Raw genomic sequence first — 57671 nt, 5'->3', positions numbered from 1 at the left:
TAGTAAAGAATCTGCAGAAGCTATTGTCAATGAAATTAGAGAAAATGGCGGTTCAGCAATTGCTATTCAAGCAGACGTATCATATGCAGATCAAGCTAAACACCTTGTTGAAGAAACAAAAGCAGCGTTTGGCCAGCTTGATATCTTAGTAAATAACGCTGGTATTACGCGCGACCGTTCTTTCAAAAAGCTTGGAGAAGAAGATTGGAAGAAAGTAATCGATGTTAATTTACATAGTGTGTATAACACAACTTCTGCTGCTTTAGGTGACTTAGTAGAAGCAGAAGCAGGCCGCATCATCAACATTTCATCTATTATCGGTCAAGCAGGTGGATTTGGACAAACAAACTACGCAGCTGCAAAAGCTGGTATGGTAGGCTTTACAAAGTCGCTGGCACTTGAGTTAGCAAAAACAAACGTAACGGTTAACGCTATTTGCCCTGGCTTTATTGAAACTGAAATGGTAATGGCAATTCCAGAAGAAGTACGTGCTAATATCGTTGCGAAAATTCCAAAGCGCCGCTTTGGTCAAGTAAACGAAATTGCACGTGGCGTTGTGTACTTAGTTAAAGACGGAGCTTATATTACAGGTCAACAACTAAACATTAACGGTGGCTTATACATGTAATTGTTATTTCATATAAAAGTAGCCCTGACGTTTTGTCGGGGCTGTGCTTTTTCGTTCATGATTAAAAAGAAAGGTGGATGTTTTCATGGCAACTCCATATATCCAAGAATGGGAAAAGTTAATCAAATCAATGCCTAGCGAATATAAAAGCTCAGCTCGACGCTTTAAGCGTGCTTATGAAATTGTCACAACGGAAGCAGAGCCAGAAGTAGGGTTAACGCCAAAGGAAGTAATTTGGAAAAAGAATAAAGCGAAGCTGTATCGTTACACCCCAACTCAAGAAAGATTGCACAAAACGCCAATTTTACTTGTATATGCTCTTATTAATAAGCCATATATTCTTGACTTAACACCTGGCAATAGCCTAGTGGAATATTTATTAGAGCGTGGCTTTGATGTGTATCTGTTAGACTGGGGTACACCTGGCGTAGAAGATAGCGGCATGAAATTGGATGACTATATTATGGATTACATTCCGCGCGCTGCAAAAAAAGTGCTGCGCCATTCAAAAGCACCTAATTTATCTGTGTTAGGTTATTGTATGGGCGGTACGATGACAGCAGCGTTTGCAGCATTACATGATGAATTACCAATTAAAAACTTGATCTTTATGACAAGCCCGTTTGATTTTTCAGACACTGGTTTATACGGCGCATTTCTAGATGAACGCTACTTTAACTTAGATAAAGCTGTTGACACGCTAGGTAATATTCCACCTGAAATGATTGATTTTGGTAATAAAATGCTAAAACCAATTACGAATTTCTATGGTCCTTACGTCACGCTAGTTGACCGTTCAGAAAACCAGCGTTTTGTTGAAAGCTGGAAGCTTATGCAAAAGTGGGTAGCAGATGGCATTCCATTTCCTGGCGAAGCATATCGTCAATGGATTCGAGATTTTTATCAGCAAAATAAGCTCATTAAAGGCGAGTTAGAAATTCGTGGACAAAAGGTTGATCTAAAGAATATTAAAGCTAATATTCTTAATATCGCTGCAAGCCGAGACCACATTGCAATGCCGCATCAAGTGGCTGCGCTAATGGATGCTGTTTCGAGCAAAGATAAAGAATACAAGCTTCTTCAAACAGGACACGTTTCGGTTGTATTTGGTCCAAAAGCAGTAAAAGAAACATATCCAACAATCGGTGATTGGCTACAGAAGCGTTCAAAATAAGCGTTTTTTAATAAGCAAAATATAATCAAAATAAAAGCTGTACGTGTGGTGGTTTTCTTGCACGTGCAGCTTTTATTATTAGTGCGAAACAGAACTTTATATACTGAAATTTCCGTTTGGTAATGACAACGGTCGTTTGTTCTTTTATACTAAATAAAGCTATCTCTTCTTTTAATAAAAAAGAAAATCATACATAAGGAAGAAATATTTAAAAATAAGGGAAAGCTATTATGTATTATAAAAAAAGGAATGTCTATCATGCGTCGAAATTGGAAACACCGAATGAGGCAAATGTCCTCAGCACAAATTATTGTCAGCTTTTATTTGACGGCAGTGACGGTTGGTTTTTTACTTTTAAGCATTCCAGCAGCACTAAAGCCAGGCATGGAATTAGATTTAATTAACCGTTTATTTATTGCCGTTAGCGCTGTAAGCGTAACAGGCCTCACACCTGTTTCAACAGCCGAGACGTTTAGCACATTTGGATATTTTGTTTTAGCATTTATTTTTCAAATAGGTGGAATTGGTGTTATGACACTGAGTACATTTATTTGGCTTCTAATCGGAAAGAAAATTGGTTTGAAAGAACGTCAATTGATTATGATGGACCATAATCAATCCAAGCTATCTGGACTCGTTAATTTAATGAGAAATGTACTACTGCTTATTTTTGCCATTGAAGCAATTGGAGCCTTAGTATTAACGATTCACTTTCATCAATATTATTTAGATTGGAAAGAAGCATTTTTACATGGCTTTTTTGCATCTGTAAGCGCAACAACAAACGCTGGATTTGATATAACAGGAGCGTCTTTTGTTCCTTATGCTAACGACTATTTTGTTCAAGTCGTAACGGTACTCTTAATTACGCTAGGCGCAATTGGATTTCCGGTTCTAATTGAAGTAAAGCACTTTTTCTTAAAAAGGAAAGAAAAGCGTAAGTTTCAATTTTCTCTTTTTGCCAAATTAACGTCTATTATGTTCTTAGCGTTATTAGCTGTTGGCACTTTGTTAATTTTACTTTTAGAACACAATGCATTTATGGAAGGTAAGTCTTGGCATGAAGCATTCTTCTATGCCTTCTTTCAATCAGCAGCAACCAGAAGTGGTGGAGTAGCCACGATGGATGTTAGTGAATTTACGTTACCGACGCTGCTAATTATGAGTGCCATGATGTTTATTGGAGCATCTCCAAGCTCCGTTGGTGGAGGAATTCGGACGACTACGTTTGCTCTAAACATTTTATTTTTATTTTATTATGCAAGAGGAAGTAAAACAATTAAGATTTTTAGACGAGAAATTCATGAAGATGACATTACTAAATCTGTAGCTGTTTCTATGTTCGCTATTATTATCTGTTCCATCTCTGTTATTATTTTAACAATCACAGAGCCATTTTCTTTAACAGAAATTATTTTTGAAGTATGTTCAGCATTTGGAACGACGGGATTATCAATGGGAATTACTAGTGGTTTATCAGATATAGGAAAAATACTTATTATTATTCTAATGTTTATCGGTCGGATTGGAATGCTTGTATTTATTCTAATGCTTCGTCGTCCAAAAACAGAACCGGATTATCATTATCCAAAAGAACGCATTATTATTGGGTAATTTATTGTGCGTTTTAACAGGTTTTACTGCTCATAAGATCTATGCACTTGCACAAGCTAGTATAGAGCAAATGCTTATAATCTTATGAGGAGGTTATTACAATGGCAAAACGCAAAGTAGCGCATAATCCAGCACAAAAAAATAATCAAACGCCAAAAGAAAGCTTACCTGATACAGAATTTTCAGCTGAATATGGCAAAGAAGACACATATAAAGCAGCAAATCGTAATTCAAAGCATGGAAAGCAAGGACAAAGCAAATGACGAAAAAAGATCATAGACACCTTGCCCATTCCAAAGAAAAGCAAACACAGCTTTTACAAGAGGAGTTTGGACCTGAAATGGGTGATCCAAACGCAGCTAAGCTCTTAGAGATGGCTGAAATTGCAAAAGCTGAAGAGAAACATAAGAAAAAGCCAAAAAAGAACTGTTAAAAAAAAAGACCTCGATATGCATATCGAGGTCTTTTTTTAATTAGCTTACTACTGGTAAATCAAAGGCTTCAACGGGGGCGGTAAACAACTTCGTTTCGTTTGCCTTTTGGTCATAGTAGAACAAAACTAACGACTGCTTTTCTACAACTTTTCCAGTGTTTTTGTAGTATGCGTAGTCAAATGGAAGAAGCTCAAGAACGGTATGCTTGTAAAGTTCCTTTTCCGTTAGGTTTTCATGAACAAAATCATCGCCTAATACGGTCGGGTTTGCAAGCATTTGCTGATAGTAATGAGAGCGAACTTGCTTATCTAACTTATCATCCCACCAAGGCTTACGAGGTTTATGTTTTTGATTAAATAAATAGTCAATCTTCATAAAGCCTTCAATGATTGCTTCATTCTCAAAGTTTTCCGTTTCAATATATTGTTTTAAGCGTTTAAATAAATCTTCAAGTTGATGTCCAATACGTGCCCAGCCCATCTCATCCCAAAATGTACCAAAGTTTTGGAAGAAATCAAATGGCGTTTCGTAACAATTCTCCACAAGAAACTCAATTGTTTCATCCATACGGTGATCATTCCAGAATTTCTCTAAGATATCCTCAACGTGCTTAATACGAACAACATCAGAAAACGGCAGAACGTTATTACTTAAGATTTCATATGGCGACTGATCCATAAACTGATAGTTGTAGCGCTGTGCACTAAGGCGTAAACCTGTCCCGCGAAGCATCTTTAAGAACCCGAGCTGAAGCTCTTCTGGACGCAGAGCAAATACGTCATTAAATGTATTTTTAAACGAATGGTAGTCTTCATCAGGAAGGCCTGCAATTAAGTCTAAGTGCTGATCAATCTTACCGCCATCTTTAACCATGGTCACAGTACGAGTAAGCTTTGTGAAGTTTTGCTTACGCTTTACAAGCTCGTTTACAGCATCGTTTGTTGACTGAACACCAATTTCAAAGCGGAACAGTCCAGCTGGTGCATGGTCATTTAAAAACTGAATAACTTCTGGACGCATGATGTCCGCTGTAATCTCAAATTGAAACACCGTACCAGGTTTATGCTCATCAATTAAGAACTGAAACATTTCCATAGCATAGCTTCGGCTGATGTTGAACGTGCGGTCCACAAATTTGATGGTCTTAGCACCGTTATCCATTAGATAGCGAATGTCTTCTTTGATTTTCTCACGGTCAAAGTAGCGCACGCCTACTTCAATAGAAGATAAGCAGAACTGACAGCTAAACGGACAGCCACGGCTTGTTTCAATATAAACAACACGCTTAGATAAAGAACTACGATCTTCTTCAAAGCGGAACGGTGAAGGCATTTCGCGAAGATCAATTTTGTTGCGCTGGGGATTCACTACGTGTTTTCCATCTTGTCTAAACGCAACGCCGCTTACGTTCTCAAACTGACGGTTTCCATGAAGCTCATCTAAAAGTTGCTTGAACGTTTCTTCTCCTTCACCAATTACAATGAAATCAGCTTCCGGGATGCGATCTAACCAGTAGGGAATATCATATGTTACTTCCGGTCCACCGAAAATGATTGTTAGGTTTGGGTTGATTTTCTTTAACATTTGTGCGACTGTAATCGTTTCTTCAATGTTCCAAATATAGCAGCTGAATCCAATGATATCAGGATTGCGCTTATATAAATCCGTCACGATATTCATCGCTGGATCTTTAATCGTATATTCAGCCATCTCAACGTGATAGTCAGGTTCTGCGTAGGCTTTTAAACATCGAAGGGCCAAAGATGTGTGAATGTATTTGGCATTCAATGTACTGACAACAATGTTCATGTAAAAAGGCTCCTTTATTTAACATAATCTTAAACCAATTCACTATTGTAGCACATTTAACAGGTAAAGTATAAAAGTGATAAGAAATCCTCTTTAGAAAATTAGCTTTTCTAGTATCTGTTTATTTATTTAAATGAGGGAATGTATTATACTTACTCTATTGTAAAGAGGTTTACACAAATATAATGGAATTGTAAAAAATGTTGGGGGTACGAATGATGAGCAGGCGATATGCTGACGATAGCTTAGCTTTACATACAGATTTGTATGAGCTAAATATGGCCAATACATATTGGAAAGATGGAATTCATAAACGCAGGTCTGTATTTGAAGCTTCGTTTCGTCGAATGCCTTTTGATAATGGCTACGCAGTCTTTGCAGGACTAGAACGAATGATTGACTTTATCGCGAATTTTCGATTTTCAGAAAGTGATCTCGACTATTTATCCAGTGAGTTGCACTATGAAGATGAGTTTATTGATTATTTAAAAGGAATTCGTTTTACGGGTAACGTAAAATCCGTCGTAGAAGGTGAAATGATTTTTGCGAATGAACCTATTCTGCAAGTGGATGCACCGTTAGGAGAAGCACAGCTTATTGAAACACCACTGTTAAACATTTTAAATTTTCACCCGTTAATTGCAACTAAGGCTTCTCGTATTCGCTTAGCAGCTGGAGAAGATGCGGTGTATGAGCAAAGTGATAATCGCTTAATGGAATTTGGGGCAAGGAGAGCTCATGAGCTTGATGCAGCGTTATATGGAGCGAGAGCAGCTTATATTGGAGGATTTGATGCAACAAGCAACGTGCGAGCAGGAAAAGTGTTTGGCATTCCCATCTCTGGAACTCATGCTCATGCGCTTGTACAAGTGTACCGTGATGAATACACTGCATTTAAAAAGTATGCTGAATCTCATCAGAACTGCATTTTCCTTGTTGATACGTACAATACGCTCAAGTCAGGAATTCCAAATGCAATTCGCGTTGCTCAAGAGATGGGGGATCGCATTAATTTTGTAGGTATTCGTTTAGATAGTGGAAAGCTTCCGTATTTATCTCAGGAAGCACGACGAATGCTAGATGAGGCAGGCTTTCCGAATGCGCGTATCTTTGCTTCAAATGATTTAGACGAACATAGCATCATGGACTTAAAAGCGCAAGGAGCAAAAATTGACGGTTGGGGTATTGGCACAAAGCTGATTACTTCATATGACCAGCCTGCGCTTGGGGCAGTGTATAAGCTTGTATCAATTGAAGGCGAAAATGGGGAGCTTGTCGATACCATTAAGCTGTCAGATAATCCTGAAAAGGTATCAACGCCTGGATTAAAGGACGTATATCGTATTGTTAATCAAGTAAATGGGAAATGGGAAGGCGATTATATCGCCATGCAGAATGAGCAGCCAAATGATGAGCATCACTTAAAAATGTTTCACCCTGTTTATACCCATGTAAGCAAGTTTGTTACAGATTTTCATGCGCGTAACATTCATCAGCAAATCTTTAAATCAGGGAAACTAGTATATAAACAGCCGTCAGTGGAAGAGATGAGAGCGTATTGCTTACAAAACCTTAATCATTTATGGGATGATTATAAAATGATTGCCAAATCCAATGAAGAAGTGCTGCGACCAACTGAATATCCTGTAGATCTTAGCACAAATTGTTGGAACAACAAGATGGATAAAATCAATGAAGCGCGTTCTAGAGCGTCTCAGCTATTAACTCATGTATAACAATTAGACAATTAAAGATAGGGAGAGGACCATATGACGAAGCAACAATACATCATTGATGAGATGAAAGTAAAGTCAGCTATCGACCCAAAGGAAGAGATTCGTAGAAGCGTCGATTTTTTAAAGCAGTATATGAAGAAACACTCTTTTTTACGTTCATTTGTGCTGGGCATTTCAGGAGGACAAGATTCCACGTTAACAGGTAAGCTTGCCCAAATGGCTGTAGAAGAATTAAATAAAGAATCGGGGAAAGATACTTATCAATTTATTGCAGTGCGTCTACCGTACGGTGTACAAGCGGATGAGCAAGACTGTCAAGACGCGCTAGCTTTTATTCAACCAAGTCGTTCGGTTGCTGTTAATATTAAGCCTGCTGTGGATGCAATGATTGCAGCAGTCGAGGAAGCAACAGGTGAAGCTGTTTCTGACTTTAATAAAGGGAACGTAAAAGCGCGTGAACGTATGATTGCACAGTATACGATTGCTGGCATGCATCAAGGAGTTGTACTTGGTACCGACCATTCTGCAGAGGCAGTAACTGGATTCTTTACGAAATTTGGAGATGGTGGGGCAGATTTAGTGCCGATTTTCCGTCTTAATAAGCGCCAAGGCAAACAACTGTTAAAAGAATTAGGCTGTCCTGAGCATTTATATTTAAAGCAGCCGACAGCTGATTTAGAAGAAAATCGCCCGCAGCTGCCAGATGAAGAAGCATTAGGAGTTACATATAATCAAATAGATGATTATTTAGAAGGTAAAGAAGTTGGAGAAGAAGCAAGTATGAAAATTGAGAATCATTTCTTTAAAACGGCTCATAAACGCAGACTTCCAATTTCTGTATTTGATGATTTTTGGAAATAAGTATTAAAAAGTCCGCTGTGTGTACAGGTATACGCATAGCGGACTTTTTTAGGAAGATTTTCATTTCTTTTTTAAAGGTGAAAAAAGAAATTTGTAGAATAATAGTGTATTAGTGACTAATGTGCCTATCAATGACTATGCACATATCTACCTAGGAATCGTTAAATGGTGAAAGAAAGCAGGAATTTGTCGAAATAGATTTGTTCTTTGATAGGAAGAAAGAGTTTAGAAAGGAGGATGTGGCATGGCTCCACATCGGCAGCTACCGATACAAGACCAACAAGAAGAAGTAAAACAGTTGCGTGCCATTTTTAATACAGTTTCAGATGCAATTATTGTATTTGACGAGAGTTTTTATGTTCAGCATGTCAATAAAGCAGCCAGTCAGTTATTTGAAAAGAATTATGATGAACTGATTGCATGTCAATTGAAAGACTTTCTTATGTTGTTTCCGTATGACGTTATTAATGATTATTACCCAACGCTCGTAGAAAATCAGAAGTTTACTTATGAAGGTACGATGAGTTTGCAAAATGGCATCGTAAAATATGTAGAGTTTACGTGTGAACAGCGAAGCGAAGCTTCTGGTAGTACGATTTGTACTTTTCGTGACATTACAGCACAAAAAATGGTGGAGAACGAGCGCTTTTTGAGTCAGCATATGTTTATGGATGTATTCAACGAAGCGGTTGATGGAATTGTTATTTTCGATCGAGCAGGACAGCTGATTGACGTCAATCCATCGTTTTGTGACCGGCTGAATTTTTCAAAAGAATACTTATTAACAAAAACGTTAACAGAATTAGTTGAGCCAGCCTATCACTATAAGCTAAAAAAGTTATGGCGCCTTCTTCAGCAACAGGGCAAAGCGAGCGGAGAACTTCCAATTAAACTTGAAAATGGAGACGTAACTTTTTTTGAATTCACGACAACCGCAAATATTTATAGCCGTTACTATATGTCCATTATGCGTGACGTAACGGAGAAAAGAAGAATGGAGCAGCAATTGTTGCGAAGTGAGAAAAACTTTCGAGCCATTTTTGAAGATGCAATTGAGGCTATTTTAATTTGGCGTCATGACGGGGTAATTGTAAATGCCAACGCCGCTTCTTCCAGAACATTTGAGCTACCGTTAGAACAGCTAATCGGCACAAATCTTCAAACGTTTATTAATAAGAAAGATCGTCATGTATGGAAGCTATATTATCAATTTATTGAGCAGGAAGAGATTCGTGAAGAACTTACTTTTTATATGCCAAACGGGGAAGAAAAAGAGCTTGAGTTCACAGGAAAGAAAGGTATTATTGAAGGCTATAATTTGACCATTTTTCGCAATATCAGCGAGCGAACTAAAATGGAACAAGAGCTTCGAAATAACGAACAGAAATTCCGAAAAATTTTTGATGGTTCAATGGATGGCTTAATCTTATGGGATGGCGAACAGAAAATCATTGATGTTAATGAACCTGCTTGTGAAATTTTAGAAAAAACGAAGGAAGAGATTTGTTCGCAAACGATGGAAATGTTTTTATCATCCTCTAATTTTGATTTAGTTATTGAGCATAAGGCTATGATTGAGATAAAAGGAGAAGGAGAAGGAGATATTCAGTATAAGACAGCTAACGGTAAAGTAAAACAAATCGAATTTTCAACGAAAAAAGGTATCTTACCAGGCTTATACATGACCATTATTCGCGATGTAACGGAGAAGAAGCAGATGGAGGAGCAAATTCGGAAATCGGATACGCTTCAAGTGGTAGGACAGCTGGCAGCTGGCATTGCGCATGAAATAAGAAATCCAATGACCGCATTAAAAGGGTTCATTCAGCTGCTTGAAGATAGCATGAAAGAAGATCATTCGCTTTATTTTGATATTATTACGTCTGAGCTGCAGAGGATTGAATCAATTATTACAGAGTTTTTAGTATTGGCTAAGCCACAGGCAATTAAATTTGAAGAGAAATCACTAGCCGTTATCGTACAGGAGACGATTGATTTGTTAAACGCTCAAGCTTTACTTGAAAATGTTCAATTTGAAACAGACTTTGATCCATCATTGTCAAAGGTTTATTGTGAGCCTCATCAGCTAAAACAAGTTTTTATTAATGTAATTAAAAATGCAATTGAAGTAATGAAAGGCGGAGGAGTAATCTCTATAGAAGTCAAGCATCATAGCAATCGCTATATGAGAGTATCGATTCGAGATGAAGGAGAAGGCATGCCTGCAGAGCGAATTCGTAAGCTAGGAGAACCGTTTTATACCACAAAAGAAAAAGGAACTGGACTGGGACTAATGGTGTCTTATAAGATAGTAGAAGAACATAAAGGATATATTGAAGTAGAAAGTGAGTTGGGGATAGGTACAACATTTCACGTGATGTTACCCGTTTCCCAAGTACAATAGAGAGGAGAAAACGATGAAGTATTATGGAAGCATTCCGTTGTTTGACAATGAACATGTGTACGTCACATGTTCTGATAAAGGGATTTCCGGTTTATTCTTTTCTTTTGATGAGTTGATGTTACAAACAAAGGGAACGGTCACTTTATTAGAAGACCATGAATATATTAAAGAAGCGACAAAGCAGCTACATGAGTATGTAGTTCAAGCGCGGCAAAGATTTGATCTTCCGTTAGAAATAGTAGGAACGGACTTTCAGCAAAAGGTATGGACTGCACTTAAAGACATATCATATGGAGAAGTTATTTCTTATAAACAGTTAGCAAGCATGATTGGACAGCCAAAAGCTGTTCGTGCGGTAGGACAAGCGAATCGTAGAAATCGCCTACCTATCTTTTTACCTTGTCATCGTGTTATTGGCGTTTCAAAAGATTTAACTGGTTATGCAGGGACACAGGTGCATTTAAAAGAGAAACTTTTAATGTTAGAAGGAATACAAGTAGCAAATGGAAAGGTTGTGTTAGCGTAGCACTAGCTAGGTTTCATCATCATTCTCTAGCTTCCATCCTTCCCCTTGTACAAATACACCATCTACGGACGTGAACGTTTCGTCTTGATGATCTTGCTGAATGGTTTGATTTGTAACATCTAAAAGCTGAAATTGTTCCTTTCGTGCGCGCTGCTTTCGCTTTTTACAGGTTGAGTCAGGATGTTCTTGTTTGGTCATAGCTACCCCTCCCATACAGATTTCGCTTAACATGATAAAACTAACTATAATATATGTAGGTAGATGATAAATTACTGTTACATTTATGTTACAAAAAGAGAGAATCTCATCATAAGTTGAGATTCTCTCTTTTTAATTTAATACAAGTTTGATTGTATCGGCAGAAGGTGAATGAATAATGCCATGTTCTGTAATGATGGCCGTAATTAATTCACTTGGGGTAACGTCAAATGCCGGGTTGTAAACAGAAATATTGTCTGGAGCCACTTGTACATCACCAATATGCGTGATTTCTTTTGCCGAGCGTTCTTCAATTGGAATTTCAGCTCCTGATGCGATTGATAAATCAAACGTGGATTTTGGAGCTGCTACATAAAAAGGAATATTAAATGCTTTTGCTAATAGCGCAAGCCCATATGTCCCGATTTTATTAGCAGTGTCACCGTTAGCTGCAATACGATCAGCTCCGACAATAATAGCATTAATACCTTTTGTTTTAATGGTATGTGCAGCCATGCTGTCTGTGATAAGCGTCACGTCTACGCCTGATTTTTGAAGTTCCCATGCCGTTAAACGTGACCCTTGGAGAACAGGGCGTGTTTCGCACGCAAATACTTTCAGTGGAATATCACGTTCTTTTGAAATATGAAAAGGTGCTAAAGCAGTTCCGTAATACGCTGTGGCAATCGACCCAGCATTACAAATTGTCATAATACGATTGTTTTTATCAAACAGTGATAATGCATAATCACCTATGCGGTAGCAGGTAGCTTCATCTTCCGCTTGAATTTGAATCGCTTCATGGATAACAAGTGTTTTAGCTTCATTTACAGAAATGGCTTTATTGATGCTGTTTACTACGCGGTCTAACGCCCAAAATAAGTTGACGGCTGTTGGACGAGAGCTCGCCAAAAACTCCTTATCGGCCTGCAGGTTGTTTTTAAACTCTTCAATCGTCTGTACCTCATATTTTTGGACCGAAAGTGCTAGGCCGAACGCTGCAGTAATGCCAATTGCAGGTGCACCTCGTACTTTTAGCGTAACGATAGCATCCCATACATCTTGTAGGGTATGAAGCTCGATATATTCAACTGTGTTTGGTAATAGCTGCTGGTCAAGCAGTGAAATAAACGTTTCCTTCCATTCAACTGAACGAGGGAGTGTAAGAGTGTGTGTCATGTTGTGCTCCTTTCATTCTTCAATCAAATTCTCAAAATCATGTGCACTAATTTCTGTTTGATGAGTCAATAAATAGCGTCCTAAGCGGATAGCTGCTTTTTGAACATTTAAGCGATTGTCGTCAGGCAATGAATCGATATCCGCTACGTGTGCTAATCCAATTGTACGTCGAATTAACTCGCATCCTGCGTAGCCAACCGCATCCGTCCAGGTTTGTTGTAAAATATAGTCGGAATAGTTTGGATTTTTAGTAAATGGTTCCACCTCAGATTCAGCCCAAAGTCTTTGCCAGGTTGTTTGGAAAACATCCCACGTTTTAGCGATATGATCAAAAAGTAGACTGCGATTTTGTGAAGGACGAGACAAAGCATTAAGCAGCAAGTTGGCCACAAATTGTCCTAAGTCAAAGCCAAATGGGCCATAGAATGCAAACTCAGGGTCAATTACTTTTGTTTCGTATTCACTGGCAAAAATGCTACCCGTGTGCAGATCGCCGTGTACAAGCGTTTGGCTACTTGTTAAAAACTTTTGTTTAAGCTTAGCGACTTCAAGCTTGGTTTCTTCATCTGCCCATAAGTCTTCTACCTCGCTTCTAAGCGTTTCTTCAAATTCATTTGTATCATAATCAAAAAACGGATCTGTAAACACTAAGTCTTCGGTAATATTGCATAAATCGGGATTGATATATTGAGCAACCAGCTCTTTTTTCTCCTGAGGCTTAATTGCAAAATCAGACGTCTTAAACGCGATATGAGCCAAAAACTTACCGACATGTTCTGAAAGAAGTGGATAGGCTTCTCCTTGGATTAATCCTGTACGAGAAATTGTAAGGTGAGACAGGTCTTCCATAACCGTGACAGCTAACGTTTCATCATGGTAGTAAACCTCTGGAACGAGTTCGGGTGTTAAGCTGCCAAACTGTTTGAGCGCATTGCTTTCAATCGTTGCGCGCTTGAGTGATAAAGGCCAGCTTTCTCCTACAACTTTCGCATAAGGAAGAGCTTGTTTTACAATGACAGACTTATTGGTTTGGTCGTTTACAATATGAAAAACGAGATTTAAATTGCCGTCACCAATTTCACGAGCCGTAAGAGCTTCGCTTTCGGAAAATAACTTCAGTTGTTTTACAAGTTTAATTGCTGTCATTTCATTTAGTGGCTCATATGTATAAGTTGTTATTGTCATTTTTATCTACCTCCATAAAAAATAAAAGTATAACCGGAGGCTTTTAAAACATATAAAAGCCTCTTTCGGTGAGTGAAAGAGGCTTGATGATCATTCAAACCTCTTATCTGCCAGAAAAATTTCTCTTTCTGTTGGAATTAGCACCGTGCCTTCATAAAACAACGAATTGTTTTATAGCGCTAAAAAAGCTGCGCTCCATTTTACAATGGTATTACGGTCGGTTGCTGGGCGTCATAGGGCCAAATCCCTCAGCCAACTCTTGATAAGAGTAAAGATATTATTTAATTTTGATTTATTTGACTTATTAGTAACTTCTGGAGAACATCTTATCATGTGAATTTTTGGATGTCAACAGCGAAATTTAATAAAATTCTGTACGACGATCTGTAAAGACCGGAATTTGTTCTCGGATTGTTTTTACGGTTGATAAGTCAATAGCTGCTGTTAGTATTTCTTCGCTCTCGCCTGCTTCTGCAATAATTTCTCCCCAAGGGTCAATGATTAACGAGTGACCAGCAAACGTGTTAGCGGGGTCATCTCCAGAGCGGTTGCAAGCAACCACGTAGCATTGGTTTTCAATGGCTCTGCTCACTAGAAGCGCTTTCCAATGAGCAAGTCTTGGCTTTGGCCATTGGGCAACGACAAAAAGGAGTTCTGCACCTGCGCTTGTATGAACGCGAATCCATTCTGGAAAGCGAATATCGTAGCAAATAACACCTGCGCATAGTGAGTTTTCGAGGGTAAAGATGTTTTTGTGTTCACCTGGCTGTAAAAATAAGTGCTCATTCATCAATTTGAATAAATGTAGTTTGTTATATTGAGCGACCTCCTCACCTTCACGATTAAAGACATACATTGTATTCGTAACACCATCTTTTGTTTTTTTAGCAATTGATCCAGCAATGATATTTATGCTGTGCGTTTTTGCGAAAGCGGAGAAAAAGCTAGTCGCTTGCTTTCCTTCAGAGTCCGCGATAGCGTCGAGGTTCTGTAAATCATAAGCTGTATCAAAAAGTTCTGGCAATATAAGAATATCTGGAGATTCAAGCAGTGCTTCTTTCATTTTTTTTTCAGCATGCTCGTAATTTTCTTTAGGATTTCCAAATGCAAGATTAAGCTGTAAACAGGCTACCTTTAAACTCATTAAGCTTCACCATCCCGATTTATTTTATAAAAATGACTTTACAAGTTGACTATTACAATATATTATTTGTGACTAGAATTTCAAGAATTTTTTGAGAAGGTGTTCACATGAAGCAATTTGAACAATCAGAACTATTAAAAAGTTTACCGAAACAATTTTTTGCATCCCTTGTTAGTAAAGTTTCAAAGGTGATAAAAGAAGGACATGACGTGATTAACTTAGGGCAAGGAAATCCAGATCAGCCAACGCCTCCTCATATCGTCAAGGCCCTTCAAGATGCGAGTGAAAATCCAAACTACCACAAGTACTCACCGTTTCGGGGGCAAGCTTTTCTGAAAAAAGCGGCAGCAACGTTTTACGAAAGAGAATATGGTGTTCAGCTGGATCCCGAAAAAGAAGTAGCTATTTTGTTTGGAGGAAAAGCCGGATTAGTAGAAATTCCTCAGTGCTTACTTAATCCTGGAGATACAGTTTTAGTGCCTGACCCAGGCTACCCAGATTATTGGTCAGGAGTGGAGCTAGCACGAGCGAAAATGGAAGTCATGCCTTTAAAAAAAGAGAATAGCTTTCTGCCAGTTTACGAGGAAATAAGCGAAGAAGTGAAGCAAAAAGCCAAGCTAATGTTTTTAAACTATCCAAATAACCCGACCGGCGCAGTAGCTACGGCACCGTTTTTTGAAAAAACAGTTGAATTTGCTCGTCAGTATGATACGTGCATTGTGCATGATTTTGCGTATGGTGCAATTGGATTTGATGGCGAAAAGCCCATTAGTTTTCTGCAAACTCCAGGCGCCAAAGAAGTTGGCATTGAAATTTATACGCTATCAAAAACGTATAATATGGCAGGGTGGCGAATCGGCTTTGCCGTTGGAAACGAAAGCGTAATTGAAGCGATTAATCTTTTACAAGATCACTTATTTGTAAGTGTATTTAGCGGCATTCAGCAAGCAGCCGCGGTCGCTTTGCTAGATTCACAGAACTGCGTAGATGAATTAGTAGAACGCTACGAATCTCGTCGTGAGATTCTTATTCATGGACTGCGTGAAATTGGATGGGACGTTGAAGCTCCACCAGGATCATTTTTTGCATGGTTGCCTGTGCCAAAAGGTTATACATCAGAAGAATTTTCCGATTTGTTACTGGAAAAAGCTCACGTCGTTGTTGCTCCTGGAATTGGGTTTGGCGAATACGGAGAAGGCTATGTGCGCGTAGGTTTATTAACCGATGAAGAACGGTTGAAAGAAGCGGTTGATCGAATTGCTAAGTTAAATTTATTCAAAAAATACGTTGACAATTCTTTTTGAGTTGGCTTAATATGTAAGAAGTTGTTGATTCATGAACATATATTTTTGAAGAATACGATCAGTGTGAAAATCGATTATACAATATAAATAGCAATTTTCTTATTAAGAGTAGGTGGAGGGACTAGCCCTGTGAAGCCCGGCAACCGACTTAACGTTTCGTTAAGCACGGTGCTAAATCTTGCAGCAGTAGCTGAGAGATAAGAAGAGAGCAAAAAAGCCTCTTCTTTCTCACAAGAAGAGGCTTTTTTATTTCGTAACGATGGGAAATTTACAGCAAGGGAGTTTGAAGCAAATGAGTGAAATCGTTGCAAGTTATTTATTACATGATGAAAAAGGAAACTTTGAAAAAAAAGCAGAAGGCATTGCTCTAGGCTTAACGGTAGGTTCTTGGACAAACCTACCTCAGCTTGAGCAGGAGCAGCTTAGAAAGCATAAAGGACGCGTAGTTGAAATTACCCCACTTGAAGATTGCGATCGCGTAAACAACTATTTAGAGCAAACGACAAAGCAAGCGATTGTGAAAATTGGCTATCCTCTTGCTAATTATACAAATGATTTGCCTGCTATTTTAGTTACTGTTTTCGGAAAACTATCATTAGATGGAAAAGTTAAATTATTAGACTTGGAGTTTTCTAGGGAAGCATTATCTGCTTTTCCTGGCCCACGCTTCGGAATTGAAGGCATTCGAGAGAAGTTAAAAGTGTACGATCGTCCTCTTGTTATGAGTATTTTTAAAGGTGTAATTGGGCGTGATATAGATTATTTAACCGAGCAGCTTCGTGCACAAGCGCTTGGAGGTGTGGATCTTGTAAAGGATGATGAAATTCTATTTGACAATGAACTGACACCGTTCGAACAGCGAATTACAGAAGGAAAAAAAGTGCTTGATGAAGTATATAAAGAAACGGGTCATCGTACGTTATATGCTGTAAATTTGACGGGGCGTACATTTGATTTAAAAGAGAAAGCTAGAAAAGCAGCTCAGTTAGGAGCTGATGCTCTATTATTTAACGTGTTTGCATATGGACTGGATGTACTCCAAGCTCTTCGGGAAGATGATGAAATTAATTTGCCAATCATGGCTCACCCAGCAGTAAGCGGTGCATTAACACCATCTGAATTCCATGGATTCTCAAATTCTCTTTTACTAGGAAAACTACTTCGTCTGGTTGGAGCAGATTTTTCATTATTTCCATCACCGTATGGCAGCGTTGCTATGCCTTTTGAAGATACAGCTGGAATTACGTATGAGGTAACTAGACCTCTATATACGTATAAGCAAACATTCCCGGTTCCATCAGCAGGTATTCATCCAGGAATGGTACCTCAGCTTATCTCGGATTTTGGTGTGGACAGCATTATTAATGCAGGTGGAGGCGTACACGGTCATCCGGATGGAGCAATCGGTGGAGGAAAAGCATTTCGTGCAGCAGTCGACGCTGCGCTTGCTGGTCAGACTTTAGAAGAAACAAATGATGAAGCGCTGCAAAAAGCACTTGATTTATGGGGAACAGTGAAAGTAAAGGGGTGATTGAGATGAAGATTTTCTGTGACTTTGACGGTACAATCACAAACAGCGATAACATCATTTCCATTATGAAACAATTTGCTCCCAGCGAATGGGAGACCATTAAAGACGATGTGTTAGCTGAGCGCGTATCAGTTCAAGAAGGAGTAGGGAAGATGTTTTCATTACTACCTACTTCTTTACAAGAAGAGATTGTGTCATACATTTTATCAAGTTCTGAGATTCGATCAGGGTTTGAAGAGTTTGTTCGTTATACAAAAGAGAAGCAGATTCCGCTTTATATTGTCAGTGGAGGAATTGATTTTTTTGTTGAGCCAATGTTAGAAGGCAAAGTAGAACAAGAAAAGCTTTATTGCAACGGCTCAGATTTTTCAGGGCAAACAATTCAAATTACGTGGCCTCATACATGTGATGAACATTGCCAAAATGGCTGTGGCTGCTGCAAGCCGTCAATTATACGAAGCTTGGCAACAGACGAAGATTTTATCATTGTAATTGGAGATTCCATTACAGATTTACAGGCAGCAAAAATGGCTGATTGTGTATTGGCACGTGATTTTCTACTTCATAAATGCAAAGAGTTAAATTTACCGCATCGTCCGTTTGAAACATTCCACGATGTCATTGAGCATATTAACGAATTATCGGAGGTGGAAGTATGAGTATTTTAGCACAGCAGCGCTTGCAAGAAATTGGAGATGTAAAAGAGGAACTTGCAGAACGAGATTGGTTTTTTGGAACGAGTGGGAACTTATCAATTAAGGTCAGTGACGAGCCAACAACTTTCTTCGTATCAGCGAGTGGAAAAGATAAGCGAAAGCGTACAAGTGAAGACTTTTTACTTGTAGACAGCCGTGGAAACGCAGCGGAAGAAACGCATCTAAAACCTTCCGCTGAGACGCTTTTACATGTTAAAGTTTATAACCATACAAACGCTGGATGTAGCCTGCATGTACACACAATTGATAACAACGTCATTTCTGAACTATATGGTGACGAAGGGAAAGTAACGTTCAAGGGACAGGAAATTATTAAAGCACTTGGTATTTGGGAAGAAGATGCAGAGATTACTGTTCCGATTATTCCGAATTATGCAGACATTCCGACGTTAGCTGAAGTCTTTGCTGAATATGTAACGGCTGATCAAGGAGCTGTTTTAATTCGTAACCACGGTATTACCGTATGGGGAAAAAATGCATTTGAAGCGAAAAAAGCGCTAGAAGCATACGAGTTTTTATTTAGTTATCACGTGAAAATTCTTTCACTAAAGAAATATAACCAACCAACACTTACTTAAGGGGGAGTTACATATGGCAAACATTCGTTTACATGAAACAGACGCACGTATTGAAAATCAAGAAGAGGTAGCAAGCTTTTTAGCTAGCAATGAAGTCATTTATGAAAATTGGGATATTACAAAGCTACCTGAAAACTTACGTGAAAAATTTAGTTTAACAGACGAAGAAAAAGAAGAAATCTTAGCTTCGTTTGATGCAGAGATTAAGGATATTTCTTCAAGACGAGGCTATCAAGCACAAGATGTGATTTCGTTGTCGGATACCACGCCTAACTTAGAAGAGCTATTAAAGAACTTCCAGCGTGAACACCATCACACAGACGATGAAGTTCGTTTTATTGTTAGTGGACATGGCATTTTCGTTATCCAAGGAAAAGACGGTTCATTCTTTGATGTTGAATTAGAGCCAGGGGACTTAATTTCTGTTCCGGAGAACGTGCGCCATTACTTTACATTAATGGAAGATCGCAAAGTAGTAGCAGTTCGTATTTTTGTTACAACAGAAGGCTGGGTGCCAATCTACGAATAAATTGAAGTTGTAGACAAGGAAAAATAGCAGGATGTGTGCGTAGGTAACGCAAAAGATGCCGCTTCTCTTCTTGATGAAGCGGCATTTTTTTAAGCAATAAAAAGCTTTAAGTGAGCGCTGGCTCTTCATTGCGCTAGGAAAAATTCTTACTATTTTTATGAGACTAGTAAGGGATGGAGGAAGAAGATGAAACGTGCAAAGAAATGGTATAGTCCATTTATTTTCTTACTATTTGTTCTGTTCATCATGGTTGGATGTACGAACGAACAGCCTGATATAAACGCGACAAGTAAGCCACAAGTCAAAGAACAAAAAAGCACAGAGGCAAATTTTACAGCTAAAAATGTGAGTAAAGATACAAAAGTCGCGCTTATTGCCGAGTTTACAACGGGCACACACGCAGCTCAGTATATTAGCGGTGCGACAGCAGCTGCTAAAGAACAAGGTATTCAGCTTACGGTTTCAGATGCCAACAATGATCAGTCAAAGATGGCAGCTTATTTAGATACAGCAATCAATCAAAATGTGGACGGGATTATTATTAAGCACGGGCGCTCTGAAACGCTAGAACCTGGTGTAAAGCGTGCAGTTGCAAAAGGAATTCCTGTTGTTGCATTTGATGTTGAGCTAGATGTCGATGGTGTGACAACCATCGACCAAGATGACTATATGTTGGCACTTCAAGGCTTAAAGCAAATGATGCAGGATATTAATGGCGAAGGAAAGATTGTGTACATTTTCGTTGGTGGTTTTGCACCAATGGAAAAGCGAAATACCATTTATGAAGCTATGCTAGAACGCTATCCCGACGTAAAAGAAGTTGCGCGATTTGGAAATGCTACATCGAATACATCGCTAGATACGCAAACAAAAATGGCGGCTATCTTGAAAAAGTATCCAAATAAAGGTGATATTACAGCAGTGTGGGCACCATGGGACGAATTCGCCAAAGGAGCTACGCGTGCAATTAAAGAAGCAGGTCGAGATGAAATTAAAGTTTATGGCGTTGATTTATCGGATGAAGACTTACAAATGATGCAAGAGGAAAATAGCCCATGGAAAGCATCAGCAGCGGTAAATCCAGCAGCCATTGGTACAAAGCAAGTGGAGTTTGTTCTGCAAAGAATTTCTGGCCAAGACGTACCAAGGTATTACTCGTTTAACCCAACGCTTATTACTCAGGATGATTTACCTGATGCGCCTATTAACATGGACCAAGTGGGTGAATTTGTAGAAGCTTGGAATCAAAAAGAGTAGGGGAGAAGACAGATGACGATTGAACAATTAGAAATGAAGCATATCGCAAAGTCATTTGAATCATTTCAAGCGCTTCAAGATGTAGGTTTTACCGTGAAAAAAGGCGAAATCCATGCTTTATTAGGAGCAAACGGTGCAGGGAAAAGTACGCTAATGAAAATATTATCTGGAGCATACTCAGAATATAGTGGGAACATTTACAAAAATGGTCAATCTGTTACGCTTCGTTCTCCGAAAGATGCGAAAAATTTAGGGATTGCCATTGTTCATCAAGAAGTCGATGTCGCACTTGTCCCCTCCCTAACGGTGGCGGAGAATATTGCGCTGGACCGTCAAACAAGTAAAGGTAGCACTGCAATCGTTAAGTGGAAGCAGCATGCGACTGAAGCGAAAAGTGCTCTTGCTACGCTGGGTTCAACGTTAAACGTTAAAAAAAATGTATCGGAATTAACGCTAGCAGAAAAGCAGCAAGTATTACTTGCTCGTGCCATCTTACAAGATGCAGAATATATTATCTTGGATGAACCCACAGCACCGCTAAGTCAACATGAAACAAAGCGCTTGTTTGAAGTTGTGGAGAACTTAAAGCAAAAAGGGGTGGGCATTATTTATATTTCCCATCGTCTTCAAGAAGTTAGTGATTTGTGCGACACGTACACCGTGCTAAAAGATGGAAAGCATATTGTGACAAAAGCAATTGGACAATCAACAATTCAAGAAATGATTACATTTATGCTAGGAAAACAAATAGCACAAGAGTCGGTACGTGAAGAAGTAGCAGTTGGAGATGAACTGCTTCGTGTAGAACAATTGTCTCTACCAAGTGTACTACAAGGTATTTCGTTTCATGTTAAAGAAGGAGAAGTTGTTGGTATTGCAGGGCTTGTCGGCGCAGGGAAAACAGAATTATGTCGCAGCTTATTTGGTCTGGAGAACAAAACAACCGGACATTTATCAATGCGCAACCATCCACTTTTAGTAAATCGCTCTCCGCGCTACTATATTAAAAATAAGCTTTCTCTCATACCAGAAGAAAGACGAAAAGAAGGTATTTTAGTAAATGAACCCATTATGCTTAACTTGTCACTTCCTAGCTTAAAAAATTTTACGAAGTGGACGTTTGTACAAAAGCAAAAACAAAGAGAAGCCACTCAGACTGTAGCCACGAATATTGGAGTTAAAGCCGCGTCTGTTATGCAAGAAGTAAAAACGCTAAGCGGTGGTAATCAGCAAAAAGTAGCCATTGGTAAATGGCTTTTAAAAGAGACCGACGTGTATATATTTGATGAGCCCACAAAAGGCATTGATATCGGATCTAAACAAGAAATTTTCTCCATAATGAATGAATTAACCAAACAACAAAAAGGCATTTTATACGCAACTTGTGAATTTGATGAATTACTCAACATAGCTGATCGAATCTACGTTATGTATAACGGGACAATTGTAAAAGAACTATCGAAAGCCGAAGCAACGTATGAACAATTATTTTATTACGCGTCTGGAGGAACGGTATGAGTGCAGAGTTAGTGAATGAACAAGTAAAAACAAAAAAACAAACAGGACAGTGGATGGAGTTTGTCACAAAATACGGTACAGTAGTAGCTATTTTACTAGTCACCATCTTCTTTTCAATTGCTTCACCCAATTTCTTAACTCCAGGAAACATCAGCGATATTTTACGCTCAATTTCAATTGTAACGCTTATCGCATTAGGCGTGACAATTTCATTGACTGTCAATGGCCTTGATTTATCGGTTGGCTCGACGGCTGGTTTAGCAACTATTCTATCAGCATCTATGCTTGTCTTGCATCGGCAAGAGTTGCTAGTAGCATTGTTAATTCCAATTTTAGCTTCCCTACTTGTGGGGCTTGTGAATGCATTTTTTGTGGTGAAAGTTAAAATTCCTGATATTTTAGCCACGCTGTCAATGATGTTTATTGTACAGGGAATCTTGTTAACCTATACGAAAGGATCGGCTATTTATACGAATATGCCTTTAGAAGGTGGGGAGCGTGCACCTGGAATCTTTATTCCTTCCTTTTTAGCACTAGGACAAGGGCATGTTCTGGGAGTTCCTGTGCCAGTGATTATTATGCTCCTAGCTGTCCTCGTTGTCCATATTTTCTTTACATATACAAAATATGGACGATTCTTTTATGTAACGGGTGGAAATATGGAAGCAGCAAGGCTTTCAGGAATTCCAGTCAATCGCTACCGTATGTATGCTTATGTGTTATCGAGCTTACTAGCAGGGATTGGGGGAGTTGTTTTAGCAGCAAGAATTGGGGTGGGAGAAGTGAATGCAGGGGCTCCTTTTCTAATGGATGCTGTTGCTGCAGCATATATCGGTTTCTCCGTATTTGGGGCAGGTAAACCGAATATTATTGGCACGCTGCTTGGGTCTATTTTAATTGGCGTCCTCTTAAATGGTTTAACGATGTTAAATGTTCCGTACTATACACAAGACATTATTAAAGGGACGGTTCTTGCAGCTGCTTTAGCTCTTACATACTACCGTTCAAAGAAATAATTACGCAAGATTGCACGAGGTGACTTTGTCATCTTCGTGCAATTTTTTTGTTTAAAATCGGGCAAAGTAAGGGAAATATGCAAATAAAAAGGGGGCTATAAAATGAAGCGAATTGTTGTGATTGGAGGCGTAGCGGCTGGTATGAGTGCAGCATCTCAGCTACGTCGCTTAGACAAAGAAGCCGAAATTATTGTATTTGAAAAAGGCCGGGATGTTTCATATAGTGCATGCGGTATGCCGTATTATTTATCAGGTGTTGTGAAAAAGCAAGAAAGTCTTATCGCTCGAACAGTTGATGAGTTTAAAGAGCGTGACATCACGGTTCATCTTCAACATGAAGTAAAAGAAGTGAATCACATAAAGAAATATGTTGTTGTACATAATCATCAAACAAATGAGTCACAAGAAGTGTCGTACGATGAGCTCATTATTGCAACGGGAGCTTCAGCAGTAAGGCCACCCTTTATGGTTGATGCTCAAAATATATTTTCATTAAAGACGTTAGAAGACAGTACGAATATTCATCGTTATTTAAAAGAGGAAAATGTACAAAAAGTTGTGATTATCGGCGGTGGATATATTGGAATGGAACTAGTAGAAACCATGCATTTATTAGGAAAGCAAGTGTCTGTTATTGAGCGTGGAGATCATATACTGTCCATGTTTGACAAAGAAATCGCTACACCAATACAAGACGAGCTAAAAAAGGATATTGCTTTTCATGTGAATGAAGAAGTGGAAGAGTTAATTGCAGATCATGAAAAGATAACGGCGGTTCGTACCAATAAAAATACGCATGAAGTAGACCTTGTTATTGTAAATGTGGGAGTGAAACCAAATACATCTTTCTTAGAGAGAAATGGCATTCGAATGCTAGAAAATGGTGCAATTCTCATTAATGACAAAATGGAAACCAACGTTCCGCACCTATATGCAGCGGGTGATTGTGCAAGCAGCTATCATCTTGTGTTGAAAAAACCGGTTCATTTTTCACTTGGTACAATTGCTAATAAGCAAGGACGAATTTTAGGCGCAAACCTAGGAGGAGAAAATAAACGGTTCCCAGGTGTCATTGGTACAAGCATTTTAAAAGTTATGGATTTAGAAGTTGCTAAAACTGGAATTACTGAAAAAGAGGCAAAAGCAGAAAACCTTGAATATAAAGCGGTTACGGTAGACGCTTATAATCACACACCGTACTATCCAGATGCAACAAAAATGTTAATTAAACTCGTTTACGAAAAAGACACACATATTATACTAGGAGCACAAATTATGGGTGATTCAGAAGCAGCTAAGCGAATTGATGTGTTTGCAACAGCCATCACAGCAGGATTAACAACTGAGCAGCTAACCTTGCTGGATCTTAGCTATGCTCCACCTTTTGCTACCGTTTGGGATGCGGTTCAAATTGCTTCTCAAAAAGCCACATAATGACAAACCGACGTGGATCTATCACGTCGGTTTATCATTTAAAGGAGACATTGCAAAATTTGTAGATGCGCTGTCATATCTGCATGTTTTGTCGAAGAGGAATTTTTTTCTAAAAACAAAAGCTTGGAAAATCAACATTGGTAACGCTTTCTTTTTTAGTGTAAAAAAAACTTTATAAGAAAAATGTCTATTATTGCGACTCTATTTACATATTTAGTAGAATTTGTAATAATGCGTTATAGGCTAATTTTCTTTTAATAGGAGAGGATCTTGTGTTTGGTTTAAAAAAGCAAAGTAAATCAGAAGCGTTATTTATACAAATTGTGAGGAAAAGACAAAAAATGGTGGAGATTGGTGAAAAAACAGGTTTATCAAGTGAAGAAACCATTACCTGTAGCCAAGAGTTAGATCAACTTTTGACGCTTTACCAAAAACAACTGTTGCGTGAGGAAGAAGATCGGACAAGCATTACAGAAACAATCGGTCGCTTTTTATCTTTTTCAAAATCGTAAAAAAGGGCAGCAAAGATGTGCTCTAATCTGCCCTGTATCTACTAGTACCTTAAAAGAAGTTAATAAGAAAAACCATAAATAGCAGGCCGATGATGAAAGAATATGTTGCAAATCGTTCATTTCCATCTCCATGGCTTTCCGGTATTAGCTCTTTGTAAATGATAAACAGCATTGCTCCAGCTGCGAATGCTAATCCGTACGACACAAGAGACTCGACAAAATTAGTGAGATAAAAACCAAGTAGCGACGTAATAATTTCTACAGATCCTGTTAATGTTGCAATTAAAAATGCTTTCAACTTACTGATATTTTGCTGTACTAAAAACAGAGCAACCAATAACCCTTCCGGCGCATTTTGTAATCCGATGGCTAAAGCAATCAGGTTTCCAGTGTTTTCTGTATCCGATGCATAGCTTACACCAACTGATAGTCCTTCCGGCAAGTTATGTAGCGTGATTGCTGCAATAATCAATAAAGCTTTTTCGTCAAACTGAATCCCTGTTTTAGAATGCTCTAAATCAATATGAGGTATGTTTTGTTCTAAAATTGTAAGCGTCATGACCCCCAGTAAAAGCCCAATTGCTAACGAATAAAAGTTCCCGCTTGCAAGGGATTCAGGAATTAAGCTCATTGTTGAAGCAGCCATCATAATGCCGGCTGTAAACGCCAGCAGCACATCTTTCCAGCGATGCGTTACTGCCTGATTCATAAATAAAATCGGCACAGCACCAAGCCCTGTGGATAGTGCAGAAAGAATACTGCCTATAAGTACATCTGTCATAACAATCTCCTTTTTCTTCTATCGTTCCACGTAATTACTACACTCATTATAATCTTCTTTATCTTTTCGTGAAAGTAGAACTTCTCTTATATGTTCATATGAAAAAAGCTTGAAGGCCATCGCTTCAAGCTTTTTTGATTGCAGTTATTTCGAAAAGTAAAGGGAATGCACTTGTTTTGCAATCTCTTCAATTTTGTTTGACACTTGAGGAATTCCATAACCAACAAACAGCGGAGAGGTTGCAAAGCGAGGGATAACTTTACATGCGCTTCGCCCATCATCCAGCTGATAAAAGAACAGGTTGTAGCTCGTACAGCTACGGTGGAAATGATTAAGCAAATAATGAGTAGCAGCTTGAACATAATCGGCTACTTCTTTATTATGTTTTTGAATATTCGATGTTACGATATTAAATTCAAAAAATCCCATTCGTGGCTTTATAGATAAGTTAAACTCAATATCTTTGTTTTGTTGAATTGAAATGCCTTCAAAATGCGCATTTGTAATATTTGAGCTTGTATCAAATGTTTTCAACCCGATAATTTGCATATGCGGATGGCGAAGAGAACCACCTGACATGGGCCCATGATTTTTAAAGAATAAAACGGACTCATATTTTTTGCTCTGGATCATCTGTAGCCAGCGAGTCGTCACAAATGAAAACAGTTTATACAAATGCTCTTTTGGATATTCTGATAGTTCTGATTGACATTGATCTGTTTCGATAATGACAGTTTGATAAGCATCTTGGAGAACGGGATACTTGTTTTCTAACCATATAATTGAATCTTCTCTTTCAATAATGCCGGTTAGAGAGTCCACATCACAGAATGGACAAGGATTTTGACGATTTACAATGGTTTCTGGTTTTTGTGAACCAATTGCTGAATTAAAAAATAAATGAGATGGTTTCATAAGCTTCACCTTTTTAATCTAATTATATCTATTGTAGTAGAACAATTAGCAGAAATCTACTGTTTAGCTTGCTTCGTTGACTTTTTAACCAAATTTTAGTATTATCTTGATATCGAGATAAATTAAAAAAGGAACTGATAAAAATGGATTCAACAGTAAATCGAGAAGAATTAGATCAATCTTTAAAATTATTCATTGTTCTATCAAGAGCGAATCGTTCCGTTATGGAGCATGTTCATAAGTTTATTCAACAACATGGTATGAACCCAACTGAATTCGCTGTATTAGAGCTTTTATATCATAAAGGAAAACAGCCTCTTCAACAAATTGGTGGCAAAATCTTATTGGCAAGCGGTAGCATCACGTATGTTATTGACAAACTAGAGAAAAAGAGCTTTTTAGAGCGTGTAGCTTGTCCAAACGATCGTCGCGTAACGTATGCGCAAATTACGGAATCAGGAAAAGAAATGATTGAAAGCATGTTTCCTGACCATGAAATGCGTATTCATAGCCTTTTATCGGTGCTCACAAGTGAAGAGCAAGAAGTAGCCATTTCGCTATTAAAGAAAATTGGACACTATGCAGATGAGTATACACCGTCTGAATAAAGCAAAAAAAGCATCGGTTTGATGCTTTTTTTGTATGGGGAAACAGTGATTGATGATTGTTTAGAGGAGATTAAGCAATCATCACGAAGTACATAAATGAGCTTATAAAAAGAGAGGGGAAAAAGAAGTGACATTTGATCAATATACATACGAAAGACCAGATTTAAATCAGCTGAAAAAAGAGTTTAAACAAAGTATTACTATTTTAAAAGAAGCTAAAAGTATTGAAAAGCAGTACGAAGCTATCGAAGAACTAAATGAGTTGCGAACAGATTATAGTACGATGAGCAACTTGTGCTATATTCGCCACTCTATTGATACAAACAATGAGTTTTATCAAAGAGAGCAGGATTATTTTGATGAAATTAATCCTCTGTATGAAGAGCTTATGCATGAATACTATGAAGCACTTGTTTCATCAAGTTTTCGTGAAGAGTTAGAGGTTGCACTAGGAACGCAGTTATTTGCGTTAGCTGAAAGCCAATTAAAGACATTCCATCCATCTATTATTGAAGATTTACAGCAAGAAAATAAGCTTTCTTCTCAGTATACGAAGCTTATAGCCTCCGCTAAAATTATGTTTGACGGCGAAGAGCGCACTCTTGCCCAGCTGGAGCCTTTCATGCAGTCACCAAACAGGGAAATACGAAAAAATGCTGCTGCTTCACGCTTTCAATTTTTTAAAGATCATGAAGGTGAATTTGATCGTATTTACGATGAGCTAGTTCAGGTACGAACAAAAATAGCTAAGAAACTGGGATATAAGAATTTTGTAGAGCTTGGATATGCACGTATGACTCGTACAGATTATAATGCAGAGATGGTTCAAGCGTTTCGAGCGCAAGTCTTAACAGAGATTGTACCATTAGCAGAAGAACTTAGAAAGAGACAAGCGAATCGTATTGGTGTTGACGAATTACTTTATTACGATGAGTCGTTTGAGTTTCAAACAGGCAATGCAATCCCAAAAGGAGATGCAAACTGGATTATTGAGAAAGGTAAAGAGATGTATAGTGAGCTTTCAGCAGAAACAGACGAGTTCTTTGGTTTTATGATGGATAATAACCTTATGGATTTAGTTGCCAAGAAAGGTAAAGCAGGTGGGGGCTACTGTACGTTTTTAGAACGTTATAAAGCGCCGTTTATTTTTTCGAATTTTAACGGCACGTCAGGTGATATTGATGTATTAACTCACGAAGCAGGACATGCTTTTCAAGTATATCAAAGCAGAAATATTGGAGTAATGGAATATTACTGGCCAACTTATGAATCAGCAGAAATTCATTCTATGAGCATGGAGTATTTTACGTGGCCATGGATGGAAGGTTTCTTTAAAGAAGACACACCAAAGTATAAGTTCACGCATTTAAGCTCAGGGCTGCTTTTTTTACCTTACGGTGTAGCAGTTGACGAGTTTCAACATATTGTTTATGAAAATCCAACGCTTACGCCAGAAGAGCGAAAAAACGAGTGGAGAAAGTTAGAACATAAATACATGCCTTCTAAAAATTATGATGGCGAAACATACCTTGAAAACGGTGGATTCTGGCAAAAGCAATCTCATATTTACAACGATCCATTTTATTATATTGATTACACGCTGGCCCAAATTTGTGCATTTCAATTTTGGAAAAAAGACAATGAAAATCATGAACAAGCATGGAGAGACTATTTGCATTTATGTAAGCTTGGTGGAAGCAAGTCGTTTACTTCGCTTGTGAAAGAAGCCAATTTACTTTCGCCTTTTGAAGACGGCTGCGTAAAGTCGGTTATTGGTGATATTAAAGCCTATTTAAATAGTATAGATGATCAATCATTGTAAGGAAAGCGAGCTGAACAGGCTCGCTTTTGCTACTTTGTAAAGGAAATGAATGAGAAATATAAAGAAATGAGCGTAGTGTAAAGAGTTTGTTAGAAGACTGTAAAAACGCTCTTTTTTCCTTTTTTTTGAACTATAATCATCTCAGGAGCCATGTTGAAGCACGTACATAGTGGCTCAATTGATTTGAAAGGGGACAGGTACGATGAGTAAAAGTTTCTTAGTCAAATTATTTGGAGCATTTGCAGCAATTACGCTTATGACAGCATGTAGTGCAGAAGAGGGAGAAGACACAACAGATCAAGAGCAAACGGAAGATGCGGAAGAAACAACTGGAGAACCAGCAGAAACACCGGTTGAGGAAGAAGCTGTAGAAGAAGGTACAGAAGAGCAAGGTGCAACAGAAGAGGCAGAGGAACCAGCTGAGGAAGATGAAACAGAAGAATCAACAGACGATCAAGAGGATAATCAATAAAATAGAAAGAAAGCGACTCCAATGGGGAGTCGCTTTTTCATTATTTTAGTTTAGAAGTAACGCTGATTTTTTGCTGGTCATTAGCATCAATGAAGACTTCGTTTATTTCTTCATCTGTTAATAAAAGGTCAGTTATTTGGTCCTCAACGTGCTCCTGTATAGCGCGACGCAGTGGACGAGCACCAAATGCCGGGTGGTAGCCAAGAGATGCTAGCGCTTCTTTGGCTTTATCTGTAACCTGTAGAGCAATGTTTTGTTCTTTAAGCGTTTCTTCTAATTCATGAAGCATAAGCTCAACAATTTTTACTAAGTGTTCTTGTTCAAGGTGATTAAATTCAATAATCGCATCGAAACGATTTAAGAATTCTGGTTTAAAGTAAGCAGAGAGGGAATCTAAAACAGAAGCATGTCTAAGTGCTTCATTCTCTGCTTCAAAGCCCACTGTAATTTTCTTTTCTCCTACACCTGCGTTACTTGTCATAATGATTACCGTATCTTTAAAGCTTACGGTACGGCCTTGACTATCAGTTAAGCGTCCGTCCTCTAAGATTTGGAGGAACATATGCTGAACGTCAGGATGCGCTTTTTCAATTTCATCAAGTAAAATAATAGAGTAAGGGTTACGACGAACTTTTTCAGTTAATTGGCCGGCTTCGTCATGACCTACATAACCTGGAGGTGCACCAATCAGTTTAGATACCGCGTGCTTTTCCATATACTCACTCATATCAAGACGAATCATCGCATCTTTTGTTCCAAACATTTCTTCTGCTAGAGTTTTTGTAAGCTCTGTCTTACCAACCCCTGTTGGACCAACAAATAAGAAAGATCCAATAGGACGGTGTTTCGCTTTGAGCCCAGCACGAGAGCGACGAATTGCTTTTGCAACTTTTTCTACTGCTTCGCTTTGCCCAATGACTTTGTCAGAAAGGTTTGCTGACAGGTTGTTCATTTTATGAGCTTCATTTTCTTGGAGTTTTCCAACTGGAATACCCGTTTTCTTTTCAATGATTGCTTGAATATGTTCAACTGTAACTTCAGCTTTTTCTTGCTCTTGGTTTAGCTGTTTTTCAAGCTTGGCTTCTTCATCACGAAGTTTGGCAGCAGCTTCATATTTTTCTTCTTTTAAAGCTGTTTCTTTTGCCACAGCAATTTCTTTTAGTCGCTTATCAATATCATCTTTGTTTGTAATACCTGCTTTTAAGTTCATTTTTGAGCCAGCTTCATCTAATAAATCAATGGCTTTATCAGGTAAGAATCGGTCTTGGATATAGCGATGTGATAAATTTACACAAGCTTTAATGGCATCTTCAGTAAAGTTAACGCTGTGATACGCTTCATATTTGTTTTGAATGCCTTTTAAAATTTGAACGGCTTCATCTACAGATGGTTCATGGACCATTACAGGTTGGAAACGACGCTCAAGAGCCGCATCTTTTTCAATAGCGCGGTATTCTTTCAGCGTTGTGGCACCTACAACCTGAAGTTCACCTCTGGCCAATGCTGGTTTTAAGATGTTGCTTGCATCCATTGAACCTTCAGCAGAACCAGCTCCAACAAGCAAGTGAATTTCGTCAATGAATACAATGACGTTTTTGCGCTGCTGTAGTTCAGTAATTAGCTGTTTCATGCGCTCTTCAAACTGACCACGAATACCCGTGTTTGCTACAAGAGCAGCGACGTCTAGTAAGTATACGTCTTTATTCATGAGTTTTGAAGGAACATCGCCTTCTGCAATTTTTAATGCTAAGCCTTCGACAACAGCGGTTTTACCTACACCAGGCTCACCAATTAAAACAGGGTTGTTTTTGTTACGGCGGTTTAAGATTTCAATGACGCGTTCAATTTCTTCGTCACGTCCAATAACAGGGTCAATTAAACCAGCTTTTGCAATTTGTGTTAGGTTTCGACCAAATTCATCTAAAAATCCACCACCGTTTCCTCCTTGTTGAGGAGTAGGCTGCTTAGCTGATTGATTCATGGCTTGTTCGTTTGCTAACTGATTGAATAAATCATCAATATTCATAAAATGGCCACCTCCAAATCCAGACGGCATCTTATTTTGTTTCATTAATGATTGATAACATGTATGGCATAAACGATATTGTGATTTTTGTTGGTTAGCTTGTACGTTTAAATAAATTGTTGCTTCACGTTGTTGACAGTTTTGACACATCATTTAAAAGACCTCCTTAGAATAATTAAATGAATGTAATCATTGATCAATTAGTCAATTTGACTTTGACTATATTTGACCTTTGTGAGCTTATTATACTTTGACCTTTTTTGACTTTCAAGTGTTTTGCTTATACTTTTGTTTTGGAAGTTATTTCTTATTTCAAGTAGAATATTTTGTGTTTGGCTTGTTATCTTTTATATAAGGATTCAGGTAGAACGCACACAATAGGGAGTGGTTTCCGCTTCGAATTTTCCCTTTTCACAGGGTCTCAGAGTATTCGCTAGTCCCACAGGAATCGCACCTGCCTCCTTGATTATTATGTTCCAGCGGTATTTTAAGCTGCTTCGCTCATCTCCTAGAGTCTTACATCTTCTGTTTCAATCACCGATTCCTTTAATAGTTATAAATAAGAAGTATAAGTAATGTACCCGATTAGAATTGGGCAAAACATAGAAAAGAGAGTGGAATTTATTGACGAGGTTGTTTTTTTGACGAGAAGCGATTGACAGTAGTAGGAATAACCCATATACTTCAACTATGTTTAGTGCATAAAAGCATAAAAGCGTTTAAGTGAAAAAGAGATTGAGGGGAACAAGTTAATGAAAAAAGAGATAACATTTGGACAGTCGATTGGGATTGTCGTTGTTTTATTAGGACTTATTTTTGCATCATTATTTTTATTAGGTTTAGCACCACATGTTCCATTACTTATTAGTATTGTGGCGCTTTGTATCATTGGGGCACTTATGGGTGTGAAATGGAAAACTTTTGAACATGGCATTGTAGAAGGAATTAAAGTAGGGATTAAGCCCATTTTAATTCTTATGCTTGTTGGTGTATTAATTGCCGCTTGGATGGTAGGGGGAACAATTCCAACTATTTTATCGTATGGATTCAATTGGATTTCACCGCAGTATTTTTTAATTAGTGCGCTTTTAATTACGATCTTGGTATCCAGCTTTACTGGAAGTACGTTTACAACGATTAGCACGGTTGGAGTGGCTTTATTTGGTATAGGGACGGCAATTGGAGTAAACCCAGGTCTTGCCGCAGGAATTATTGTTTCCGGAGCAGTATTTGGTGACAAGATGTCTCCGTTATCGGATACGACCAACTTTGCTTCCGGGATTGTGGGAGTACCGTTAACGACTCATATTCGTCACATGTTATGGACGACGTTACCAAGTATCATTGTAACGGCTGGGATTGCATTGGTCATTGGCATCAGCACACATCGAACGGGAGTAAACTATGGGGATATTGAAGCTGTACAAAATGCGTTAGGTGATACGTTTAACCTTAATCTCCTAACACTTTTATCACCGCTTGTTGTATTGATTTTATCTATTAAGCGATTTGATGTGCTTCCTACTTTGGTAATTGGAGTTATTATTGCCGTAATAACAGGGGTATTATTACAGCCGACTGTTACATTAGGAAGCATGCTTGGCGCTCTGCAAAGCGGTGGTCAAATTGATTCCGGCAACGAAATTGTAAATGCTATCGTCACAAAAGGCGGACTGGACTCAATGATGTTTTCAGTGTCCCTTGTCATTATTGCCCTAGCTCTTGGTGGGTTGATGCGTGAGCTTGGCGTTGTTCAAGCTTTAATCGAAGGATTAGCTAAGCAAGTGCGAAGAAGCGGCGATGTAGTGCTGTCAACGATTCTTTCATCTATTGGCGTTAACGTTATAACTGGAGAGCAATATTTATCGATTTTATTACCTGGGCAAACATTCAAGCCGCTTTACGTAAAGTGGAACTTAAAGGAGAAAAATTTGTCTCGTACATTAGAAGATGGAGGAACGGTTATTAACCCATTAATTCCATGGGGAGTAAGCGGAGCTTTTATTTCACAAACCCTTGGTATTCCTGTGGTGGAGTATTTACCTTTTGCGTTTTTCTGTCTACTATGTCCAATATTCGCTGTAATTTTGGGTTATACAGGTCTCGGTATTGCTAAACAAAAATAATTTATGAAGTCAAAAGCCTCGCGTTCTTAAGCATTACTTAAAAACGCAAGGCTTTTTGTTATACTAATTATGTTTACTTGTTGCTGTTAAAGGTAATGAGAGTAGAAGCCTTAATCTTTTTCTTCCAAAAAAGAGAAAGTAGTAATACAATAAACCATAACGTTTAGTTAGAAGGTAATTTGTGAAGGATTCCACAAAAATCCTTTTTAGCAAACATTTAAAAAGGGTAAGGCAAAAAGAAACGGTTCATCATAAAAAGAGATAAAAGTTATTAATTGAGGAGAGGATTCTGTTTGAAAAAGTGGGGGTTCATTGTACTGCTTACCATCGCTGTACTTGGCGTGACCGCTGTTTTTTATCGAGCGGAAAGCGGCGATGTAAACAAAGAAAAAGTGCATTTATTTTCACCTTATGCTAGTAATGTTGATATATATCAAATCACTTATCCAAGCGATGGGTTACAAGTTAAAGGATTTCTATTACAGCCTAAAGACATTGTGGATAAAAAATATCCGCTGCTAGTTTATAATCGTGGTGGAAACCGTGAACATGGTATGATTCGAGATAAAACCTTGCGCTACTTATCATCATGGGCTGATAAAGGTTATGTTGTGGTTACGACACAATATCGTGGAAATGGCGGAAGTGAAGGGGTCGAAACATACGGTGGAGACGATATCCATGACGTCCTTAACCTTATTAAATGGGGAGAGCAGCTGCCTTATGTAAACCCTGAACAAAAAGTAGCGCTTGGCTATTCACGTGGTGGAATGATGACGTATTTAACAATGAAAAACGGCATATCTTTTGACGCCGTGGTTGTTCAATCTGGAATTACGGATATGTTTCAGTTTTATGATCAAAGGGGCTCTGAAATGAAGCAAGTGTTAAGAGATATTGTTGGAGATCCTAAGATGTATCCTGAACGATATAAAAGCCGATCGGTTGTCTATTGGAGTGATAAAGTAAATTCACCGCTTCTTATTTTACAAGGAGATCATGACAAAAAGGTACACCATACCCAGGCAGAAAAGTTAGTAGCGCAGCTTGAAGAACAAAATAAAGAGTATAAATACGTCTTATACAAAGGTGGAAATCATCCACTAAGCAACTATTATAATGAGTATAATGCAGAGATTGATAAATGGTTTCAACAGCATTTAGTTGAATAAAAGTGGAAAACATATTCGTCCGTTTTTCGTACATCCTAGAAAGGAACACTACAGAAAAGGATGATGAAACGATGACACAATCAAAAAGACAGCAAGAGCGTCAATGGAATGTGCGTAAACAGTCGCAAAATCCATCTCATGGAAAAGTAAAGTCATTTGAAGAATTAGCAGAAGAGATTACGCCAAAAAATAAAAATAAATAATAAAACCCCCTCGATTCGAGGGGGTTTTTTGGGTTGTTTAAATTAAGGGTTAGTAGACCACATGCCGGCAGATTTGATGAAGATACGAGGATGTAGCTTCAGCTGCGCTACCATGATTTCTGCTAAATCTTCAGGCTGCATTACTTTTTCAGGGTTACCGTCTGTAAGGTTTTCTTTATATGCAAGCTCTGTAGCAACCGTACTTGGTGTTAAAGCAGTTACACGAATATTATGCTTGCGTACTTCAAGAGCAAGAGACTCTGTTAGACCTAATAAGCCAAACTTTGAAGCACTGTATGCACTTGTGACAGGAGCGCCTTTTTGTCCAGCAGTAGAAGAGATATTAATGATGTCTCCACCATTTTTCTCAATCATTTGTGGTAAAACGGCTCTTGTAACGTAATAGACACCCATTAAGTTGATATCAATAATTTGCTTCCATTCTTCAGGAGATAATTCTAAAAAGCCTCCAAATTTTCCGATACCCGCATTGTTAATTAAAATGTCTGCTTTACCTAGTTGGTTATGTAAGTAATCAACCGCCTTATTTACTTCTTCAATTGAAGATACGTCGGCTGTAGCATAAGCCACCTTCACACCAAGTGCTTCCACTTCTTGGGCAACGGCTTTTAAATCAGCTTCTGTACGTGCTAGTAAACCCAGGTTAACTCCTTCTTTTGCTAAATCAAGCGCTGTTGCTCGGCCGATACCTTTACCTGCACCAGTAATGATGGCTACTTTTCCTTGTAATGATTGTCCCATCTTCCATCACTCCTTCTGAATTAAATTATCCCTATTGCTAAAAATAAGCTGCAAATCATGTTAAATGAGCAGCTGAATAAATTAGCAATTTACCTAATCCTACAAAATACAGAGAAGCATTGTCAAAGCTCTTGCTCTATAAAGCGGTTAAAAATACCAAGATAGCTGAATAAATTTCCTGCATAAACAGAAACTATAAGGACTTGAAGAGCAATGCTGTGCCGTTTGAAAAATGGAGGATGAAGTATGCGAATAAAAAAACTATCAGAATTAAAAAGTCGATCTAAAAAGTCTAAAGAAAATGAATCACAACCAACAGCTGAATCTTCATCTTCCAATACTGAACTGTTAGAAAGCGTAAAAGATAATTTAGATGCGGTGAAAACAGAGCTTGGAGATAGTGCAGATGTGGTTTGTCGGGAATTTGCCATTTCAGTTGAAGAAAAATTTCGATTAGGCCTTATTTACATCGACGGATTGGCGAATGAAGATAGTGTACAAGAGTTTACGATGGAATCCATTATGCACAATCATACGAAACAGCTTGTTCATGATGACGGTGCTGTGAATATGTTTGAGCTCATTAAAAATTACAGCTTAGCAATCGGAGAAATTAAAGAAGTCACTCTTTTAGATGACGTTATCCTACATGTTTTATCAGGTGATACAGCTTTATTCATAGAAGGTTATCAAACGTGTATCATTGCTAGTACAAGAGGATGGGGAGAACGAGCCATTTCAGAACCACAGGCTCAAACCGTGGTACGTGGACCAAGAGATAGCTTTACTGAAACGCTGCGTACCAATACGGCACTGGTAAGAAGGCGAATTAAATCCCCTAATTTACGAATGGAGTCTCAGCAAATCGGTAAAGTAACGCAAACAGACGTAGCAATTATGTATGTAAAAGGAATTGCGGATCAGCAAGTAATTGAAGAAGTAAGGTCCCGACTTTCTAAAATTGATATTGACGGTATATTGGAGAGTGGGTACATTGAAGAACTAATTCAAGATGAAGGTTATACTCCGTTTCCAACTATCTACAATACAGAAAGACCAGATTCAGTATCTGCAGGTTTGTTAGAAGGTCGCATAGCAATCTTTGTAGACGGAACGCCGTTTGTTTTATTAGTTCCGGCTCTATTTATTCAATTCTTTCAAGCTGCTGAAGATTACTATCAGCGCGCAGACATTAGTACGCTCATTCGTATTATCCGATACGTTGCCTTTTTCTTAGCTTTATTAACCCCATCTGCTTATGTTGCGCTTACCACCTTTCACCAAGAAATGCTTCCGTTTGGTTTGCTTATTAGCATCGCAGCTCAGCGTGAAGGTGTCCCTTTTCCGGCTGTAATTGAAGCGTTGATTATGGAAGTGGTTTTTGAAATTTTACGCGAGGCAGGAATTCGATTGCCAAGAGCCGTAGGTTCTGCTATTTCCATTGTAGGTGCACTCGTATTAGGAGAAGCTGCCGTGCAGGCGGGACTGGTGTCACCCGCGATGGTTATTGTCGTATCGATTACAGCCATCAGTAACTTTGTTTCACCAGCTTACGATATGGCGATTGCTGTAAGGATGCTCCGCTTTGCTTTAATGCTTTTAGCAGCAACGTTTGGCTTGTTTGGTATTATTTTAGGCCTTATTTTAATGATTCTACACCTATGCAGTTTACGGTCATTTGGCATTCCATATATGACGCCAATGGCTCCGTTTGTCAGTCGAGATCAAAAAGATGCACTCATTCGTCGTTCGCTAAAGAAAATGAATACGAGACCAAAGCTCATTAGTGAACAAAATGTTGTACGTGAACGGTCAAATGATGAGAACTAGCTTTTATAAAGGTGGATGAAGCATGAAACGAATAGTACTTGTATTATGCATCTGTCTACTCCCATTATCAGGCTGTTGGAGTAGTCGAGAGCTAAATGAATTGGCCATCACCGTAGCGGTAGGTATTGACGAAGTAAAAGATGGAATTGAGTTAACCGTTCAAATTATTAACCCGGGTGACATTCAAGCCCAAACGCCGACGAATGGTCCCTCCGTTACTACGTATTCGGTTAAAGCAGATTCTGTCATGGAAGCTCTGAGGAAAATGACAATTGAATCACCTAGAAAAATATACTTATCTCATTTGCGGATGCTGGTTCTTAGCGAAGGAATTGCAAAACACGGAATTGCTGAAGTGTTAGATTTTTTCGCACGAGATCATGAAGTGCGAACCGATTATTTTGTCGTAGTAGCAAAAAATTCACGCGCTTCATCCGTTTTAAATGTGTTGACAACTATCGAAAAAATTCCAGCCAATTATATGTTTGCCGCACTGGATACGTCACAAAAAGTTTGGGCGCCTACGCGAGGTGTAAAGCTGAATGAGCTGATTAGCAACTTAACGAGCCAAGGCAAACATCCTGTGTTAACCGCTGTTCTTGTAAAAGGAAACCGTAAAAAAGGCGGGGATATGGCAAATGTCCAGCGAGTTAATCAAGACACAATTCTAAACTTTAGAGGCCTGGGCATTTTTAAGGGAGATGAACTGGTCGGCTGGTTTAATGAAAGTGAAAGTAAAGGATACAACTATGTCACTGGAAACGTAAAAAGTACCGTCGTTGTTATTCCATGTGAAAAAAAAGAAAAATCTCATGACATTATTGGAGTGGAGATGCTTCGAACAAGTACCGATATTAAAAGTCGTATGAAAGATGGAAAGCCTGTAATTGAGGTGAATTTAAAGGGGGAAGCAAACGTTGCTGACGTAGAGTGTCAAGTTAACCTGCAAGATCCTGCTATGATTACTAAACTAGAAAAAAAAGCTGAACATGATGTGCGAGATAAAATGCACAGAGCAATTAAAAAAGCACAAAACGATTATCAAAGTGACATCTTTGGTTTTGGAGAGGTCTTTTACAGGCAAAATGTAAAGGACTGGAATAAAATGAGAGATAACTGGGATGAGATTTTTTCCGAAGATTTAGAAGTGAACTTAAAAGTAGATGTACAAATACGTCGACTTGGCACGCTGAATAACTCATACATGAAAGAAATGCAGAATTAGTGGAGCATGGAAAATTTACTGCTATTTTTAGGCGTATTCAGTTTTTTAGCATATAAGGCGATTCTTCCACTTTATCAACAAAAACGAATAAAAGAAATAGTGATATATGGAATATTTTCTGCTGTAGGGATGGTAATGTGGGTAGCGGTTATTTTCCGAATAACAATTCCAACTCCGCTGTATGCTCTTGAGTTTTGGATGCAGTCCATCATTGATGCTTTCTCTTCATTTTATTAGGTGTAGGTGTCCAGTATGAACCAAAAAGAAGTAATAAGTGGGAAACAGTTTTTTACATTAATCTACGTATTCTCCATTGGCAGTGCAGTTTTAGTTGTACCTACTGTATTATTAGCTGTGGCAAGAAACACCGCTTGGGTTTGTGCAATTATTGGAACGGGAAGTGGGCTCTTATTTGCAGGGCTTCTACTAGGGTTAATCAAAAAATACCCTCAATCGACGTTGGTTGATATAGCGAAGAAGTCTTGTGGCAAATATGTCGGAGGAATAATTAGCGTGTTGTATTTGCTGGTGATGCTACTAGAGGGTTCTTTTTTGCTAAGAGATATTAGTAACTTTATGACTACTCAGATTGTGCCTGAAACGTACTCAAGCTGGATTCATATTCTCATCATGATAGCAGTTATGTATGCTGCTTATTTGGGGATAGAAGTGGTTGGAAGAACCTCGGAAATTTTCTTGCCGTGGGTGTTAGTTCCATTCGTTTTGTTAATTATATTAAATATTCCACAAATGAAAATTGAACACATGTTGCCACTTTTTTATTTGAAAGCAGACGAAATATATATAGGAAGCTTGTACTTTTTATCCAATCCTTTTTTGGAACTAATTCTTATTTTAATGGTTACTCCTCATGTTCAAAAGTATGAACATGTTAAGAAAGGATTACTTTACGGCGTAGTTGCTTCAGGTTTTACAATTATTATTGTGACGTTGTCTTGTATTTTAGTTTTAGGTGCAAATATTGCTTCTATGTATTTATACCCAACTTACCTGTTAGGAAAAATGATTTCTATTGGTCAAACCATTCAGCATATTGAAGTATTGGTAGCGATAATTTGGATGTTATCAATTTTCTTTAAAATTACCATTGTATTTTATGCCCTGAGAAAAGGCTTGGGCCAGCTTCTCAATTTAAACAATACCAATTTTTTAAATTATCCTATTGGACTGATTTTGTCAGCAGCTGCTTACTACATTATTCCAAACACTACTTATTTTGGCTACTTTGTACAGAATTATTGGCCGTACTATCTGTTTATATTAAGCGTATTGATTCCATGTATATTTTTAGTTATTGGCATTTTCAAGCGAAGGTCGGTCACAACACAGTGAGTAAAGGAGAGGAAAGGAATGCATCCACGCTTAGTAATAAGCAATTTTCAATTGTTCTCAATGATGCTTCTGTTCTTATTCGGCAGTGCAACCATTGTGAGTATTGGACAGGAAGCGCGTCAATCTGCATGGATTGCCGTTTTAGTAGGGATGTTGATATACTTGCCTTTCTTTGCTCTTGTTACACTTTTATATAAAAAACATCCGGAAGCAACGTTTCCGACAATCTTAAAAATTGCTTTTGGAAAACATCTTGGAAGAATCATTTGCATGTTATATGTGCTATATTTCATTTACATTGGTGCCCGTGTTCTAAGAGACTTTTGTGAGCTATTACTGTTAACATCCATGAATCACACGCCGCTAGTAATTGTTGGGGCGATTATGATGGCAGTGATTGCTTATGCATGCTTTTTAGAAGTTGAGCCTATTGCAAGAGCGAGTGTCTTATTATTAGTTGTTTTTATTAGTTTTATTGTATTAGGGTTCTTGTTACTTTTCTTTTCTGATGTTATGAATCCAGATCGCATGCAACCCATTTTAGGGGAAGGGATCGACTCAATTTTTAAAGCCGTGTTTCCTCTTATCTTGACGTTTCCATTTGGAGAAATGGTTGTTTTCTTAATGTTTAATCAGTTTGTAAAGGGAGAACGGTCTCTTAGGAAAATGGGAACACGTGCTGTAGTTATAGGTGGGGTTATGCTTAGTATGCTAAGTTTGATCAGCTTAACTACGCTAGGTCAACACTTGGTAGGATCATCGACGATTCCCCTTATTGTAACTGTACAGCAAGTAAATATTGGAGATATTATTCAACGAATGGATATGCTAGCTATTAGCGTTCTCATCATTGGTGGATTTGCTAAAGTAACGATTTTCGCATATGCAGCGATTGTAGGAGTAAAAGAGATTTATCAAACGAATAGTCACAAGCTGTTGATTTTTTTAATTGCAATTTCAATCCTCACGACGACAGTTTTTATGTCCGATAACTCGATCAAGCATTTAGATATAGGGTTGAAAGTGGTACCTGTTTGGATTCACATTCCCATGCAGTTTGTAATTCCAATTGTGACGCTGCTAATTCTCCAGTTGAAAAGTAGGGAGAAAAATAGAAGTACATAGCAATTTTAAGAGGAGTATGGTATAGTTAAGAACGAAAATTGAAAGAAGAAATGCCGTGCTCTATGTGCGGGAGAGGTTCGTAAACTCCCTCTATAAAAAACTAAGATCATCAGTGAGATGACAAATGGCGCCGTTTTAGGGGCTTTTTTCCTGTTTCTTTGTTTATAAGAAAGGGATTCTTAGTTAAGGGAGATTGCAAACACAGCAATCTCTTTTTTATATGATCTAAATAACGGAATGTTTTCTTCTTTGACTTTATATAGGAAAAGGAGACGAAAAAATGAAAAACGAAAAAGCAATTGTTGTATTTAGCGGTGGACAAGATAGTACGACTTGTTTATTTTGGGCGTTAAAAAACTTTAAAGAAGTGGAAACCGTTACGTTCGGCTACGGTCAGCGTCATAGTAAAGAGATTGAAGTTGCAGAAGCCATTGCAAAAGATCTTGGTGTGAAGCACACAATTTTAGATATGTCGCTGTTAAATCAGTTAGCGCCTAACGCACTGACAAGAGATGATATTGATATTAGCCAGGAGGAAGGGGAGCTACCAACAACGTTTGTAGACGGACGCAACCTTCTCTTTTTGTCTTTTGCCGCTGTACTAGCTAAAAATAGCGGTGCACGTCATTTGGTAACAGGCGTATGCGAAACAGATTTTTCAGGGTATCCAGACTGCAGAGATGTATTCGTTAAATCCCTCAACGTAACGCTGAATTTATCAATGGATTTTGAATTTGTTATTCACACACCGTTAATGTGGATTGATAAAGCAGAGACATGGGGACTAGCGGATGAACTAGGTGCGCTTGATTATGTACGTGAACATACATTAACTTGCTATAACGGTATTATTGCAGACGGGTGCGGAGAGTGTCCTGCATGTAAACTTCGCAAGAGAGGTCTAGAACAATACCTTGAAACGAAACGAGGAGGGGAACAGTAATGCTTCAGCAAATTTACCCACAGGTAGTACATCCTTATTCGTACGAATTAAATAAAGACATGAACTTCGCCGCTGCGCATTTTGTTCCTCATGAGTCAGCGGGAAAATGTCAGCAGGTTCATGGCCATACGTATTTTGTGAATCTAACAATTGCAGGTGATGAATTAGATTCATCAGGCTTTTTAGTTAATTTTGCTACGTTGAAAAAGATTGTGTCTGGTCAGTTCGACCATACGCTTTTAAATGATCATAAGCATTTATTTAATGAAGAGGATGCGAATGATTTCCCAACATCTGAAGTGATTGCTCGAAAAATCTATGAACTTGTACAAGCTCATTTAGATGCGCTTGAAAATAAACCAGTATGTGTGCAAGTATTTGTTCGTGAAACTCCTACAAGCTACGTTGTATATCGTCCAAAGAAGGTGAAACGAGATGAATAATAAGGTTCCTGTACTCGAAATATTTGGTCCTACGATTCAAGGAGAAGGAATGGTTGTGGGGCGAAAAACCATGTTTGTGCGCACAGCTGGCTGTGATTATTCATGCAGCTGGTGTGATTCCGCATTTACTTGGGATGGGTCAGCCAAAAATGACATTCGTCAATTGACGGATGAAGAAGTCTGGCATGAGCTGCAAGCTCTAGGAGGAGACCGTTTTGATCATGTAACCATTTCAGGAGGAAATCCAGCGCTGTTAAAATCTTTAGATAAACTGGTGGACCGCTTGCATAACAATGGAAAGCAAGTGGCGCTTGAGACTCAAGGAAGTCGCTTTCAAGAGTGGTTTTATAAAATTGATGATTTAACCATTTCACCTAAGCCACCAAGTTCAGGAATGAAGACCAATTACGAAGTGTTGGACGATATTATTGAGCGTTTGCAAAACAAAGGACGAAGTCAACATATTAGCATTAAAGTGGTTGTGTTTGATGAAATAGATTTGAATTACGCAAAGCAGATTCATCAGCGTTATGCATCAGTTCCTTTCTTTGTCCAAGTAGGAAACGATGATTTGACGACAACGGATGATGATGCATTAACCCGCAAATTATTAGAGAAATATGAGTGGTTAATTGATCTTGTTGTAGCTGCACCGGATATGAATAATGTGCGTGTATTGCCACAGGTTCATGCACTTGTATGGGGAAATAAAAGAGGCGTGTAAGCGTTCTTTAAAAAATTTACAAATAAAATACAAAAACAGATATGTACAAAATGAAAAAACGCTGTTAGAATGACAATCGTAGAAAGAGAGGAAACACAAATGAGTGGTCGTAAAGAAGAGGAATTAGAAGGTGTAACGCTTTTAGGCAATCAGGGAACAAAATACTTATTTGAGTATTCACCAGAAATTTTAGAGGTGTTTGATAACAAGCATCCAAATCGAGATTATTTCGTTAAGTTTAATTGTCCAGAATTTACAAGCTTATGTCCGCAAACGGGTCAGCCCGATTTTGCTACAATTTATATTAGCTATATACCTGATGAAAAAATGGTTGAAAGTAAATCCTTAAAGCTTTATTTGTTTAGTTTCCGAAACCATGGTGATTTCCATGAAGATTGTATGAATATCATTATGAATGATTTAATCAAACTGATGAATCCACGTTATATTGAAGTATGGGGGAAATTTACGCCACGCGGTGGAATTTCCATTGATCCATATACAAACTATGGTCGCCCAGGTACAAAATATGAAGAAATGGCTTCTTATCGATTAATGAATCACGACTTATACCCAGAAACAATTGATAATCGTTAATGAAAGCAGGTTGTCTTAACAACCTGTTTTCCAATGTAAACAACAACAAGGTGAGAAGGTGAAAGAATGTCACAAAGATCAGCATTAGTACTAGGAGCAAGCGGCCTTATTGGTCAAGAACTTTTACAGTTGCTTTTGGATAATCGCTTATATAGCCATGTGACAGTACTTGTTCGAAAGGCATTGCCAATTGAACATGAAAAGCTACGTCAGCTCGAAATTGATTTTGCAGAGCTTGAAAAGTATGAAAAAGATTTTGCAGTTGATGATGTCTATTGTTGTTTAGGCACAACGATGAAAAAAGCAAAGACGAAATCGAAGTTTATTAAAGTGGACTATGAATTTCCACTAAAAGCAGCAAAATGTGCCGAAGCAAATCGCTGTCAAAATTTTTTAACCGTTACAGCAATTGGTGCTGATCTGCGCTCCCCTTTCTTTTACAGTAAGGTAAAAGGTCAAGTGGAAGAAGATATTGCGAGCCTATATATTCGTTCGACGCATTTCTTCCGTCCATCATTACTGTTAGGCAAACGCGACGAGTTTCGTTTAGTTGAAAAAGTAGGGGAATACACTCTTAAGTCTTGCTCATTTTGCCTAATTGGTAAATGGAAGAAATATCGACCAATTAAAGCTTACAATGTTGCAAAAGCAATGATGAAAGCGGCTATGGAAGATAAAGCAGGTGTTCATATCCACGAAAGCCAAGATATTTTCACTGGAGAATGTTATTACTCATTTACAAATGGTAAAAAAGTGATTGCAAAGTAAAAGTCTCGAATTTAGAGGCTTTTTTCTTTTTTTTAGAGGTAGCTATTTTTCTTTCCTTAAGGAAACTTTTTTAGTTTCGTGCATATAATGAAGTAAAAGCATGAGGAGGAAGGAAATGAAATCGGCTAAAAAAGCGCAACAGTATGCGTATATGTTGTACAAACTCGGTATTTTAAGTAAAGAGCAAAAGGAAAAGATTTGTAACAAATAACCACCTAGTACTTTGTACTAGGTGGTTATTTGTTACATCGCATGATTGATAATGGTATAATTTTTATGGTTTACAACCGTTCGCTGTTCTAAGTCTAGGTCACGATAGTTAGTCATATAAGTCAAGTCAACAATTACAGAGTTCTCATTTACTTTTTCTACAATACCTTTTAACCCATTTTTAAATTCAATTATGTTTCCTACTTCTGCAATTTTCATCGTAATCGCTCCTTTATCAGAATGTTTTTAGAAAATTTTCAAAAGTAAATCTAGTTAACGCTTTCTATTTTCTTTTTCTCAATTTTGCCTTAAATTGGTTAATTAGTAAAGGTTTTTTTAAAAAAATGTAAAAAAAGATGGTTTTTTAAGTAAATCCTTCGACAAAAGTAGGGTAATTCGATATAGTACTGACATATAGGATTATTTAGTGATTAAAACATTAGAAATAGAAGGTGTCAATTATTATGAGAAATACAGGATTAGTATTAGAAGGTGGCGGTATGAGAGGCCTTTATACAACAGGGGTTCTTGATTACTTTATGGAACAAGACTTATATTTACCTTATGTGATTGGCGTTTCGGCCGGAGCCTGTCATGCAACTTCCTATTTATCGCGACAAGTAGGAAGAAGTCGTCGAGCTAATCTAGATTATATAGATGATCCGCGCTACTTGTCACTACGAAATTATTTTAAGACGCGTGAGATGTTTGGAATGGATTTTGTATTTGACGAGATTCCAACTAGCTTAATTCCATTTGATTTTGATGCTTTTCATAAGCGAACTGAACAGCTTGTAGTAGGGACAACAGACTGCGTAACAGGAAAACCTGTTTATTTTAACAATCATGAGAACGATTTGCTGACCATCATTCGCGCATCAAGCTCGCTTCCATTTGTGTCAAAGGTAGTGGAATATGGTGGCAAGCAGCTGTTAGACGGAGGAATTAGTGACCCAATTCCGATAAAAAAAGCAGAGAGTGACGGATTTAAGAAAAACATCGTGGTGTTAACGCGAAATAAAGGATATCAAAAGAAAAAATCCAGTTCATTCTGGTTTACAAAGCGCTATTATCGTAGGTATCCTGGTTTAGTTGATGCATTAGAGAACCGCTATAAGCTTTATAATGATACGCTTGCTTATATTGACGAGCAGGAGGAAGCAGGAAATATATTTGTGATTCGTCCACAGAAGCCATTGGTAGTCGGAAGAATGGAGAAAAATCGATCAAAGTTAGACGTTTTGTATAAGCAGGGATATGAAGAAGCTGCAGAACAGTATGATAAACTAAAAGAGTGGTTAAAGGACTTTTCGTAGAAAGGAGTACATATAAATGAACCAAGAGGAAGCAATGAAGCAGCTAGATGCTCTCCGTGACGGGGAGATTCAAGAGCTGCACGTGCGTAAAGAGGATTTTTTAGGATTTCAGCCTTTGCTTGTAAGAAGAGAAGATTTCAAGCATTTTCGCGGAGTAGCTGGTCGAGGTGGGCACTTTACGTATTATTATACTGAAACGCCTCGCAGTTAAGTTGAAACGCTAGCTTTCTTGAGCAGACGCTTATATAATGAAGGTAATATGTAGCTATAGGAGGGATTACATGGACGATTTTCGAAAAAGTACAGCACCATTTTATTTTGCAGATTATATATGGAAAGATAAAAATGGACAAATGACATATGGGATGCTGTTAACAAACCGGCCAGCTGACGACCGGGAATACGACCTCCATTCATTATTAGAAGAAGCGTTTGTTGAGCATAAAAAGGTTTCATTAACAACGGTTTATGATAATAGTGAACAGCTACTGTCAGGCTATGTCCTAGATTTATCAGAAGATCAATCTGCGTTTACGTTTATGGATGATACAGGTGCTAAGCTCGTAATTGATTTCTATGATGTTGTAGAAATAGAGCTTGAGGATTAAAGAAGATGAAGCGTGTAAAATTGCGCTTCATCTTTTTTGTTTTGAAAGAAGGAAGAACGCATACAGTGAGGTGTGACTTCCACTCCGAGTAACCCCTTTTCCGACAAGGCTCGGTTTAACCCTTCTCTTAAACTGCAGGGTCTCAGAGCACTCGCTAATCTCATAGGAGTCTCATATCCTCACAATGTCTGGGGAAAGATATAGCTTAGAGTTCTTTTAAACTAATTGCTTCTGTTACTAAATGTAGTTATAGAATAGTTAGATGTGCACCTATTTCTAGAATTGAAATGATTTTGAAGTGAGTCAAAAGTCTGAAAAGGGAAATATAAACAAGGTAATACCTACCTCTTCGCACAAAATAATTCCTTCATTATGACAAATAAATAGGATTATTGTCATAATCGTGTTTGATTCGTAACGTTATTAATCAAACTAAAAGAAATGTAAAGGAATCGTTCGGTGAAAGAGGTACTACGCTATGTTAGAGTAGTACCATACGAATTTTCAGGAGGTATTGCCGCATGAAAAAGAGTTATGTTAAGCCTTTATTCATGATGCTAACTGCTATGTTTGCTCTTGGAAGCATTCAGTCAGTCGCAGTAGCAGAAACGAAATATAAAGTCATCAAGGGAGATACCCTTGGACAGTTAAGTAAACAATATGGTGTAACCATTAAAGATATAATGGACGAAAATAATCGTACAGATGATTGGATTTATGAGGGAGAGACCCTTCGTATTCCAGAAAAGCCAAATGGTCAAGATATTGATGAGCTAATTTTAGATGCAAAGGTACCTGAAGAAGAAGCCGTTCAAGCAGCCGAGACGGAAGAATCGAATCAGCCTGCTGAAGCAGAAGAAGTTAAGACAGAACCACAGCCTGCTCCTGAAGCAATGTCTATTTCTCAAGGAGAGAAAGATTTATTGGCGCGCTTAGTAGAAGCGGAAGCAAAAGGTGAATCGTATGAAGGGAAATTAGGTGTAGCTATCGTTGTCCTAAATCGCGTAGAATCACAGCAATTTCCAAACAGTGTTAACGGAGTAATTATGGAAGTAGTAGGGACGAGCTATGCGTTTTCTCCTGTTCAAAATGGCTCAATTAATAAGCCAGCATCCGATGAAGCGCATCGTGCAGTAGAAGAGGCACTGATGAGAAAAGATCGCTTAAATGATTCCATTTACTTTTATAATCCTAACACAGCCACAGATGATTGGATTCGTTCTCGTCAAGTTGTAAAAACAATTGGAAATCATGTATTTGCAAAATAAAGAAAAGCCGTCGATGACGGCTTTTTAATTTTTAATAAAAATTTCATTTTCAGTGGAACCTTTTGATCCTGTGACCACGAGCCCGATATCTGTGTCAGCTTCTAGGTTTTGTACAATAGTAAAAGGAACGTTATGTTTGTTTGCTATTTGAATATATTTTGATAAAAAAGAGTAGGCAATAGTTCCATTTAAAAAGACTTGTCCATTTTGCACGTTAGTGATGGTTCTTTCAGCTTCTTTATAAACGGTTGGCTTCATTACCTGTCCCTTCGTTAAAGCAATTTCAATTCGTTCACGTAAAGCAGTGAGAAAATACTTACGCTCAGCTTGCTTTGTTTCTTGCGTACCATATAGTCCTCTTTCTAAATATTCTTCGATGTTTTCACTCATGATTGTCACTCCTTCTTATATATCATTTACCCATGTTTCAATAAAATATGTAGTTTCATATAAAAATATCATCTTTTAGAACATACTTAAAGAAATCCGATAAAAAGGGTTGCTATTTTGAAAAAATTAGTGTTTAATGAACATAGAGCGAAAAGGAAATGATTTCATAAAGTTAAGATTGTAAGCGATTTCAGTTCGGTTTGTATAAAGTTGTTTGGGGAGATGACTTTGTACAATAGTACGTTTTGAGGTTTATAAAGGGGAGAATAAGCCTTAAACTCACGGTCAAAAAAGGGTTTTTTATTATAAAAATGCAATCATTTTATCCTTTTCATAAAAAGGGCGATGGACGTAAAATTCATCGCTTTTTTTATATTCTTTTTTGCTGAGCTGTATACCAGCCACGCACTAAATATGTTAGTAGTATTGCCCGCAGTAATAGACATATGTATCTATTTTAATAAATGAAAATGAAGCACGCCCACAAGGCGTGCTTCATTACAGGGAAGACTAACTATTTCTAACATTGTACACTTATATTTTCAAATCTAGGGAAGTTAATTCTAAACATAACGTTTAAACTTGTCAAGGGGTTATCAGTGTAAACGTCGAAAAACCTGCTTACTCAGCTAAACGGAGTAAGGAAACATAGAAATACTGCGGAGCATGATTTGTTGGCGAAAAGAAGTGAGCGGCTGTTCACTTCTTTTGTCTGTTTTAAAGGAAAAAAGAATAAAAAAGCGAATATCATACATGACGTCAAAAAAAGTCGAATAAGGGGGAACTTCTGTGAAACACATAGTTGGTTTTTTCAACGGGGTTATGCAAAGGTATTTACCAGATCCATTTTTATTTGTTATTATTTTAACATTTGCAGTGTTTGGGTTTGGGCTTATTTTTACAGATAGTACGCCAATAAACCTAGTACAGTATTGGGGAGAAGGTTTCTGGGGGTTATTGGCTTTTTCTATGCAAATGATTCTTGTATTAGTAACAGGACACGTATTGGCAAGCAGTCCTCTATGTAAAAAAGGCTTAACGCGCCTTGCTAGTTTGCCTTCGACTCCAGGACAAGCAGTGGTGCTTGTATCGGTTATCTCTCTGCTAGCAAGCTTCATAAACTGGGGGTTTGGACTGGTTGTAGGTGCGTTGTTTTCAAAGGAATTAGCGAAACAAGTGAAGTATGTCGACTATCGTTTATTAATTGCCAGTGCATACAGCGGCTTTGTTATTTGGCATGGAGGGCTTTCAGGTTCTGTTCCTTTAACAATTGCGACACCAGGTCATTTTGCGGAAGATATAATCGGGCTTATTCCAACAAGTCAAACCATTTTTTCCACGTTTAACTTAGTAATTGTAGCGGCGTTGTTTGTGGCTGTACCACTTGTGAATAGATTAATGATGCCACCGAAGGAAGACGCATTCGTAGTAGATCCTGAGCTGTTAAAAGACTTTCAAGCAGCTGCGGCTGAAACTGAGAATATGACACCGGCAGAACGCTTAGAAAATAGCCGAATTATTTCATGGGCAATTGGTGCTGTAGGAATCGTTTTTTTAAGCTATTACTTCGTAGAAAAAGGACTTTTATTAAATTTAGATATTGTTAATTTTCTGTTCTTATTTTTAGGAATCCTGTTTCATGGTACACCTCGCAACTTTTTGAAAGCGGTAACAGAAGCGGTGAAAGGAACAAGTGGCATCATTATTCAGTTTCCATTTTATGCAGGGTTGATGGGCATCATGGTATCGTCAGGGTTAGCAGCTGTGATTTCAGAAGCCTTTGTTTCAATTTCAACTGAAACAACGTTTGCGATGTTTGTTTTTTGGAGTGCTGGAATTGTTAACTTTTTTGTGCCGTCAGGAGGCGGGCAGTGGGCAGTTCAGGCTCCGGTAGTTTTAGACGCAGCTCAAGCGTTAGATGTACCAACGGCTAAAGCTGCGATGGCAGTAGCTTGGGGAGATGCTTGGACGAATATGATTCAGCCATTTTGGGCGCTGCCTGCTCTTGCAATTGCTGGGTTAAAAGCAAAAGATATCATGGGATATTGCGTCATGATTTTATTAATAAGCGGCGTCATCATTTCACTAGGATTACTTCTTTTCTAATGTATGGATTAGTAAAAGATGCTATCCATAAGCGAACGGAAAATGCTGATACTATAAATGCAGTAGGCATTACTGTAGAAAACGTAAAATTTCTCTTGCAACCGCCGCGGATTTTGCTATAATATCCACGGTGGCTTTTTTAGACACTGGGTGGGTGAGGGATATTGAGAAAAGAAGGAAGAAAATTTGAAAGCGTTATTAGAAAAAGTGTTTCAATTGAAACATCATGACACAACGTTTGGAAAAGAAAGCGTTGCGGGCGTTATTTCCTTTTTATCAATTGTATATATCATTGCGATTAATTCAACCATTTTATCAGATGCAGGTATTCCGCTAGAAGCAGGAATCTTTGCTACAGTTGCTGTATCGGTTATTGGTTGTTTAATGATGGCGTTTTGGGCAAATGCCCCGCTTATTTTAGTTCCCGGTATGGGAATTAACGCGTTATTTACGTATACAATGGTACAATCAATGGGATTAACGTGGCAAGAGGGACTAGCTGCTGTATTTATATCAGGCGTCTTGTTCACTGTACTTGCATTTTCAAGGCTATCTATAAAGCTTGTGGCTGCGATACCGCACTCTTTAAAAGAAGCGATTACCGTTGGAGTCGGGTTATTCTTAACATTTATTGGACTTCAAAAGGGTGGATTGGTTATTCCAAGTGATACAACGTTTGTTGCATTAGGGAATCTATCAGATCCGTTTGTGCTTAGTACGTTGTTGACATTGATGATTACAATTGTGTTATTTATTCGAAATATACGCGGAAACTTTTTGCTCAGCATGATTGCTGGAACGCTTATTGCAATGTTATTTGGTGTTCAAAATCAATCGAACGGTAGCACCTCTACAAGCTTTCAAGAATTTTTTACAGGCTTGGGTGCGTTTTCGTTTACAGCACTTGGACAAATTACGTTTTGGGCTGCAGTGTTCTCATTAACAATGGTACTTGTATTTGAAAACATTGGATTAATTCATGGCCAATTAGGCATGATGGACCAACAGGAAAAGTTTTCAAAAGCTTTTCAGGCAAACGCTGTTTCTGCTTCTTTAGCAGGTCTCCTTGGCACAAGCCCAACTGTTGCATCAGTTGAAGGAGCATCAGGTATTGCAGCGGGTGGAAGAACAGGGCTTACGTCTTTAATCACAGGCGTTTTATTTTTAAGTTCACTGTTTTTTATTCCCTTTATTAAGCTAATTCCAGATAGTGCTATTGCACCGATTTTGATTGTTATTGGTGGCTTGATGATTCAGAATATCAAGAACATCAATCTTCAAGATTTATCAGAAGGTTTCCCAGCGTTTTTAATTATCGCTCTAATTCCGCTAACGTACAGCATTGCTGACGGGATTGCTTTTGGTTTTATTGCATATCCGCTTTTAAAGCTTGCGATTGGCAAAATGCGTGAAGTATCCGCGTTTATGTACGTGATTGCGTTGTTATTTTTCTTAAACTTTGTTTTACACTATATTGCATAAAGTTAAGCAGCTGGTTTGCCAGCTGCTTTTTTTATTTAAGTACATGATTCTAAATCCCTAAAAAAAAGAATAAAGTAGTGCATAAGTATGGTCAGGGGGGATGAGAATGGGAATTAAGTTAATTAAAATTTCAGTGGTTTATTTTGCAGTGGGAATTTTATTGGGATACTACATGTCAATTTCACATAACTATGAGCTAACTCCTGTACATGTTCATATCAATTTGCTTGGCTGGACATCTTTAACGCTAGCCGGAATTTTATATTATTTGTTTCCAAGCTTTTCAAATCATAAGTTAGCAAAAATGCATGCGTGGCTGCATAACTTAGGCCTTCCTATTATGATGATAGGGTTGTTTTTAATGACGGTTCTTAATAGGGAGAGCATAACGCCTGTTATAGCAGTAGGAGCTACTTTAACAACGGTTGGAATTTTACTGTTTGTTTATCATGTGTTAGCACATTTAAAGTCAGAATAGAGGCATAATATATCGGCAATTAAAGGGAAAGAGATAAAGGAAAACGGAGTTATTTTATCGAATAACTAATAGTAAAATAACATAAGAAAAGCGTTTTTGATTTATTAAAAGCAAACTAGGCCTAATAAAAGGGGGAGCTCAGCCGTAAGAAGTCTAGTTACTTATTGCGCCTAAAGAGTGGGGTATAAGTTTCTTACTGCGGAAATACTATGAATGAACAGCAGCAGTTTGTACGTGTGAGGGAGTTAGCAAATGAGATTATTCGTTTTAAGCTTCAAGATCGTGCGGTCTATAATGAAGTTGAGCTGCGCAATAGCGTTGAGTTATTAGCTCGTTCCATTGTAGATCTGGCAAATGTTCATTTAAAAGAAGATGCTGACCCAGAAACATCTCTTAAAGCAACAGTGTGTAAGGTAAAGATGGTATATAACCATATGAATCAAAAGGCAAAACAGCAAGGTCTTGAAGGAGCATATCAAGAAATTCAGGATTTAAAATCGTATGCAGAAAATGAATATGAACAGAAGAATCTTTTAGGATAGCGATTCAACTAACTCCTTCCTTTGTACAAAAAGAAAGGAGAGGGGTAATTTGTCATCTTTAACAATGCCAGAAACCATTGTAGCGTCATTATTAGCGCTATTTGTAATGGGCATTTCCATTCTGTTCTTTATGACGCTTATCTTAACAATCGTTAGAAGAGAGCGGATTCAAGCTCTTGTAAAAGCAGGTAAGACAGATAATGGTGCTCAACACAGCCTGGGAGAATACCTCCGTGCAGTGTGGAAGAGACATTAAAAAAGTGCGAGGCAGCCGCTTCGCACTTTTTATTATTTAATAGAAACGCTATTGTTTTTTGCTAACACGATTTCCGCTGCTTCACTTACAGACGAAACAACAGTAGAAGCGTGTTTTTTTACTTCTTCAGGAGCTGTGGCCATCGCAAAGCTATTAGGTGTTAGTTGAAACATTGGAATATCATTAAAAGAATCTCCCACACATGCTACTTCTTCAGGCAGTAAACCTAAATGATCTAGTAAGATTTGAATGGCATTTCCTTTGCTGATGTGCTTGGGCATAATATCTAAGCAATTCTTTGCAGAAATGTAGGCATCAATGTGCTCTTTAAACTGTTCGGTTAAATCGGCTTGAAGAGCTACCATTTCTGAGTGGTCTCCAAGGATTGTAATCTTTGATGGCGAGAGGGTAGATCCGAATGAATTCAGCATATCACCTTGTTCTTCAATTGGGAAAAACATATGTTTTTCAATTTCATTAATAACGTCGTTTTTCGTTTCTACATAGTTAGTATCGTTTGAACACACCAAGACAACATGATTAGGGTTTAATGTCTTTTTGTATAGGCTGGACGCTAAAGCACTTTCAAATACTTTCGCGTGTAGTGAGAGGTTATCTCTTGTCCAAACGAACGCACCATTTTGACTAATTCGATGAAAGTTATTTCGAATATCAGATGAAATTTTTAGAATTTCACTATCCATTCGTCCTGATGCTAAGCAAACATCAATATTGCTTTCTTGAAGCTTTACTAATGCTTCGATATTATGTGTTTCAACATATTTTTCTTGATGAAGCAGCGTACCGTCAAGGTCGCTGACAAATAGTTTGATCAACTTAAAAAAGCTCCTTTCAATGAACCGGTCATATTTTTACCCATAAGTAGTTAGACATACCTGTTTATTGTAACAAGAAAACGCTTATATTTCATACAAAAAGGCTTCCGATTTAAGGAAGCCTTTTTATCATGCTACTTGTGTATTAATGTTTTGATTAGTATAGGTACGTATCTGTTTAATATACCAACCACCTACGAATAAAGTAAGCACTGTACCAATCCCCATTGATAAACCATAATCTAACCCTAAACCTTCTGGTGCATAAAAGATATAGCAGCAAACTACCGCGGTCATAAACATAGCTGGAATTCCACAAATCCAATGGTTTTTAGCGTGTTGAAGCAAGTAAATGGTAGCCGTCCAAAGCATGACAGTAGCAACTACTTGATTGGTCCAGCCAACGTATCTCCAAAGAAATGAATAATCAATTGTTGATAAATAAAAAGCTGGAACCGCAACGGATAATGTATAAATAAACGTTGCTTTTTTACTGCCTTTTGCGTCTTTGTTTTTCTTACTAACAAGGTCCTCTAGAATCATACGAGATGAACGTAGCGCCGTATCACCAGTTGTAATTGGTAAAATGATAACACCTAAAATCGCAAGAATACCTCCTAATGTTCCAAGCCACGATGTTGAAATTTCATTTACTACAGCAGACGGTCCACCAGCAGCAAGTGCTTCCTGAAGGCCACCCGTTCCGTTAAAGAATGTCATTGCAGCCGCAGCCCAGATTAAGGTAATAACTCCTTCGCCAATCATCGCTCCAAAAAACACTTTACGTCCATCTTTTTCATTCTTTAGGGTACGAGCAACAATTGGGCTTTGTGTGCAGTGAAAGCCTGAAATAGCACCACATGAAATGGTTACCATTAATAGAGGCCAAATTGGCAGCTCTTGTGGATGAAGGTTTTCTAATGTTAAATTTGGTACAGATTCTTTTGAAATGAAAATAAGTGCAAATGCAATTGAGATAGCCATGAAAATTAATACTGCACCGAATAAAGGATAAATTCTTCCGATAATTTTATTAACAGGTAGAACCGTCGCTAAAATAAAGTAAGCAAAAATAATAATCAGCGATATGATAAAAGGTAACGATGTAACGCTTGTAATCAACTGAGCTGGACCAGCTGTGAATGCTGCAGCCACTAAAATCATAAGCACAAGAGAAATGACATTGATGATTTTTCTCATGTTTGTTCCAAGATATTTACCAACTAGAGCTGGGTACTGTGCTCCTCCATGACGAAGAGATAGCATGCCAGAAAAGTAATCATGGACCGCTCCTGCAAAGATACAGCCGATGACAATCCAGATGAACGCTACTGGTCCATATAATGCGCCCATAACGGCTCCAAATATGGGACCAAGACCTGCAATATTTAAGAGCTGGATTAATGAACCTTTCCACCATTTCATTGGTACATAGTCTAATGAATCAAACTTTTCATATGCTGGTGTTTGTTTGTTTGGATCTATAACGAAAATTCGCTCAACCACTTTTGAGTAAATGGCATATCCCCCAATCAAAAGGGCAATAGAAGCGAAAAAAGTAACCATGTGAACATCCTCCTAAAAAGAAAAAGTTTTAATTGTTTGAAAATTTAATATTCTTATCCTAACAAATGTCAGAGAAGGTGACAAGGTATTTTTTCAGAAAAATTAATTTTTTTAGTTTTTTTAATGTTTGGAATAGGAAAAAGCTACCGTTACATAGCGGTAGCTTTTTCTTTGTTTGTTATAGTACGTTAAAATATTTAGCTTCTGGATGAGCAAACACAAGCGCCGTAACAGAAGCTTCAGGCTCCATCATAAAGCCATCAGTGAGCTCAATGCCCACATCTTCAGGCTGAATCAATTTAAACAGCTTTGCTTGGTCTTCTAAGTCTGGACATGCTGGGTAGCCAAAAGAGAATCGCTGTCCTTGATACTTAGCAGAAAATCTTTCTGCCATAGTAAAGTCCGGAGAGTCAGGGAAGCCCCAGCGGTCTCGAATTTGTTGGTGAACACGTTCTGCTAACCCTTCTGCTAGTTCAAGTGCCAGCGCTTGGAAAACGTGACTCTTTAGAAACTCACCATTTTCTTTAAACTGGGCAGCACGTTCGCGGATTCCTGTACCGGCTGTAACTGAGAAGAAGCAGACGTAATCCATTTCTTTTTCAACAGGCTTAGCAAAATCAGATAAGCACAGGAATTGTCCTTTCTCTTGACGTGGGAACGTGAAGCGCTCAATTTCTGTTTTTTGGTCAGCAGGGTCATAAATCACTAAATCATTCCCATCAGATTGTGCAGGGAAGAATTGATAAATAACAGCCGGCTTAATTAAGTTTTCTTTTAGAGCTAATTCCAGCAGTTCATCTACGGTTTCTTTTAACTGAACGGCTCGTTCATCTTTTTCAGCAAGCAATTTATTAACTTTACCTTTAAGTCCTAAATGATGGCCTAAAAGCATTTGCCAGTTAATGTAAGGTAAAACTTGAGCTAAGTCGTAATGCTTCACAACGTGACGTTTTAAGTCGGATGGTCTAAACACCGGAGCATCCGTTGATACAGCAGACCTTTGTAACACAGCTGTTGCAGTTGTGCTTTCTTGTTGTTTTCGTTCTTTAAACAATACTTTCTTTTCTTGACGAACTTTCAAATCTTCAAGAAGCTGAGTAATCTCTTCTTTGTTCTGCAGCTTATTGGCAAGAGAAAGGCCATCCATTGCGTCTTTAGCATATAGAACAGCACCTTCATATTCAGGCGCAATTTTAAAATCAGTAAACTTACGAGACAAAGCAGCGCCTCCTACCATAATAGGCACGTTGATCTTAGACTGAGTAAGATCTTGTGCTGTTAATACCATCTGCTGAGCAGATTTCACTAACAGGCCAGATAACCCAATAATATCAGGCTTTTCTTTTTGTACAGCTTCAATAAGCTGTTGAGGAGTTACTTTGATGCCCAAATCGACCACTTTAAAGCCGTTGTTGCTTAAAATAATGTCGA

58 protein-coding genes and 3 riboswitches (2 of these 61 cut by a window edge) are annotated in these 57671 nt (G+C 38.1%); of the genes, 44 read left to right on the top strand and 14 right to left on the bottom strand.

All coding sequences use genetic code 11. The features are described 5' to 3' along the window. The 5 genes from EPL02_RS03890 to EPL02_RS20765 form a co-directional block, all read left to right on the top strand. Positions 1-628 carry the 3' portion of a 3-oxoacyl-ACP reductase gene (locus tag EPL02_RS03890; protein WP_094911646.1) on the top strand. The gene continues 116 nt to the left of window position 1, outside the view, so 628 of the gene's 744 nt are visible here — the last part of the coding sequence; its start codon lies off the left edge, out of view; its stop codon occupies positions 626-628. Between the two features lie 85 nt (positions 629-713). Further along, positions 714-1802 carry a class III poly(R)-hydroxyalkanoic acid synthase subunit PhaC gene (locus EPL02_RS03885; protein ID WP_131887003.1) on the top strand — a complete coding sequence of 363 codons (1089 nt, stop codon included), beginning with the start codon at positions 714-716 and terminating at the stop codon, positions 1800-1802. A 204-nt stretch (positions 1803-2006) separates the two neighbouring features. Beyond that, complete coding sequence (locus tag EPL02_RS03880) at positions 2007-3416, top strand: TrkH family potassium uptake protein (protein ID WP_286175217.1); 1410 nt, start codon at positions 2007-2009, stop codon at positions 3414-3416. 101 nt (positions 3417-3517) lie between these two features. Then, positions 3518-3679: a hypothetical protein gene (locus EPL02_RS20770; protein WP_094911643.1), complete on the top strand. Its 162-nt coding sequence runs from the start codon at positions 3518-3520 to the stop codon at positions 3677-3679. Next, positions 3676-3849 (top strand): hypothetical protein, encoded by a 174-nt coding sequence (locus tag EPL02_RS20765; protein WP_165932504.1) that lies wholly within the window; start codon positions 3676-3678, stop codon positions 3847-3849. The genes EPL02_RS20770 and EPL02_RS20765 overlap by 4 nt, the downstream gene beginning before the upstream one ends. Positions 3850-3889: 40 nt before the next feature. Here the strand turns inward: EPL02_RS20765 and EPL02_RS03875 are convergent, their stop codons facing one another. Next, positions 3890-5659, bottom strand: a complete 1770-nt coding sequence (locus tag EPL02_RS03875; protein ID WP_094911642.1) for a B12-binding domain-containing radical SAM protein — start codon at positions 5657-5659, stop codon at positions 3890-3892. 218 nt (positions 5660-5877) lie between these two features. Here EPL02_RS03875 and EPL02_RS03870 point away from each other — a divergent pair, with 218 nt between their 5' ends. From EPL02_RS03870 to EPL02_RS03855, 4 genes are all read left to right on the top strand, one after another. Continuing rightward, complete coding sequence (locus tag EPL02_RS03870; protein ID WP_094911641.1) at positions 5878-7395, top strand: nicotinate phosphoribosyltransferase; 1518 nt, start codon at positions 5878-5880, stop codon at positions 7393-7395. Between the two features lie 33 nt (positions 7396-7428). Beyond that, complete coding sequence (gene nadE, locus EPL02_RS03865) at positions 7429-8256, top strand: ammonia-dependent NAD(+) synthetase (RefSeq protein WP_131887001.1); 828 nt, start codon at positions 7429-7431, stop codon at positions 8254-8256. Positions 8257-8500: 244 nt separating this feature from the next. Then, on the top strand, positions 8501-10660 hold the full coding sequence (locus EPL02_RS03860; RefSeq protein WP_131887000.1) for a PAS domain-containing sensor histidine kinase: 2160 nt from the start codon (positions 8501-8503) through the stop codon (positions 10658-10660). A 13-nt stretch (positions 10661-10673) separates the two neighbouring features. After that, positions 10674-11186 carry a methylated-DNA--[protein]-cysteine S-methyltransferase gene (locus tag EPL02_RS03855; protein ID WP_131886999.1) on the top strand — a complete coding sequence of 171 codons (513 nt, stop codon included), beginning with the start codon at positions 10674-10676 and terminating at the stop codon, positions 11184-11186. 6 nt (positions 11187-11192) lie between these two features. Here the strand turns inward: EPL02_RS03855 and EPL02_RS03850 are convergent, their stop codons facing one another. The 4 genes from EPL02_RS03850 to EPL02_RS03835 form a co-directional block, all read right to left on the bottom strand. Beyond that, positions 11193-11384 (bottom strand): hypothetical protein, encoded by a 192-nt coding sequence (locus EPL02_RS03850; protein ID WP_094911637.1) that lies wholly within the window; start codon positions 11382-11384, stop codon positions 11193-11195. Between the two features lie 132 nt (positions 11385-11516). Next, the gene (gene mtnA / locus EPL02_RS03845; protein ID WP_094911636.1) at positions 11517-12563 is read right to left on the bottom strand and encodes an S-methyl-5-thioribose-1-phosphate isomerase; all 1047 of its coding nucleotides are present in this window, start codon (positions 12561-12563) and stop codon (positions 11517-11519) included. A 12-nt stretch (positions 12564-12575) separates the two neighbouring features. Then, positions 12576-13748, bottom strand: a complete 1173-nt coding sequence (mtnK, locus tag EPL02_RS03840; protein ID WP_131886998.1) for an S-methyl-5-thioribose kinase — start codon at positions 13746-13748, stop codon at positions 12576-12578. Positions 13749-13848: 100 nt separating this feature from the next. Then, positions 13849-14017: riboswitch (SAM riboswitch) on the bottom strand. Between the two features lie 92 nt (positions 14018-14109). Beyond that, positions 14110-14892 (bottom strand): carbon-nitrogen family hydrolase, encoded by a 783-nt coding sequence (locus EPL02_RS03835; RefSeq protein ID WP_131886997.1) that lies wholly within the window; start codon positions 14890-14892, stop codon positions 14110-14112. 107 nt (positions 14893-14999) lie between these two features. Between EPL02_RS03835 and EPL02_RS03830 the strand changes: the two genes are divergently transcribed. The 10 genes from EPL02_RS03830 to EPL02_RS03785 all read left to right on the top strand — a co-directional run bounded on the left by EPL02_RS03830 (position 15000) and on the right by EPL02_RS03785 (position 25287). Beyond that, entirely contained in the window at positions 15000-16196 is a 1197-nt protein-coding gene (locus tag EPL02_RS03830) for a pyridoxal phosphate-dependent aminotransferase (protein ID WP_131886996.1), read from the top strand. A gap of 96 nt (positions 16197-16292) precedes the next feature. After that, positions 16293-16400: riboswitch (SAM riboswitch) on the top strand. Positions 16401-16488: 88 nt separating this feature from the next. After that, on the top strand, positions 16489-17727 hold the full coding sequence (gene mtnW / locus EPL02_RS03825; RefSeq protein WP_094911741.1) for a 2,3-diketo-5-methylthiopentyl-1-phosphate enolase: 1239 nt from the start codon (positions 16489-16491) through the stop codon (positions 17725-17727). Between the two features lie 5 nt (positions 17728-17732). Continuing rightward, on the top strand, positions 17733-18386 hold the full coding sequence (locus EPL02_RS03820; protein ID WP_094911632.1) for a 2-hydroxy-3-keto-5-methylthiopentenyl-1-phosphate phosphatase: 654 nt from the start codon (positions 17733-17735) through the stop codon (positions 18384-18386). Next, a complete protein-coding gene (locus EPL02_RS03815) occupies positions 18383-19021 on the top strand; it encodes a methylthioribulose 1-phosphate dehydratase (RefSeq protein WP_094911631.1) in 639 nt (212 codons plus the stop codon). Before EPL02_RS03820 ends, EPL02_RS03815 begins: the two co-directional genes overlap by 4 nt. 13 nt (positions 19022-19034) lie before the next feature. Next, positions 19035-19550, top strand: coding sequence for a 1,2-dihydroxy-3-keto-5-methylthiopentene dioxygenase (locus EPL02_RS03810; protein WP_094911630.1), 516 nt, complete (start codon positions 19035-19037; stop codon positions 19548-19550). 186 nt (positions 19551-19736) lie between these two features. Next, positions 19737-20807, top strand: coding sequence for a sugar ABC transporter substrate-binding protein (locus EPL02_RS03805; RefSeq protein WP_131886995.1), 1071 nt, complete (start codon positions 19737-19739; stop codon positions 20805-20807). Positions 20808-20819: 12 nt separating this feature from the next. After that, positions 20820-22325 (top strand): sugar ABC transporter ATP-binding protein, encoded by a 1506-nt coding sequence (locus tag EPL02_RS03800; protein WP_131886994.1) that lies wholly within the window; start codon positions 20820-20822, stop codon positions 22323-22325. Further along, positions 22322-23341, top strand: coding sequence for an ABC transporter permease (locus tag EPL02_RS03795; protein ID WP_094911627.1), 1020 nt, complete (start codon positions 22322-22324; stop codon positions 23339-23341). The genes EPL02_RS03800 and EPL02_RS03795 overlap by 4 nt, the downstream gene beginning before the upstream one ends. A gap of 102 nt (positions 23342-23443) precedes the next feature. Next, positions 23444-24775 carry a CoA-disulfide reductase gene (locus EPL02_RS03790; RefSeq protein ID WP_131886993.1) on the top strand — a complete coding sequence of 444 codons (1332 nt, stop codon included), beginning with the start codon at positions 23444-23446 and terminating at the stop codon, positions 24773-24775. A 272-nt stretch (positions 24776-25047) separates the two neighbouring features. Then, the gene (locus tag EPL02_RS03785) at positions 25048-25287 is read left to right on the top strand and encodes an aspartyl-phosphate phosphatase Spo0E family protein (protein WP_094911626.1); all 240 of its coding nucleotides are present in this window, start codon (positions 25048-25050) and stop codon (positions 25285-25287) included. 49 nt (positions 25288-25336) lie between these two features. Here EPL02_RS03785 and EPL02_RS03780 read toward each other — a convergent pair whose 3' ends face one another. Together EPL02_RS03780 and EPL02_RS03775 are read right to left on the bottom strand one after the other, a co-directional pair. Then, entirely contained in the window at positions 25337-26068 is a 732-nt protein-coding gene (locus EPL02_RS03780; RefSeq protein ID WP_131886992.1) for a ZIP family metal transporter, read from the bottom strand. Positions 26069-26212: 144 nt separating this feature from the next. Then, positions 26213-26983 (bottom strand): DUF4931 domain-containing protein, encoded by a 771-nt coding sequence (locus tag EPL02_RS03775; RefSeq protein ID WP_094911624.1) that lies wholly within the window; start codon positions 26981-26983, stop codon positions 26213-26215. Positions 26984-27126: 143 nt separating this feature from the next. On the opposite strand from EPL02_RS03775, the gene EPL02_RS03770 reads away from it, so the two are divergent. The 3 genes from EPL02_RS03770 to EPL02_RS03760 all read left to right on the top strand — a co-directional run bounded on the left by EPL02_RS03770 (position 27127) and on the right by EPL02_RS03760 (position 29885). Continuing rightward, positions 27127-27591 (top strand): MarR family winged helix-turn-helix transcriptional regulator, encoded by a 465-nt coding sequence (locus EPL02_RS03770; RefSeq protein ID WP_094911623.1) that lies wholly within the window; start codon positions 27127-27129, stop codon positions 27589-27591. Between the two features lie 127 nt (positions 27592-27718). Continuing rightward, positions 27719-29413, top strand: coding sequence for a M3 family oligoendopeptidase (locus EPL02_RS03765; protein ID WP_131886991.1), 1695 nt, complete (start codon positions 27719-27721; stop codon positions 29411-29413). A gap of 202 nt (positions 29414-29615) precedes the next feature. Next, positions 29616-29885: a hypothetical protein gene (locus tag EPL02_RS03760; RefSeq protein WP_094911621.1), complete on the top strand. Its 270-nt coding sequence runs from the start codon at positions 29616-29618 to the stop codon at positions 29883-29885. A 40-nt stretch (positions 29886-29925) separates the two neighbouring features. On the opposite strand, the gene EPL02_RS03755 is transcribed toward EPL02_RS03760, so the two are convergent. Continuing rightward, positions 29926-32064 carry an ATP-dependent Clp protease ATP-binding subunit gene (locus EPL02_RS03755; RefSeq protein WP_131886990.1) on the bottom strand — a complete coding sequence of 713 codons (2139 nt, stop codon included), beginning with the start codon at positions 32062-32064 and terminating at the stop codon, positions 29926-29928. A gap of 599 nt (positions 32065-32663) precedes the next feature. On the opposite strand from EPL02_RS03755, the gene nhaC reads away from it, so the two are divergent. From nhaC to EPL02_RS21085, 3 genes are all read left to right on the top strand, one after another. Continuing rightward, positions 32664-34037, top strand: a complete 1374-nt coding sequence (gene nhaC, locus EPL02_RS03750) for a Na+/H+ antiporter NhaC (protein ID WP_131886989.1) — start codon at positions 32664-32666, stop codon at positions 34035-34037. Between the two features lie 293 nt (positions 34038-34330). Next, entirely contained in the window at positions 34331-35209 is an 879-nt protein-coding gene (locus EPL02_RS03745) for an alpha/beta hydrolase family protein (RefSeq protein WP_131886988.1), read from the top strand. 71 nt (positions 35210-35280) lie between these two features. Beyond that, positions 35281-35412 carry a DUF6254 family protein gene (locus EPL02_RS21085; RefSeq protein WP_247600318.1) on the top strand — a complete coding sequence of 44 codons (132 nt, stop codon included), beginning with the start codon at positions 35281-35283 and terminating at the stop codon, positions 35410-35412. A gap of 42 nt (positions 35413-35454) precedes the next feature. Here EPL02_RS21085 and EPL02_RS03740 read toward each other — a convergent pair whose 3' ends face one another. Continuing rightward, positions 35455-36174, bottom strand: a complete 720-nt coding sequence (locus EPL02_RS03740; protein WP_094911617.1) for a 3-ketoacyl-ACP reductase — start codon at positions 36172-36174, stop codon at positions 35455-35457. Positions 36175-36420: 246 nt separating this feature from the next. Between EPL02_RS03740 and EPL02_RS03735 the strand changes: the two genes are divergently transcribed. From EPL02_RS03735 to EPL02_RS03690, 10 genes are all read left to right on the top strand, one after another. After that, positions 36421-38004 carry a spore germination protein gene (locus EPL02_RS03735; protein WP_131886987.1) on the top strand — a complete coding sequence of 528 codons (1584 nt, stop codon included), beginning with the start codon at positions 36421-36423 and terminating at the stop codon, positions 38002-38004. 22 nt (positions 38005-38026) lie between these two features. After that, positions 38027-39229: a Ger(x)C family spore germination protein gene (locus EPL02_RS03730; protein WP_131886986.1), complete on the top strand. Its 1203-nt coding sequence runs from the start codon at positions 38027-38029 to the stop codon at positions 39227-39229. Between the two features lie 6 nt (positions 39230-39235). Then, complete coding sequence (locus tag EPL02_RS03725; RefSeq protein ID WP_094911616.1) at positions 39236-39466, top strand: hypothetical protein; 231 nt, start codon at positions 39236-39238, stop codon at positions 39464-39466. Positions 39467-39481: 15 nt separating this feature from the next. After that, complete coding sequence (locus tag EPL02_RS03720; RefSeq protein WP_094911615.1) at positions 39482-40582, top strand: GerAB/ArcD/ProY family transporter; 1101 nt, start codon at positions 39482-39484, stop codon at positions 40580-40582. An 18-nt stretch (positions 40583-40600) separates the two neighbouring features. Next, the gene (locus tag EPL02_RS03715; protein WP_131886985.1) at positions 40601-41707 is read left to right on the top strand and encodes a GerAB/ArcD/ProY family transporter; all 1107 of its coding nucleotides are present in this window, start codon (positions 40601-40603) and stop codon (positions 41705-41707) included. Between the two features lie 66 nt (positions 41708-41773). Continuing rightward, a riboswitch (PreQ1 riboswitch) is annotated at positions 41774-41817 on the top strand. A 170-nt stretch (positions 41818-41987) separates the two neighbouring features. Continuing rightward, on the top strand, positions 41988-42650 hold the full coding sequence (gene queC / locus EPL02_RS03710; protein WP_131886984.1) for a 7-cyano-7-deazaguanine synthase QueC: 663 nt from the start codon (positions 41988-41990) through the stop codon (positions 42648-42650). Further along, positions 42650-43093, top strand: coding sequence for a 6-carboxytetrahydropterin synthase QueD (gene queD, locus EPL02_RS03705; RefSeq protein ID WP_131886983.1), 444 nt, complete (start codon positions 42650-42652; stop codon positions 43091-43093). The genes queC and queD overlap by 1 nt, the downstream gene beginning before the upstream one ends. Further along, positions 43086-43817 carry a 7-carboxy-7-deazaguanine synthase QueE gene (queE, locus tag EPL02_RS03700; RefSeq protein ID WP_131886982.1) on the top strand — a complete coding sequence of 244 codons (732 nt, stop codon included), beginning with the start codon at positions 43086-43088 and terminating at the stop codon, positions 43815-43817. The genes queD and queE overlap by 8 nt, the downstream gene beginning before the upstream one ends. Before the next feature lie 99 nt (positions 43818-43916). Then, positions 43917-44414 (top strand): preQ(1) synthase, encoded by a 498-nt coding sequence (gene queF / locus EPL02_RS03695; protein ID WP_094911611.1) that lies wholly within the window; start codon positions 43917-43919, stop codon positions 44412-44414. A 66-nt stretch (positions 44415-44480) separates the two neighbouring features. Beyond that, complete coding sequence (locus EPL02_RS03690; protein WP_131886981.1) at positions 44481-45182, top strand: NAD-dependent epimerase/dehydratase family protein; 702 nt, start codon at positions 44481-44483, stop codon at positions 45180-45182. Positions 45183-45425: 243 nt separating this feature from the next. On the opposite strand, the gene EPL02_RS03685 is transcribed toward EPL02_RS03690, so the two are convergent. Further along, on the bottom strand, positions 45426-45611 hold the full coding sequence (locus EPL02_RS03685; protein WP_094911609.1) for a YkvS family protein: 186 nt from the start codon (positions 45609-45611) through the stop codon (positions 45426-45428). Between the two features lie 242 nt (positions 45612-45853). Between EPL02_RS03685 and EPL02_RS03680 the strand changes: the two genes are divergently transcribed. The 4 genes from EPL02_RS03680 (at position 45854) to EPL02_RS03665 (ending at position 48584) form a co-directional block, all read left to right on the top strand. Then, on the top strand, positions 45854-46708 hold the full coding sequence (locus tag EPL02_RS03680) for a DUF6363 domain-containing protein (protein WP_165932515.1): 855 nt from the start codon (positions 45854-45856) through the stop codon (positions 46706-46708). 16 nt (positions 46709-46724) lie between these two features. Continuing rightward, a complete protein-coding gene (locus EPL02_RS03675; RefSeq protein WP_131886979.1) occupies positions 46725-46919 on the top strand; it encodes a hypothetical protein in 195 nt (64 codons plus the stop codon). A 70-nt stretch (positions 46920-46989) separates the two neighbouring features. Beyond that, on the top strand, positions 46990-47316 hold the full coding sequence (locus EPL02_RS03670; RefSeq protein WP_094911606.1) for a hypothetical protein: 327 nt from the start codon (positions 46990-46992) through the stop codon (positions 47314-47316). Between the two features lie 521 nt (positions 47317-47837). Continuing rightward, on the top strand, positions 47838-48584 hold the full coding sequence (locus EPL02_RS03665) for a cell wall hydrolase (protein WP_094911605.1): 747 nt from the start codon (positions 47838-47840) through the stop codon (positions 48582-48584). A 24-nt stretch (positions 48585-48608) separates the two neighbouring features. Here the strand turns inward: EPL02_RS03665 and EPL02_RS03660 are convergent, their stop codons facing one another. Next, positions 48609-48974, bottom strand: a complete 366-nt coding sequence (locus EPL02_RS03660; protein WP_094911604.1) for a YueI family protein — start codon at positions 48972-48974, stop codon at positions 48609-48611. 789 nt (positions 48975-49763) lie between these two features. Here EPL02_RS03660 and EPL02_RS03655 point away from each other — a divergent pair. The 5 genes from EPL02_RS03655 (at position 49764) to EPL02_RS03635 (ending at position 53838) form a co-directional block, all read left to right on the top strand. Next, on the top strand, positions 49764-51080 hold the full coding sequence (locus EPL02_RS03655; RefSeq protein WP_131886978.1) for a short-chain fatty acid transporter: 1317 nt from the start codon (positions 49764-49766) through the stop codon (positions 51078-51080). 186 nt (positions 51081-51266) lie between these two features. Further along, entirely contained in the window at positions 51267-52562 is a 1296-nt protein-coding gene (locus EPL02_RS03650) for an NCS2 family permease (protein ID WP_094911602.1), read from the top strand. Between the two features lie 106 nt (positions 52563-52668). Beyond that, positions 52669-53040: a cytochrome-c oxidase gene (locus tag EPL02_RS03645; protein ID WP_094911601.1), complete on the top strand. Its 372-nt coding sequence runs from the start codon at positions 52669-52671 to the stop codon at positions 53038-53040. A gap of 209 nt (positions 53041-53249) precedes the next feature. Beyond that, positions 53250-53582 carry a hypothetical protein gene (locus tag EPL02_RS03640; RefSeq protein WP_076513049.1) on the top strand — a complete coding sequence of 111 codons (333 nt, stop codon included), beginning with the start codon at positions 53250-53252 and terminating at the stop codon, positions 53580-53582. Between the two features lie 49 nt (positions 53583-53631). After that, positions 53632-53838, top strand: coding sequence for a hypothetical protein (locus tag EPL02_RS03635; RefSeq protein ID WP_224840129.1), 207 nt, complete (start codon positions 53632-53634; stop codon positions 53836-53838). A 32-nt stretch (positions 53839-53870) separates the two neighbouring features. On the opposite strand, the gene EPL02_RS03630 is transcribed toward EPL02_RS03635, so the two are convergent. From EPL02_RS03630 to metH, 3 genes are all read right to left on the bottom strand, one after another. Beyond that, entirely contained in the window at positions 53871-54674 is an 804-nt protein-coding gene (locus EPL02_RS03630; RefSeq protein ID WP_094911600.1) for an HAD family hydrolase, read from the bottom strand. A gap of 129 nt (positions 54675-54803) precedes the next feature. Next, entirely contained in the window at positions 54804-56240 is a 1437-nt protein-coding gene (locus tag EPL02_RS03625) for a carbon starvation CstA family protein (RefSeq protein WP_094911599.1), read from the bottom strand. 178 nt (positions 56241-56418) lie between these two features. Continuing rightward, positions 56419-57671, bottom strand: the final stretch of a protein-coding gene (gene metH, locus EPL02_RS03620; RefSeq protein ID WP_094911598.1) for a methionine synthase. The gene runs 2191 nt beyond the window's last position; the window shows 1253 of its 3444 coding nt (coding positions 2192-3444); the start codon falls outside the window, past its right edge; it ends in the stop codon at positions 56419-56421.

This window comes from Bacillus sp. CBEL-1, assembly GCF_004348885.1.
In the GTDB taxonomy this organism is placed as follows: domain Bacteria; phylum Bacillota; class Bacilli; order Bacillales; family Bacillaceae_H; genus Priestia; species Priestia aryabhattai_A.
This window is presented reverse-complemented; position numbering and strand designations above follow the sequence as displayed.

Bases quoted from the DNA above. Each gene is read 5' to 3' on its own strand.
- EPL02_RS03885 (WP_131887003.1), top strand. From the start codon at position 714: ATGGCAACTCCATATATCCAAGAATGGGAAAAGTTAATCAAATCAATG.
- EPL02_RS20770 (WP_094911643.1), top strand. From the start codon at position 3,518: ATGGCAAAACGCAAAGTAGCGCATAATCCAGCACAAAAAAATAATCAA.
- EPL02_RS20765 (WP_165932504.1), top strand. From the start codon at position 3,676: ATGACGAAAAAAGATCATAGACACCTTGCCCATTCCAAAGAAAAGCAA.
- EPL02_RS03875 (WP_094911642.1), bottom strand. From the start codon at position 5,659: ATGAACATTGTTGTCAGTACATTGAATGCCAAATACATTCACACATCT.
- EPL02_RS03870 (WP_094911641.1), top strand. From the start codon at position 5,878: ATGAGCAGGCGATATGCTGACGATAGCTTAGCTTTACATACAGATTTG.
- nadE (WP_131887001.1), top strand. From the start codon at position 7,429: ATGACGAAGCAACAATACATCATTGATGAGATGAAAGTAAAGTCAGCT.
- EPL02_RS03860 (WP_131887000.1), top strand. From the start codon at position 8,501: ATGGCTCCACATCGGCAGCTACCGATACAAGACCAACAAGAAGAAGTA.
- EPL02_RS03855 (WP_131886999.1), top strand. From the start codon at position 10,674: ATGAAGTATTATGGAAGCATTCCGTTGTTTGACAATGAACATGTGTAC.
- EPL02_RS03850 (WP_094911637.1), bottom strand. From the start codon at position 11,384: ATGACCAAACAAGAACATCCTGACTCAACCTGTAAAAAGCGAAAGCAG.
- mtnA (WP_094911636.1), bottom strand. From the start codon at position 12,563: ATGACACACACTCTTACACTCCCTCGTTCAGTTGAATGGAAGGAAACG.
- mtnK (WP_131886998.1), bottom strand. From the start codon at position 13,748: ATGACAATAACAACTTATACATATGAGCCACTAAATGAAATGACAGCA.
- EPL02_RS03835 (WP_131886997.1), bottom strand. From the start codon at position 14,892: ATGAGTTTAAAGGTAGCCTGTTTACAGCTTAATCTTGCATTTGGAAAT.
- EPL02_RS03830 (WP_131886996.1), top strand. From the start codon at position 15,000: ATGAAGCAATTTGAACAATCAGAACTATTAAAAAGTTTACCGAAACAA.
- mtnW (WP_094911741.1), top strand. From the start codon at position 16,489: ATGAGTGAAATCGTTGCAAGTTATTTATTACATGATGAAAAAGGAAAC.
- EPL02_RS03820 (WP_094911632.1), top strand. From the start codon at position 17,733: ATGAAGATTTTCTGTGACTTTGACGGTACAATCACAAACAGCGATAAC.
- EPL02_RS03815 (WP_094911631.1), top strand. From the start codon at position 18,383: ATGAGTATTTTAGCACAGCAGCGCTTGCAAGAAATTGGAGATGTAAAA.
- EPL02_RS03810 (WP_094911630.1), top strand. From the start codon at position 19,035: ATGGCAAACATTCGTTTACATGAAACAGACGCACGTATTGAAAATCAA.
- EPL02_RS03805 (WP_131886995.1), top strand. From the start codon at position 19,737: ATGAAACGTGCAAAGAAATGGTATAGTCCATTTATTTTCTTACTATTT.
- EPL02_RS03800 (WP_131886994.1), top strand. From the start codon at position 20,820: ATGACGATTGAACAATTAGAAATGAAGCATATCGCAAAGTCATTTGAA.
- EPL02_RS03795 (WP_094911627.1), top strand. From the start codon at position 22,322: ATGAGTGCAGAGTTAGTGAATGAACAAGTAAAAACAAAAAAACAAACA.
- EPL02_RS03790 (WP_131886993.1), top strand. From the start codon at position 23,444: ATGAAGCGAATTGTTGTGATTGGAGGCGTAGCGGCTGGTATGAGTGCA.
- EPL02_RS03780 (WP_131886992.1), bottom strand. From the start codon at position 26,068: ATGACAGATGTACTTATAGGCAGTATTCTTTCTGCACTATCCACAGGG.
- EPL02_RS03775 (WP_094911624.1), bottom strand. From the start codon at position 26,983: ATGAAACCATCTCATTTATTTTTTAATTCAGCAATTGGTTCACAAAAA.
- EPL02_RS03770 (WP_094911623.1), top strand. From the start codon at position 27,127: ATGGATTCAACAGTAAATCGAGAAGAATTAGATCAATCTTTAAAATTA.
- EPL02_RS03760 (WP_094911621.1), top strand. From the start codon at position 29,616: ATGAGTAAAAGTTTCTTAGTCAAATTATTTGGAGCATTTGCAGCAATT.
- EPL02_RS03755 (WP_131886990.1), bottom strand. From the start codon at position 32,064: ATGATGTGTCAAAACTGTCAACAACGTGAAGCAACAATTTATTTAAAC.
- nhaC (WP_131886989.1), top strand. From the start codon at position 32,664: ATGAAAAAAGAGATAACATTTGGACAGTCGATTGGGATTGTCGTTGTT.
- EPL02_RS21085 (WP_247600318.1), top strand. From the start codon at position 35,281: ATGACACAATCAAAAAGACAGCAAGAGCGTCAATGGAATGTGCGTAAA.
- EPL02_RS03740 (WP_094911617.1), bottom strand. From the start codon at position 36,174: ATGGGACAATCATTACAAGGAAAAGTAGCCATCATTACTGGTGCAGGT.
- EPL02_RS03735 (WP_131886987.1), top strand. From the start codon at position 36,421: ATGCGAATAAAAAAACTATCAGAATTAAAAAGTCGATCTAAAAAGTCT.
- EPL02_RS03730 (WP_131886986.1), top strand. From the start codon at position 38,027: ATGAAACGAATAGTACTTGTATTATGCATCTGTCTACTCCCATTATCA.
- EPL02_RS03725 (WP_094911616.1), top strand. From the start codon at position 39,236: ATGGAAAATTTACTGCTATTTTTAGGCGTATTCAGTTTTTTAGCATAT.
- EPL02_RS03720 (WP_094911615.1), top strand. From the start codon at position 39,482: ATGAACCAAAAAGAAGTAATAAGTGGGAAACAGTTTTTTACATTAATC.
- EPL02_RS03715 (WP_131886985.1), top strand. From the start codon at position 40,601: ATGCATCCACGCTTAGTAATAAGCAATTTTCAATTGTTCTCAATGATG.
- queC (WP_131886984.1), top strand. From the start codon at position 41,988: ATGAAAAACGAAAAAGCAATTGTTGTATTTAGCGGTGGACAAGATAGT.
- queD (WP_131886983.1), top strand. From the start codon at position 42,650: ATGCTTCAGCAAATTTACCCACAGGTAGTACATCCTTATTCGTACGAA.
- queE (WP_131886982.1), top strand. From the start codon at position 43,086: ATGAATAATAAGGTTCCTGTACTCGAAATATTTGGTCCTACGATTCAA.
- queF (WP_094911611.1), top strand. From the start codon at position 43,917: ATGAGTGGTCGTAAAGAAGAGGAATTAGAAGGTGTAACGCTTTTAGGC.
- EPL02_RS03690 (WP_131886981.1), top strand. From the start codon at position 44,481: ATGTCACAAAGATCAGCATTAGTACTAGGAGCAAGCGGCCTTATTGGT.
- EPL02_RS03685 (WP_094911609.1), bottom strand. From the start codon at position 45,611: ATGAAAATTGCAGAAGTAGGAAACATAATTGAATTTAAAAATGGGTTA.
- EPL02_RS03675 (WP_131886979.1), top strand. From the start codon at position 46,725: ATGAACCAAGAGGAAGCAATGAAGCAGCTAGATGCTCTCCGTGACGGG.
- EPL02_RS03670 (WP_094911606.1), top strand. From the start codon at position 46,990: ATGGACGATTTTCGAAAAAGTACAGCACCATTTTATTTTGCAGATTAT.
- EPL02_RS03665 (WP_094911605.1), top strand. From the start codon at position 47,838: ATGAAAAAGAGTTATGTTAAGCCTTTATTCATGATGCTAACTGCTATG.
- EPL02_RS03660 (WP_094911604.1), bottom strand. From the start codon at position 48,974: ATGAGTGAAAACATCGAAGAATATTTAGAAAGAGGACTATATGGTACG.
- EPL02_RS03645 (WP_094911601.1), top strand. From the start codon at position 52,669: ATGGGAATTAAGTTAATTAAAATTTCAGTGGTTTATTTTGCAGTGGGA.
- EPL02_RS03640 (WP_076513049.1), top strand. From the start codon at position 53,250: ATGAATGAACAGCAGCAGTTTGTACGTGTGAGGGAGTTAGCAAATGAG.
- EPL02_RS03625 (WP_094911599.1), bottom strand. From the start codon at position 56,240: ATGGTTACTTTTTTCGCTTCTATTGCCCTTTTGATTGGGGGATATGCC.